45 protein-coding genes, 1 tRNA gene and 4 pseudogenes are annotated in these 57,671 nt (G+C 69.0%); 28 read left to right on the top strand and 22 right to left on the bottom strand.

What is annotated here, in order from left to right:
• Positions 1-133 precede the first annotated feature (133 nt).
• The 3 genes from LE548_RS46495 to LE548_RS15680 all read right to left on the bottom strand — a co-directional run bounded on the left by LE548_RS46495 (position 134) and on the right by LE548_RS15680 (position 2,135).
• Complete coding sequence (locus LE548_RS46495; RefSeq protein ID WP_361185846.1) at positions 134-337, bottom strand: GIY-YIG nuclease family protein; 204 nt, start codon at positions 335-337, stop codon at positions 134-136.
• Positions 338-561: 224 nt separating this feature from the next.
• A complete protein-coding gene (locus LE548_RS15685; RefSeq protein ID WP_225097443.1) occupies positions 562-816 on the bottom strand; it encodes a DUF6332 family protein in 255 nt (84 codons plus the stop codon).
• 68 nt (positions 817-884) lie between these two features.
• Positions 885-2,135: an IS256 family transposase gene (locus LE548_RS15680; RefSeq protein ID WP_225097442.1), complete on the bottom strand. Its 1,251-nt coding sequence runs from the start codon at positions 2,133-2,135 to the stop codon at positions 885-887.
• A 125-nt stretch (positions 2,136-2,260) separates the two neighbouring features.
• On the opposite strand from LE548_RS15680, the pseudogene LE548_RS15675 reads away from it, so the two are divergent.
• From LE548_RS15675 to LE548_RS15665, 3 genes and pseudogenes are all read left to right on the top strand, one after another.
• Positions 2,261-3,038, top strand: a pseudogene (locus tag LE548_RS15675) (tyrosine-type recombinase/integrase); the annotation flags it as partial.
• Positions 3,039-3,591: 553 nt separating this feature from the next.
• Positions 3,592-5,118 (top strand): SDR family oxidoreductase, encoded by a 1,527-nt coding sequence (locus LE548_RS15670; RefSeq protein ID WP_225097441.1) that lies wholly within the window; start codon positions 3,592-3,594, stop codon positions 5,116-5,118.
• A gap of 14 nt (positions 5,119-5,132) precedes the next feature.
• Entirely contained in the window at positions 5,133-6,500 is a 1,368-nt protein-coding gene (locus LE548_RS15665; protein WP_225097440.1) for a deoxyribodipyrimidine photo-lyase, read from the top strand.
• 47 nt (positions 6,501-6,547) lie between these two features.
• Here LE548_RS15665 and LE548_RS15660 read toward each other — a convergent pair.
• Positions 6,548-6,618: transfer RNA gene (locus LE548_RS15660), tRNA-Gly, on the bottom strand.
• Positions 6,619-7,217: 599 nt separating this feature from the next.
• Here LE548_RS15660 and dcd point away from each other — a divergent pair.
• Positions 7,218-7,793, top strand: coding sequence for a dCTP deaminase (gene dcd / locus LE548_RS15655; protein ID WP_225097439.1), 576 nt, complete (start codon positions 7,218-7,220; stop codon positions 7,791-7,793).
• A gap of 13 nt (positions 7,794-7,806) precedes the next feature.
• Complete coding sequence (locus LE548_RS15650; RefSeq protein ID WP_225097438.1) at positions 7,807-8,304, top strand: phosphoribosyltransferase; 498 nt, start codon at positions 7,807-7,809, stop codon at positions 8,302-8,304.
• A 7-nt stretch (positions 8,305-8,311) separates the two neighbouring features.
• Here the strand turns inward: LE548_RS15650 and LE548_RS45440 are convergent, their stop codons facing one another.
• Together LE548_RS45440 and LE548_RS15645 are read right to left on the bottom strand one after the other, a co-directional pair.
• Positions 8,312-8,437 (bottom strand): hypothetical protein, encoded by a 126-nt coding sequence (locus LE548_RS45440; protein WP_263636104.1) that lies wholly within the window; start codon positions 8,435-8,437, stop codon positions 8,312-8,314.
• Positions 8,438-9,100: 663 nt separating this feature from the next.
• Positions 9,101-10,120, bottom strand: coding sequence for a Yip1 family protein (locus LE548_RS15645; RefSeq protein WP_225097437.1), 1,020 nt, complete (start codon positions 10,118-10,120; stop codon positions 9,101-9,103).
• A gap of 73 nt (positions 10,121-10,193) precedes the next feature.
• Here LE548_RS15645 and LE548_RS15640 point away from each other — a divergent pair, with 73 nt between their 5' ends.
• A complete protein-coding gene (locus LE548_RS15640) occupies positions 10,194-10,454 on the top strand; it encodes a hypothetical protein (RefSeq protein WP_225097436.1) in 261 nt (86 codons plus the stop codon).
• Between the two features lie 250 nt (positions 10,455-10,704).
• Here LE548_RS15640 and LE548_RS15635 read toward each other — a convergent pair whose 3' ends face one another.
• Positions 10,705-10,995, bottom strand: coding sequence for a hypothetical protein (locus LE548_RS15635; RefSeq protein ID WP_225097435.1), 291 nt, complete (start codon positions 10,993-10,995; stop codon positions 10,705-10,707).
• Between the two features lie 247 nt (positions 10,996-11,242).
• Here LE548_RS15635 and LE548_RS15630 point away from each other — a divergent pair.
• Together LE548_RS15630 and LE548_RS15625 are read left to right on the top strand one after the other, a co-directional pair.
• A pseudogene (locus LE548_RS15630) lies at positions 11,243-12,615 on the top strand (IS1380 family transposase).
• A gap of 359 nt (positions 12,616-12,974) precedes the next feature.
• On the top strand, positions 12,975-14,699 hold the full coding sequence (locus LE548_RS15625) for a sialidase family protein (protein ID WP_225097434.1): 1,725 nt from the start codon (positions 12,975-12,977) through the stop codon (positions 14,697-14,699).
• Positions 14,700-15,053: 354 nt separating this feature from the next.
• Here the strand turns inward: LE548_RS15625 and LE548_RS46490 are convergent.
• Positions 15,054-15,614 (bottom strand): annotated as a pseudogene (locus LE548_RS46490) (WecB/TagA/CpsF family glycosyltransferase); the annotation flags it as partial.
• A gap of 188 nt (positions 15,615-15,802) precedes the next feature.
• Positions 15,803-16,891: a glycosyltransferase family 4 protein gene (locus LE548_RS15615; protein WP_225097433.1), complete on the bottom strand. Its 1,089-nt coding sequence runs from the start codon at positions 16,889-16,891 to the stop codon at positions 15,803-15,805.
• Positions 16,892-17,127: 236 nt separating this feature from the next.
• Between LE548_RS15615 and LE548_RS15610 the strand changes: the two genes are divergently transcribed.
• Positions 17,128-18,021, top strand: a complete 894-nt coding sequence (locus tag LE548_RS15610) for a bifunctional 2-polyprenyl-6-hydroxyphenol methylase/3-demethylubiquinol 3-O-methyltransferase UbiG (protein ID WP_225097432.1) — start codon at positions 17,128-17,130, stop codon at positions 18,019-18,021.
• Positions 18,022-18,191: 170 nt separating this feature from the next.
• Positions 18,192-19,232, top strand: coding sequence for a GDP-mannose 4,6-dehydratase (gene gmd / locus LE548_RS15605; RefSeq protein WP_225097431.1), 1,041 nt, complete (start codon positions 18,192-18,194; stop codon positions 19,230-19,232).
• Positions 19,233-19,611: 379 nt separating this feature from the next.
• Here gmd and LE548_RS15600 read toward each other — a convergent pair whose 3' ends face one another.
• From LE548_RS15600 to LE548_RS15585, 4 genes are all read right to left on the bottom strand, one after another.
• On the bottom strand, positions 19,612-20,352 hold the full coding sequence (locus tag LE548_RS15600) for an FkbM family methyltransferase (RefSeq protein WP_225097430.1): 741 nt from the start codon (positions 20,350-20,352) through the stop codon (positions 19,612-19,614).
• Between the two features lie 114 nt (positions 20,353-20,466).
• Positions 20,467-21,570 carry a GDP-L-fucose synthase gene (locus LE548_RS15595; protein WP_225097429.1) on the bottom strand — a complete coding sequence of 368 codons (1,104 nt, stop codon included), beginning with the start codon at positions 21,568-21,570 and terminating at the stop codon, positions 20,467-20,469.
• A 142-nt stretch (positions 21,571-21,712) separates the two neighbouring features.
• The gene (locus LE548_RS15590) at positions 21,713-22,639 is read right to left on the bottom strand and encodes a glycosyltransferase family 2 protein (protein ID WP_225097428.1); all 927 of its coding nucleotides are present in this window, start codon (positions 22,637-22,639) and stop codon (positions 21,713-21,715) included.
• Between the two features lie 167 nt (positions 22,640-22,806).
• On the bottom strand, positions 22,807-23,826 hold the full coding sequence (locus LE548_RS15585) for a hypothetical protein (RefSeq protein WP_225097427.1): 1,020 nt from the start codon (positions 23,824-23,826) through the stop codon (positions 22,807-22,809).
• Between the two features lie 320 nt (positions 23,827-24,146).
• Between LE548_RS15585 and LE548_RS15580 the strand changes: the two genes are divergently transcribed.
• From LE548_RS15580 to LE548_RS15570, 3 genes are read left to right on the top strand one after another with little or no spacing between them, the layout of a single operon-like run.
• A complete protein-coding gene (locus tag LE548_RS15580) occupies positions 24,147-25,382 on the top strand; it encodes a lipopolysaccharide biosynthesis protein (protein ID WP_225097426.1) in 1,236 nt (411 codons plus the stop codon).
• Positions 25,375-26,700, top strand: coding sequence for a hypothetical protein (locus LE548_RS15575; RefSeq protein WP_225097425.1), 1,326 nt, complete (start codon positions 25,375-25,377; stop codon positions 26,698-26,700). Before LE548_RS15580 ends, LE548_RS15575 begins: the two co-directional genes overlap by 8 nt.
• Positions 26,697-27,476: a glycosyltransferase gene (locus LE548_RS15570; protein WP_225097424.1), complete on the top strand. Its 780-nt coding sequence runs from the start codon at positions 26,697-26,699 to the stop codon at positions 27,474-27,476. Before LE548_RS15575 ends, LE548_RS15570 begins: the two co-directional genes overlap by 4 nt.
• Positions 27,477-27,492: 16 nt before the next feature.
• On the opposite strand, the gene LE548_RS15565 is transcribed toward LE548_RS15570, so the two are convergent.
• A complete protein-coding gene (locus LE548_RS15565; RefSeq protein ID WP_225097423.1) occupies positions 27,493-28,377 on the bottom strand; it encodes a glycosyltransferase family 4 protein in 885 nt (294 codons plus the stop codon).
• Positions 28,378-28,848: 471 nt separating this feature from the next.
• Here LE548_RS15565 and LE548_RS15560 point away from each other — a divergent pair, with 471 nt between their 5' ends.
• Positions 28,849-29,556 (top strand): methyltransferase domain-containing protein, encoded by a 708-nt coding sequence (locus tag LE548_RS15560; RefSeq protein WP_225097422.1) that lies wholly within the window; start codon positions 28,849-28,851, stop codon positions 29,554-29,556.
• Positions 29,557-29,588: 32 nt separating this feature from the next.
• Positions 29,589-30,767, top strand: a pseudogene (wecC, locus tag LE548_RS15555) (UDP-N-acetyl-D-mannosamine dehydrogenase); the annotation flags it as partial.
• Here wecC and wecB read toward each other — a convergent pair.
• On the bottom strand, positions 30,669-31,997 hold the full coding sequence (wecB, locus tag LE548_RS15550) for a non-hydrolyzing UDP-N-acetylglucosamine 2-epimerase (RefSeq protein WP_374116103.1): 1,329 nt from the start codon (positions 31,995-31,997) through the stop codon (positions 30,669-30,671). The pseudogene wecC and the gene wecB sit on opposite strands and share 99 nt — an antisense overlap.
• Before the next feature lie 304 nt (positions 31,998-32,301).
• Here wecB and LE548_RS46030 point away from each other — a divergent pair, with 304 nt between their 5' ends.
• Both LE548_RS46030 and LE548_RS15540 read left to right on the top strand, forming a co-directional pair.
• Entirely contained in the window at positions 32,302-34,530 is a 2,229-nt protein-coding gene (locus LE548_RS46030; protein WP_225097420.1) for a bi-domain-containing oxidoreductase, read from the top strand.
• Positions 34,530-36,437 (top strand): asparagine synthetase B, encoded by a 1,908-nt coding sequence (locus tag LE548_RS15540; RefSeq protein WP_225097419.1) that lies wholly within the window; start codon positions 34,530-34,532, stop codon positions 36,435-36,437. Before LE548_RS46030 ends, LE548_RS15540 begins: the two co-directional genes overlap by 1 nt.
• On the opposite strand, the gene LE548_RS15535 is transcribed toward LE548_RS15540, so the two are convergent.
• From LE548_RS15535 to LE548_RS15515, 5 genes are all read right to left on the bottom strand, one after another.
• Positions 36,416-37,678, bottom strand: coding sequence for a hypothetical protein (locus tag LE548_RS15535; RefSeq protein WP_225097418.1), 1,263 nt, complete (start codon positions 37,676-37,678; stop codon positions 36,416-36,418). The genes LE548_RS15540 and LE548_RS15535 overlap by 22 nt on opposite strands.
• A gap of 14 nt (positions 37,679-37,692) precedes the next feature.
• Complete coding sequence (locus tag LE548_RS15530; RefSeq protein WP_225097417.1) at positions 37,693-39,033, bottom strand: sugar transferase; 1,341 nt, start codon at positions 39,031-39,033, stop codon at positions 37,693-37,695.
• A gap of 370 nt (positions 39,034-39,403) precedes the next feature.
• Positions 39,404-41,686 (bottom strand): (Fe-S)-binding protein, encoded by a 2,283-nt coding sequence (locus LE548_RS15525; protein WP_225097416.1) that lies wholly within the window; start codon positions 41,684-41,686, stop codon positions 39,404-39,406.
• Positions 41,687-42,076: 390 nt separating this feature from the next.
• Positions 42,077-43,906, bottom strand: coding sequence for a DUF4012 domain-containing protein (locus LE548_RS46025; RefSeq protein WP_225097415.1), 1,830 nt, complete (start codon positions 43,904-43,906; stop codon positions 42,077-42,079).
• Between the two features lie 62 nt (positions 43,907-43,968).
• Complete coding sequence (locus LE548_RS15515; RefSeq protein WP_225097414.1) at positions 43,969-44,607, bottom strand: LPXTG cell wall anchor domain-containing protein; 639 nt, start codon at positions 44,605-44,607, stop codon at positions 43,969-43,971.
• A 410-nt stretch (positions 44,608-45,017) separates the two neighbouring features.
• Between LE548_RS15515 and LE548_RS15510 the strand changes: the two genes are divergently transcribed.
• The 9 genes from LE548_RS15510 to LE548_RS15470 all read left to right on the top strand — a co-directional run bounded on the left by LE548_RS15510 (position 45,018) and on the right by LE548_RS15470 (position 55,025).
• Positions 45,018-46,508: a polysaccharide biosynthesis tyrosine autokinase gene (locus LE548_RS15510; protein ID WP_225097413.1), complete on the top strand. Its 1,491-nt coding sequence runs from the start codon at positions 45,018-45,020 to the stop codon at positions 46,506-46,508.
• The gene (locus tag LE548_RS15505) at positions 46,505-47,080 is read left to right on the top strand and encodes a low molecular weight phosphatase family protein (protein ID WP_225097412.1); all 576 of its coding nucleotides are present in this window, start codon (positions 46,505-46,507) and stop codon (positions 47,078-47,080) included. Before LE548_RS15510 ends, LE548_RS15505 begins: the two co-directional genes overlap by 4 nt.
• Before the next feature lie 102 nt (positions 47,081-47,182).
• Positions 47,183-48,262: an MraY family glycosyltransferase gene (locus tag LE548_RS15500; RefSeq protein ID WP_225097411.1), complete on the top strand. Its 1,080-nt coding sequence runs from the start codon at positions 47,183-47,185 to the stop codon at positions 48,260-48,262.
• A 94-nt stretch (positions 48,263-48,356) separates the two neighbouring features.
• On the top strand, positions 48,357-50,201 hold the full coding sequence (gene dnaK / locus LE548_RS15495) for a molecular chaperone DnaK (protein WP_225097410.1): 1,845 nt from the start codon (positions 48,357-48,359) through the stop codon (positions 50,199-50,201).
• Positions 50,198-50,863, top strand: coding sequence for a nucleotide exchange factor GrpE (gene grpE / locus LE548_RS15490; protein ID WP_225097409.1), 666 nt, complete (start codon positions 50,198-50,200; stop codon positions 50,861-50,863). Before dnaK ends, grpE begins: the two co-directional genes overlap by 4 nt.
• A 36-nt stretch (positions 50,864-50,899) precedes the next feature.
• Positions 50,900-52,072: a molecular chaperone DnaJ gene (gene dnaJ / locus LE548_RS15485; RefSeq protein ID WP_225097408.1), complete on the top strand. Its 1,173-nt coding sequence runs from the start codon at positions 50,900-50,902 to the stop codon at positions 52,070-52,072.
• 5 nt (positions 52,073-52,077) lie between these two features.
• A complete protein-coding gene (locus LE548_RS15480; RefSeq protein ID WP_225097407.1) occupies positions 52,078-52,527 on the top strand; it encodes a heat shock protein transcriptional repressor HspR in 450 nt (149 codons plus the stop codon).
• 244 nt (positions 52,528-52,771) lie between these two features.
• On the top strand, positions 52,772-53,878 hold the full coding sequence (locus tag LE548_RS15475; protein WP_225097406.1) for a sugar ABC transporter substrate-binding protein: 1,107 nt from the start codon (positions 52,772-52,774) through the stop codon (positions 53,876-53,878).
• Between the two features lie 103 nt (positions 53,879-53,981).
• Positions 53,982-55,025 carry a helix-turn-helix transcriptional regulator gene (locus LE548_RS15470; protein WP_225097405.1) on the top strand — a complete coding sequence of 348 codons (1,044 nt, stop codon included), beginning with the start codon at positions 53,982-53,984 and terminating at the stop codon, positions 55,023-55,025.
• Here the strand turns inward: LE548_RS15470 and LE548_RS15465 are convergent.
• Positions 54,988-55,977, bottom strand: a complete 990-nt coding sequence (locus LE548_RS15465) for a helix-turn-helix transcriptional regulator (RefSeq protein WP_225097404.1) — start codon at positions 55,975-55,977, stop codon at positions 54,988-54,990. The two genes, LE548_RS15470 and LE548_RS15465, sit on opposite strands and share 38 nt — an antisense overlap.
• Positions 55,978-55,999: 22 nt before the next feature.
• Positions 56,000-57,010 carry a helix-turn-helix transcriptional regulator gene (locus LE548_RS15460; protein WP_225097403.1) on the bottom strand — a complete coding sequence of 337 codons (1,011 nt, stop codon included), beginning with the start codon at positions 57,008-57,010 and terminating at the stop codon, positions 56,000-56,002.
• A 104-nt stretch (positions 57,011-57,114) separates the two neighbouring features.
• Here LE548_RS15460 and LE548_RS15455 point away from each other — a divergent pair, with 104 nt between their 5' ends.
• Positions 57,115-57,354: a hypothetical protein gene (locus LE548_RS15455; RefSeq protein WP_225097402.1), complete on the top strand. Its 240-nt coding sequence runs from the start codon at positions 57,115-57,117 to the stop codon at positions 57,352-57,354.
• Between the two features lies 1 nt (position 57,355).
• Positions 57,356-57,671 (top strand): hypothetical protein (locus tag LE548_RS15450; protein ID WP_225097401.1); only part of this gene is annotated, 316 nt, incomplete at its 3' end.

The following is a 57,671-nucleotide window of genomic DNA, read 5'->3' as shown; positions in this document are numbered from 1 at the left end:
ACCGGCCGCGCGCAGGGCGGCACCACCCGAGTCGGCCGACATTTCATCAACAAGACAGCCTGGGCGTCGGTCAGTCGGCGGGTCAGACCGCCTCGGGCGGCACCACCGACATCCTCACAGTCAGCTGGTGATGTCAACCCGACGGGTTATGCGCTGATGGCCAACTCTCGTGCTGCCGGCGAGCTTGGGACCTCATTTCCTTGAGGCGGCCGTGGAACGGGTCGTGGCGGTTCTGGTCGAGGTTCAGGGGCAGGTCGAGTTGAGAGATGAGCTCCGACTCCAACTTCCGTATCTGCGCCGAGAAATGGGTCGAAGAGCGGGAGTTGGCCGTTCGCACCGAGGACCTGTACGAGCACCTCCTGCGGCTCTACGTCCTTCCCACGTTCGGAGCGCTCGACCTCGACGAGATCACCGCCCCTCGCGTCCGTGAGTGGCGTGCCCAGCGGCTTCGCACCACCAAAGCGAGAGCAATTGTCAAGACCTGTGGATCGCTGAGGAACCCGCTGCTGGCGCAGCAACTACACGCCACAGGCAGGAAATGCCGCGACTTCCTCGTGGAGCTCAGCGGCCTTGACGGCGGTGAGTGTCGAACCGGAGCAGTACCGACACCAGACGCCATATCCCGGCAGCCGCGCCGACCAGGGCACCTCCCATCAGCATCGCCTTCCCCGTCGGCTCAGACACGCCGAGGAGCAGTGCCGGGATCAATGCCACCGCGAACACGGCCGCAGCCAGCAGGGTGCCCGTCACGAAGGCGAAGACGATCTCCACCGTCATTGCGTCCTTCTCCCCGCGTGACTCCCGACCCATGTCCATGCCGCAAGTCTCACACGATGCCCATCCGCAGCCGAGCAGTTGCCAGTTCCTTTGACGCGGCCGGGCTTTCACGCCACTGCCTCGGCGCGCTCGACCAGGGCGCCGTTCTCGAACCGAGCCCCAGCCCGGACCAGGGGCACGAGGTGGGCGCCGGTGATCGCGCGCCAGCGTTCCTGGGCGGACTCGACGAGCTTGAACACCATGGCCAGGGCTGCGGCCGGGCTGCCGGCGCCGCGGGTGACCTTGGTCCGGAGTTTCACGGAACTGAAGGTCGACTCGATGGGGTTTGTCGTGCGCAGGTGGACCCAGTGCTCGGCGGGGAAGTCGTAGAACGCCAGGAGTTCGTCCTGGTCGTCGGTGATCTTCTTGACGGCTTTCGGCCACTTCGCCCCGTAGATCTTCGCGAAGTCCTCGACCGCCTTCTCGGCGTGGCCGCGGTCCTCGGCGTTGTAGATCTCCTGCAGGGCCTTCTTCGCGCCGGGCTGCGCAGATTTCGGAAGCATGTTCGCCACATTGCGAACTTTATGGACCCAGCAGCGCTGATGGCGGGCGGCGGGGAACACTTCGGCCAGGGCCTTCCACAGGCCCATCGCGCCGTCGCCGACGACCAGTTCCGGGTCCTTCATGCCGCGTCTGCGGCAGTCGCGCAGCAGGTCGGCCCAGGACTCGGTCGACTCCCGCAGTCCCTCGGCCAGGGCGATCAGCTCCTTCGTGCCGTCGACACGCACCCCCATGAGGACCAGGACACAGGAGTGGGCCTGTCCGAGGCGGACCTTGAGGTGGACGCCGTCGGCCCACACGTAGACGTAGTCGCTCGCCGACAGGTCGCGGTCCTGGAAGGCGGCATGGTCGGCCTGCCACTGCTTCGTCAAGCGGGTCACCGTCGCCGGCGACAGGCCCGCCGAGCTGCCGAGGAACTGCTCCAGCGCGGGAACGAAGTCCCCGGAGGACAGTCCGTGCAGGTAGAGCAAGGGCAGCACCTCGCTGATCTTCGGGGACTTGCGGCACCAGGGCGGCAGAATCTTCGAGGAGAACCGCATCCGCTCACCGGTCACCTCGTCGACGCGCCTGTCGTTGACGTGGGGCGCACTGACCTCGACCGGGCCGGCAGCCGTGGTCACGGTGCGGGGACGGTGACGGCCGTTGCGCACGACCAGACGGCGGCCGGCACCGTCCTTCTCGGCGGCCAGCTCGGCTATGTACTGGTCGACCTCGGCTTCCAGCGCCGCGGCAAGCATCCGCCTCGCACCCTCACGGACAATCTCGTCGATCAAGGAGCCGGACTGCGTCGTGCCGTCCTCGTTGACTACGCTGAGCATGGGCGTGCCTTCCCAACCGACGGTGCAACGTCGGTCTACTCGGTGACCTACCGATCACTCGGGAAGGTACGCCCTTTCACGTCCAACCCGAGGCCGATCCACAGGTCTTGAGCATTGCTCCCAAAGCGAAGGCAACTGTCGCCAAGGCCTACCGCCGCCTCAAGGGCATCCTTGAGGCGGCTGTCGACGACGACTTGATCAGCCGCAATCCGTGCCGGATCAAAGGTGCGGGCAAGGAGCCGGCCGCTGAACGCCGTATCGCCACCGCCGCCCAGGTTGACGCCCTCGCCGACGCCATCGGTATCCGCTGGCGCCTCATGGTCTACCTCGGCGCGTACGGCCCGATGCGGCCTGAAGAACTGTCCGGCATCCGGCGCCGGGACGTCGACCCCGACAGCATGGTGATCCGCGTCCGCGTCGCCGAGCCGGAGCGGACCAACGACAGGCGGGCCCCTGGCGAGACCAAGTCGGACGCGGGCGTACGCGCCGTAGTCCTACCGGCTTTTCTCCACAATGAGGTGAAACAGCATCTCGCCTGGTTCGCCGAGAAGGGACCTGGCGGCCTGGTCTTCGTCGGCGAGAAGGGCGCGCCCTTCCGTCGTACGTCCTTCGGCCGGAAGTGGCGACGCGCTCGTGTCGCCGTCGGCCTCCCGGACGGCTTCCGCTTCTACGACCTTCGTCACACCGGACACACGCTTTCGACCCGTTCCGGCGCCCACCCTCAAGGACGCGATGGTCCGCGCCGGCCAGTCGTCCGAGAAGGCCGCGCTGATCTATCAGCACTCCGACGAGGAGCGGCAGCGCGACGTGGCGGCCGGGCTGGACGACATGGTCTGCACCGAGCGTGCGAAGCACCCCACGAACAAGAGCGCGCACCACAGGGAGAAGCCCACCGGCAGCTAGCCGCTGCTTATGGTGCGAATGTGGTGCGCGGCCCGCCCACCGGTCTAGACAACAAAGAACCCCCGGGTCTCTGACCTGGGGGTTCGTGGTGGAGCGGGTGACGAGAATCGAACTCGCGCTCTCAGCTTGGGAAGCGACGGCGCTTGGGTGGTGGAACGGCCTCTGACCTGCGCGGATTCGTTGTGTCGGCATTGTTGTACAGGGGGGTCGGGCGCCCATGGTTGACCGTGGTTGTCCGCACTTACGGGCACGGATAGGGCACGTCCCTGCCGTACCCCCGTCTTCGCCGTCCTCACCCACCTCGGTGCATGACGGCGGGGCCGGCACCGGGGCGCCCCGGGACGGGTTGGCACCCAGGTGTGCGCCGAACCCGTCGTGACCACCCTCCGGCCCGGGACGGCGAGGTTGCGGTGTTCGTCCGCGGCCCCAAGCATGGGTTCAGGGAACAGCGACAGGGCGCATCAGAAGGCACCTCCCAGGAGGACATGAGAGCCATGACGTTTCCTGCGCCTCGGTCCGCCGGCCGACGCCGGGCAAGGCGCACGCGACAGGCATGCGTGCGACCGGCATGACCGACGACGACCGGCCGCTGCGCTGTCTGGTCACCGGCGCCACCGGTTACATCGGCGGCAGGCTGGTGCCGGAGCTGCTCGCCGCCGGGCATTCCGTGCGCTGCCTGGCCCGCGCCCCCGGCAAGCTGCGGGACCATCCGTGGGCTGGGCGGGCGGAGACCGTGCGTGGGGACGTAACGGACGAGAGGGCCGTGCGCGCGGCCATGGAGGGCATGGACGTCGCGTACTACCTGGTGCACGCCCTGGGTACCGGTCGGGGCTTCGAGGAGACCGACCGGCGCGCGGCCAGGGTCTTCGGTGAGCAGGCGCGTGCCGCAGGAATCCGCCGAATCGTCTACCTCGGCGGTCTGAGCCCTTCCGGAGTACCCGAGCACGCACTGTCACCTCATCTGCGGTCCCGCGCCGAAGTGGGCCGCATCCTCCTGGCCTCGGGCGTGCCGACCGCCGTACTGCGGGCAGCCGTGATCATCGGGTCGGGTTCGGCCTCGTTCGAGATGCTGCGATATCTGACCGAGCGGCTGCCCGTGATGGTGACCCCGAGCTGGGTGCGCACCCGCATCCAGCCCATCGCCGTCCGCGACGTGCTCCGCTTCCTTGTGGGATGCGCGAGGCTGCCGTACGACGTGAACCGCGTCTTCGACATCGGTGGACCGGACATCGTCACGTACGAGGAGATGATGCGGCGGTACGCCGTCGTCGCCGCGCTGCCGAAACGCCTCATCCTCCCCGTTCCCCTGCTCACCCCCCGGCTGTCCAGCCTCTGGGTCGGTCTGGTCACCCCGGTGCCGGGCGCTCTCGCCCGCCCGCTGGTCGAGTCGCTGAGGCACGAGGTGGTCTGCGCCGAGCGGGACATCGTCCGTTACGTGCCGGACCCCGCGGAGGGACCGGTCGGTCTCGACCGGGCGATCCGGCTGGCTCTGAGGCGCGTGCAGGACGCGGACGTGGCCACCAGGTGGTCCTCCGCCTCGACTCCGCGCGCCCCCAGCGACCCGCTGCCCACCGACCCCGACTGGGCGGGCGGGAGCCTCTACACGGATCACCGCGAGCGTACGGTCGCGGCGTCGCCGCAGGCGCTGTGGCAGGTGGTGGAGGCGATCGGTGGCGAGAACGGCTGGTACTCCTCGCCGCTGGCCTGGTCCTTGCGGGGCTGGCTGGACACCCTGGTTGGCGGTGTCGGTCTGCGCCGGGGCCGCCGGGACGCGACCCGGCTGCGGGTCGGCGACAGCCTGGACTTCTGGCGAGTGGAGGAGATCGAGCCGGGCCGGCTGCTCCGGTTGCGCGCGGAGATGCGGCTGCCGGGCCTGGCCTGGCTGGAGATGGCCGTCGACCGGGATGCACAGGGACGCACGGTGTACCGGCAGCGGGCCCTGTTCCATCCGCACGGCCTGGCTGGGCACGTCTACTGGTGGGGCGTGGCACCCTTCCACGCCGCGGTCTTCGGCGGCATGGCCCGCAACATCGCCGCCGCGGCCGAATCGGCCGCCCCTGAGCCGGCCCGTACTCACTGAGGGGCTCGAGAACCGTGCGCGTCTCGGTCGCCCTGTTCACCGCCGACCTGCGGGTGCACGACAACCCGGTCCTCCAGGCCGCTCTGAAGGACGCCGAACGCGTGGTCCCGCTCTTCGTCGTCGACACCGGCATCCGCCGCACCGGCTTCGCCGGACCCAACCGCGCGGCGTTCCTCGCCGACAGCCTGGCTGATCTCGACAGGGCCCTGCGGGCTCGGGGCGGTCGGCTGGTGGTGCGCCTCGGCGACGTGGTCGAGGAGACCTGCCGGGTGGCGGCGGAGACCGGGGCAACTGTGGTGCACATCGCGGGCGGGGTGAGCCGCTACGCGGCACGGCGCGAGGACCGGCTGCGCGCGGAGCTGGCCGGCGACCGACGCGAACTACGAGCCCACGACGCCTCGTTGACGGTCGTACCGCCGGGAGCGCTGACACCGGCGGGCAAGGGCCACTTCGCCGTCTTCACCCCCTACTTCCGCCGATGGGAGAGCTTCTCCGTGCGCGGCGTCCTGCCGGCACCGGACGTCGTACGGCTACCCGACGTGGGCTCGGCCGACCTTCCTCGCGCAGAGTCCATCGTGTCGGGATCCACTTCGCCGGGCCTGCCCGTCGGCGGGGAATCCGAGGCCCGCCGCAGGCTGCGGTCATGGCTGGCGGGCCCGCTGTCCGCATACGACGAACGGCACGACGACCTGGCCGCCGACGCGACCTCCCGGCTCTCCCCCTACCTGCACTTCGGCTGCCTCTCACCCACCGAACTGCTGCACCGGGTCCGCGCCCAGGACGGTCCCGGTGCGCACGCCTTCGTCCGCCAGCTCGCCTGGCGGGACTTCCACCACCAGGTCCTGGCGGCCCGCCCCGACGCCGCCGACCACGACTACCGGCCCCGGCACGGCCGCTGGCGCCGCGCCACGAAGGAGTTCGAAGCCTGGCAGGACGGCCGCACGGGCTACCCCGTCGTCGACGCCGCCCTGCGACAGCTCCGCCACGAGGGCTGGATGCCGGGCCGGGCCCGCCTGCTCGCGGCAAGCTTTCTCACCAAGACGCTGTACGTGGACTGGCGGGCGGGAGCCCGCCACTTCCTGGACCTCCTTGTCGACGGTGATGTGGCCAACAACCAGCTCAACTGGCAATGGGTCGCCGGGACCGGCACGGACACCCGCCCGAACCGGCTCCTCAACCCACTCGTCCAGGCGCGCCGGTACGACCCCCGCGGGGAGTACGTGCGCCGCTGGCTCCCCGAACTCCGCCACCTCGACGCCACCGCGGTCCACCGCGTCGCTCACCTCGACGCAGCCACCCGGGCGGGCCTGGACTACCCCGGCCCGATCGTGGATCTCGCCGAGGCCGCCGCCCGTTTCAGGGAGCGGCGGGGAGCCGACTGATCGGACAAAAACAAACCCCAGGCCGTTGACCTGGGGTTTCTCTCAAGAGCGGGTGACGAGAATCGAACTCGCGCTCTCAGCTTGGGAAGCTGATGTTCTACCATTAAACTACACCCGCGTAGTTCGGACAGATCGACTCGGGGAGTCGGGGTCCGGACGTTGCTCACTGTACAGCATGGAAGACCCCTGGTGCCCGGGCCCCAGGGGTCTGAGTCGGTTTCAGGGGTGCGATCCGGCTGCGGGCGGGCGGAGTTGGGGCGTACGGTGGAGGCCTCGCGGAGGGGGCGGGTGGGCCGGAGTGCCGCCTGGAGAGCCGTCTCTTTGATCCCGTAATGTGGCTTTTGTCGTCAGGGCGGAACGCCCGACGAGGCTCTTGGGGAAGGGACTTAAGGGACTTGATGGAACGCACCGTCGTCCGCTGTGCGGATGGGCACGTCTTCAGCGCCGCTTCGTTCCCGATGCAGCAGGCCGAGCGGCTCGGCCCCGGCCGGCTCATGAGGTGTCCCGGGTGTGCCCGGCTCCGCAGTGTGGTGCCGGTCGCTCTGGAGAAGCGGTAGCCGCTCCGGAGAACCGGCAGCGAAGCGGAAAGCAGTAGCGAAGAGCGAAGCGGTAGCTACGCGGTCGCGGGAGCGGCGCGGACAGTGAGCGCAGAGTGATCCAGGCGCGCGGAACCGTCACGATTGTCACGGCTCCGCGCGCCTTGCGTATCCTCGCTACGTGCTTCTCTCAGACAAGGACATCCGGGCCGAGATCGACGCCGGGCGGGTACGGATCGATCCCTACGACGAAACCATGGTGCAGCCGTCGAGCATCGACGTACGGCTGGACCGGTACTTCCGGGTGTTCGAGAACCACCGGTACCCGCACATCGACCCCTCCGTCGAGCAGCCCGATCTCACGCGGCTCGTGGAGCCGGAGGGGGACGAGCCCTTCATCCTGCATCCCGGGGAGTTCGTGCTCGCCTCCACCTACGAGGTCATCACGCTTCCCGACGATCTTGCCTCGCGGCTGGAGGGCAAGTCCTCGCTCGGGCGCCTCGGGCTCGTCACCCACTCCACCGCAGGGTTCATCGACCCCGGCTTCAGCGGGCACGTCACCCTTGAGCTGTCCAATCTCGCCACCCTGCCGATCAAGCTCTGGCCCGGCATGAAGATCGGCCAGCTGTGCATGTTCCGGCTGACCTCGCCCGCCGAGTTCCCCTACGGCAGCGAGCGCTACGGCTCCCGGTACCAGGGGCAGCGCGGGCCGACCGCCTCGCGGTCCTACGTCAATTTCCATCGGACCCAGGTGTGAGGGCCACAGCAACATGAGTGACGTGCGGGAGAACCTGACCTACGAGCGGTTCGGCGGCGCCATCCGCGAGCTCGCCCAGACCATCGCCGACGACGGGTACGAGCCCGACGTCGTGCTCAGCATCGCCCGCGGCGGGGTGTTCGTCGCCGGCGGGCTCGCCTACGCCCTCGACTGCAAGAACATCCACCTCGTGAACGTGGAGTTCTACACCGGGGTGGGGACCACCCTGGACATGCCGGTCATGCTCGCTCCCGTGCCCAACGTGATCGACTTCTCCGACAAGAAGGTCCTGATCACCGACGACGTCGCGGACACCGGCAAGACGCTGAAGCTGGTGCGCGACTTCTGTCTCGACACCGTCGCCGAGGTGCGCTCCGCGGTGATCTACGAGAAGTCCCACTCGCTCGTGAAGTGCGAGTACGTCTGGAAGCGGACCGACGACTGGATCAACTTCCCGTGGAGCGTCGAGCCGCCCGTGGTGCAGCGGGCTGGGCAGGTCCTCGACGCGTAGGAGGGGGTCAGGTGCAGATGATCCCCAGCTCGCGGCCCTTGACGTGCCGGCTCGCGACGACGGGCTTGGGGCCGTCCTGCTCCTGCACCGAGACGCACACCTGGTACAGCTGACCGCGCTCCAGTGGGCTCACGGACTCGGTGATGACGATGTCCGCGCCGCCGTCGTGGCGCCCGTCACCGTCGCCTGCGCATCCGCGTGCGCCGACCTGTGCCGGTCCCACAGGTCCACGCCGGCGGCCGCGCCGAGCGCGATCAGCGTCGCCCCGACCGCGGTCCAGGCCGGCGCCGGCCTGAGGGAGCGGCGGGGTGCGTAGTGCTGTGCTCACTGATCCGCTGGTCCCCGGCCGACTGGTAGACACGGTCGTTGCCGGTCGCCGTCGCGTTGAAGACGGTGCAGTTGCCCGGCGGCTGGGCCGGCAGCGCCGGAGTCGAGTCTTCGGCCAGGCCACGGCGCAGCTCCTCCGCGAGGTCGGGGTGGGCGGCGAGCAGCCGCCGGAAGCGAAGGCGCCGTTCCTCCGCCGGGACCGTCGCTCTCCGTGCTGCTGACCAGCGCGATCGGCGGTGGCGACGCCGGGGGCGGTACCGGAGGGCCGGGGCCGACTGCCGTGCGGGCAGCCGTGGGCTGCCGAGACCGCGTTGGCCACGCCCGGTTGTTCTGGCGCCGGATGCGACGGGCTCGGTCCCAAGAACACCGGATGCGACCGGGCCGCCACGTCCACGATCAAGGACGGGTGGGCAGGGACCATGTGCCTCCCCGCGACACCGGCCCCGACCCGGAGTACAGGCTGAGTGTTCTAGAACGTCCCCAGCTTCACTATCGACAGCAGCGCGATCAGCTGGATCGCCGACGCCCCCAGCGCCTTCGGCCAGGGCAGGTCGTGGGAGCGGGAGACCATCAGAGTCAGCAGAGCGCCCGCGCCGATCCAGGTGACCCAGCCGAGCAGCTGCACGAATCCGGCGTCGCCGCCGGCGAACATGGCGACCAGCAGCCGCGGCGTGTCCGTGAGGGCCGTGATCAGCATGGACAGGCCGACCGTCGGCTGCCAGGCGCCGTCGCCGCCGAGCTGGCGGGCCAGGGTGTGGGTGACCACGCCCAGGACGAACAGGCCGAGCACCATCACGACCGCCGTGATCAGCACGATCGGCGCCGCGTTGGAGAGCGTGGCGCCGATCGCGTCCTTGCGGGCGCCGTCGAAGCCGAAGACGGCCAGCAGGCCGTAGAGGAACGTGGTGATGAGGGCCGGGGCCCACATCGTGTAGTCCCGCATGCGCAGGAAGGTCTGGCCGGGGGAGAGGATGATCCCCTTCAGCAGCTCCTTCCAGTGCAGGGGCGGGCCGAGCGGGGCCGCGGGCGCGGCGGCCGAGCCGGCCTGGTAGGTCGCGCCCTGCGTGTAGCCGGCGGCCTCGTCGATCGAGAACGCCTGGGTGTGGCCCGGGTTGTTGGCCGCGTACGGGTCATGGCCGGGAGCGCCGCCGCCCGGGTGGCCACCGTCGCCCCCGAAGTACTCCGGCCCGTCGCCGCCCGGGCCCGGGTACCCGTACGACTGCCCCGGCTGCGGGTACGACCGCTGCGGTGCCTGCGGGAAGCCGTACGACGGTCCCGCCGGTCCGTACGACGACCCCGGCTGCCCGTGCTGCGGTGCGGGGCGGCCGTACGACGGTCCCTGCGGTGCCTGCTGTCCTTGGGGGGTGCGGTTGTCCCGGCCCCCGCGTCCGATCCTGAATCCAGCCACGTCGTCGAACGTACCTGGTCTCGGAGAGTGACGTACCGGGCCCGGGCGTCCGGGCCCGGGTTTGCGGCCGACCTGTGACATCCTCTGGATGTTGCGGGTCATGACGTTGTTGACGCCGCGTCCGGAACGCAGACAGGGTGTCAGAGGTCGTTCTGTGACAAGCGACCTGGACACCCTGCTCACCGCACGGTACGTGAAGGTCGACGACGAGATCGGAGATACCGGATGGCTGGCTCGGCCTCCACAGTCGACGGACTCCGAGCTCGTCTGTCTCGCCTTGGCCCAGGTGATACCGGACTTCGCGGCGGAGCCCAGATGGATGCGGTTCGACCGGATCCACGCCCGGCCTGCCTCGGGGGAGCCCGGGATCGACGTGCCGTCACCCGTGCTGGGATTCCCTGCGGCGCTGCCCTGACCCTCGCCTTCGTCAGGTGGCCGGGCGAGGGCTGGTCCAAAATGCCGGAAAGTGCTCCTGACCTGCAACGGTAGGACTCGCTGGGGGTCCTGTTGGCTGCGAGGGAAGAAGCACTTTCCAGACGGAGAAGCGTATCGGGGCCCACCCGCGTGTCCGCATCGAGGGCGGCGGCTGTTCGGTGGTCTCCCGGGCCGGCACCGTGCTGCCGGTGGAGGCCAGACTCGAGCGGTTCACGGCGAGCAGGCGGGGCCTACCCCACGTACACGCTGTATCCGTAGCTGTCGACGGCGCTGGAGCCGGGCGTCAGAGTCTGAATCACGAACCCCGTGCAATTGGTGCCGCTGAAGACGTACGCGATGCCAGTGGTGTGGTTCTGCACCTCGGTCGGAAGGCTCCCCACCATGTAGCAGCCGCTGGGGTTGTTGTACGTCGTGCTGCCGATGATCAGCTGTCCTTGCGCTGCGGACGCGGACTGTGTGACGCCGAGCGCAAGCACGGCACCGACACCGACGGCCCCAAGAGTCCGGGCAATGGATGGCATGTCTTTCTCCCATGCTCAAGTGGGAGCCGCTACTCGACTCCCAGCGCGCATCACTTTATGCATGCGCGCGACTCCATACGGTAATGATCACGGGGAGAATGACGCGCTCCGCTCTTTCGACCCAACCTCGCGCTTTCGCGAGGTGGGCTGTCCGGCTCGTGATCAAGAAAGCGGAAAGTGCCTCTGACCAGCGAGAATGGGGATTGCTGAGGTCCTTGTTCCCGCTGCCGTCGGAGGCACTTTCCGGGTGAAGGAGCGTATCGGGTGCTACCCGCGTGTCGTGTCGAGGACGATGGCCGCGGGATCGTGTCGCCGGCTGATGCGGCGCTGCTGGTCGAGGCGGTCCGTGAATCCGGCCTGGATGCGGCGATATCGGCGGCGCTTGCGCCGTGGCGCAAGCCGCGGGCGGTACACGATCCGGGCAAGATCCTGCTGGATGTGGCGCTCGCAGCGGCGCCGGGCGGGGACTGCCTGGCCGATGTGGGCACGTTGCGGACCGAGCCGGCCCTGTTCGGGCCGGTGGCCTCCGGCCCCCCGGTCTCCCGGCTGATCAGTACGCCGGCGTCGGGGCGGGCAGCGGGTCCTGGCCGCGCTGCGCACCGCCCGTGCTGAAGTACGCGAACACGTGTAACGGTTGGCCGGTGATGCGGCGCCGGACGCGGGCGGGCAGGTGATCGTGGACATCGACAGCGTCCTCGTCCTGGCGCACTCCGAGAAGCAGGACGCCGCCGCGACCTGGAAGAAGTCGTTTGGCCACCATCCGCTGACGGGGTTCGTCGACCATGGCCGCGCCGCGCCGGCGAGCCGGTCGTGGTCCTGTTGCGGCCCGGCGACGCCGGCTCCGGCACCGCCGCCGGCCACATCGTCGCCACCTGGCCGGCCCTGGCCAGCTGCCGAAACACCTCCGGCGGGGACGGCAGACGTTGATCCGTTGCGGTTCCGGCGGCGGCACCCGTGAGTTCGTCGTCGGCTCGCGAAGTGCGGAACGTGGCTGTCGTACTCGGTCGGCATGACCATCACCGACGCCATCCACCAGGCCGTCCTGAAGGCGCCGGCCTCGGCTTGGACACCGGCCGTGGAACCTGACGGCGATATCCGCGACGGTGCCTGGGTCGCCGAACCCGCCGGCGACCGCCTGGCCGGCCAGCCCGAAGGACTCCGGCTGATGGTCCGCAAGGAACGGCCGCACCCCGGTGCCCAGTTGCGCTTGACCGACGCCGACGGCATGCGACTGACCTGCTTCGCCACCAACACCACCGGCGCACCCGTCGCGGACCTGGAACTGCGCCACCGTCAGCGGGCCCGGGCCGAGGACCGCATCCACACCGCTCGCGACACCGGTCTGTGCAACCCCCCTTCACGACACCGCGCGGAACCAGATCGGGCTGGAGACCGTCCAGATCGCTCTCGACCTGCTCGCCTGGATGCCCCTGCTCGCACTGACCGGCAAAGCCCGGCTCTGGGAGCCCCGCCGCCTGCGGCTACGGCTGTTCCCCACCGCAGCCCAGCTCATCACCACGGGCCGCCGCCGCTACCCCCCGCCTCGCCGAGCACTGGCCCTGGACCGACGTGACCATCGAAGCCCCGGACCGGCTCCACGCCCTCCCGAACTCCGGTTGACCAGTGCTTTCCCATCCCTGCGAGCAGTACCAGCCCACCGGAACTGTGGAATCCGGCGCACACCCCGACGCGACAGACGGGATCTCAACCTGCCCGCACTCCCATGAACGATCGAGGTTGAGCCAGGAGTGGCTTCGGGGCAATTCCTGGTCGGCTGAACGGGTGCCATCCACTCGGGGAGTGATCGCCATTCACTTCTGTAGCGACGATGCCGAGATATGAAAGGGATAAAGCAGTAGTAACGCAGTCCTAGCAAAGGAGTGACCGCGTTGAACTTCCTTTCGGGCCCCGAAAGGCGCCCACGGAGACGTCGCGTAGCAGCCCGGGGCCTGCTCGCCGCGTTCGTCACCGTGGTCGGTGTGGCAGCAACGCCGGCGATCGCCCAGCAGCAGCCTCCGTCTCCCCTCAACCAGCTCTCTGCGGCGGGAGAAAAGCTGAAGCACAGCATCCCCGCCCAACAACAGCGGTTCCTGTCGGGATCAGGCCAGTTTCTGCTCAATCTGGCGAACAACAAAAAGTTGCCGAAGGTCCGGCCCAGGCAACTGCCGCTGACGCCACGGCCGGCGCCTCAGGGCTACGCCAACGACCCGAACGCCCCGGACGACTTCATCTCCCGGTTCGCCGGCAACACGCAGAGCGAGCCGAGCACGGCCTGGTGCGGCAAGACGGCGGTCATCGGCTACAACGACACCGGAAGCTTCATGTCGACGGTTGTCAACCCCCCGCCGAGCGGCGCCATCAGCCTCCTTGGGTGGTCCCGCACCACCGACCCGGACAAGAAGCTGCCGTCGTACACCGACATGGGCGCCCTGATCGCCGATCCTCCCCCGCCCGGCGTGACCCGACGGGACCTGACCGGTGACCCGACGCTGGGCTGCTCGACCAGCAACAACTTCTACTTCGGGTCGACGTCCATGTCGTTCCAGACCGGCGGCACCATCAAGAGCGGTATCTCGGTGGCCCGTTCCACGGACGGCGGCAAGAGCTTCCACCACGGTGACCTGGCGGCCAGCGGGGACCTCGGCACCCATTTCCTCGACAAGCCGATGATCACCGTCGAGCCGGGGCCGACCGCTTCCCCGTCCGACGACATCATCCACGTGACGTACACCGACTTCGACAGCTCCGGAACCTTCTGTGGCGGCGCCTTCCGCACGGCGATCGAGTACGTCAAGTCGACCGACGGCGGGGCGACCTGGACGGCACCACAGGTGATCGACCAGGACTGCGGCCTTACAGCCACCGTGTTCTCGTCTCTGGTGAAAACGGGCAAGGGCGGCAACGTCTACGTCGCCTGGGAGCGCTACGACCCCGACTTCGAGCGCCGGTCCATCCATGTCCGCCGGTCGGTCGACGACGGCGCCAGCTTCGGCGGCGACCACTTGATCAGTCCGGTGGTGCCCACCGGCGACGGTACGTTGCTGCAGGGTTTGTTCCGCAACTTCGTGGATCTGCAGGGCCTGGCGGTCGCACCGTCGAACAAGGCCTTGTACGTGACATGGAGCGACGGACGTTACGCGCAGCAGCCCGACCCCAACAGCAACTGCGAGAACGTCAAGAAGTACTGCTTCTCCAGCGTGCTGTTCTCCAGGTCGACGGACGGCGGTGCCACATGGAGTGCCCCGACCCGGGTGAACGACGGCCCCGTCGGGGAACAGGTCGACTGGTTCCAGCCGGCTCTGGACGTGGACTCACACGGAAAGCTCTACAGTCTCTACTACGACCGGCAGGGCATCTACCGGGGCGTCGCGAGGAACTTCAACATCCAGGCCGTGGTCGCCCAGTCCTCCGACGGGGGAAGCAGCTGGAAGAGGGCGCCCGTGAGCTCCCGGTTCTTCCCGAGCAGGGTGGATCAGGTGCCGCCCCCGTACTACATGGGCGACTACATCTCCATCGCCACGGACAGGCTCGGCACGTATCCGGGTGCCATCGCCGCCTGGGGAGACAACAGCCTCGGTGACGCGAACGTCGGCACGGTGCACGTGGATCCGGGGTGGCCCAAGCCTGATCCCAAGCCGCATCCCAAGCCCCACCCCAAGCCGCACCACGAGGAGAAGCCGGGGCATCACCGGCACCACGGGTAGGACTGGCTGAGCAGATCGGGGTCGCCGGAGGGCCGTTGAAGACAAGCGTCTTCTCGGCCCTTCGGCGTTGGCCGTGGTGCTCTGGCTCCTGGGTGGTGAGCGCCGGGGTGAGGTCCTCGCCGGAAGCGGGCGTTCCCCGGCCGGGCCGGGTGCGTGGCGAGCGGTGGACGGAAGCGCGGGTGTCACTCGAAGTGCTCCGGATCGCGGGGCCCTGCGGCGCCTGCTGTTCCCGCGGGGGCGCGCGGTCGCGTTCGAAGCGACGCCGTACCGGCCGCCGCGCACGGCACGGCGAACCACGTGGAAGCCACCTCCCACACCTGGCACGTCACCGTGTTCCAGGCGTACCACCGCGTAGCGAAGGAACATGCGGCGGGGCTCCTGGACCAGGCGGTGGAACCATTCGAGGCCGGCCCGCTGCATCCACCGCGGTGCCCTGCTGCGCACTCCCGCCACCACGTCGAAGGATCCGCCGACGCCGACCACCAGGGCGCAGCCCAGGTCCTGCTGCCGACGCGCGAGAAAGTACTCCTTGCGTGGACTCGGCACGGCGAGGAACAGGATGTCCGGACGGGCTTCACGGACAGCAGTAACCACCTGGGGCTCGGAGGCCTCGTCCCAGTAACCGTCCCGGTGTCCGACGATCTTCACTCCCTGCCCGGCGGCGATGCGGGCGGTTTCCTCGACCACCCGGGGTTCGGCGCCCAGGAGGTAGACGCGGTACCCGCGGAGTGCCGCCGTACGCCACAGCGCCAGCATGAAGTCGATGCCCGCGACCCGTTCGGGCAGCGGGCTGCCGAGGAGGCGGGCCGCCCATACGACCGACTGTCCGTCGGCGTTGACGAGCGAGCACGAGCGGATGATCCGCGCCAGTGCCGGGTCGTCATGGGCCTGGACGATCTTCGAGGCGTTCAGCACGACGTGCTGGTGCGGGCCGCCGTCCGCGATCAGTGCCTCGGCGGCCGCCACCGACTCCTCCAGGGTGAGCGGGTGGACGGGCAGTTCGCACACCGTCACGGGCCGACCCGGGCCCGCCCTCCCGGTTGCCGTGGTCTCGTCGGGCAGTCCCGGCGTAGGCGGTGTGTGCACCTGTGCCTCCAACGCATTCAACCTTGTCCGAGAATCGATGTCTCCCAGAAGCGCGCGAACGACTCCTCGACACGATCGCGCGCGTACAGCGGCCGCAGTCCATGCCACGCCTCCTGCTGACGGTCCCGGACACCGTCCAGGTCGGTCCGGCAGGCCTCGAGGAAAGCGGTGACCGAGGCGACCGTGGGTTCGACGGCGTCCACGCATCCGTGGCGGAAGAGTTCGGCGCAGCCGGCGGACGGGGTCCCCGCGACGGCGCAGCCCGCCTGCAACGCCTCGAGCAGTACGAAGGGGAGTCCTTCGGCCCAGCGGGCCGGGAGGACGAACACGTCGGCAGCGGACCAGAACCCGGGGACGTCCGCCGGCTGGAGCACACCGAGGTCCCGGTCCACACAACCCATCCGGGACTCCGGCACGTCCCGCCGCATCCCGGCGACGGAGAAGTCCACGGCGGCGCCCGACCGTTTCATCCGGTCCACCGCCTCGCACAGCACGTCGAAGCCCTTGGCCCGGCACATCGTGCCGAGCCAGGCGACGCGCAAAGGCCGCACGGCACCGGGGTCCGCCGGCTGTGTGCGGTTCCGCGTGGGAAAAGCACTGGCTTGGAGAGGCGTCTCCGGTGCCGGGTTCCGGATCACTGTCACCGACCTCGTACCGCAGCCACTGGCACGCAGTTCCGCGGCCACGTCCTCGCTCAGGACGATCCAGTGGGCTCCGCCCAGTGCCTTCCGCAGAAGCGGGGCCGCGGAGAGCCGGGCCGGCAGCTGGGCGCCGTGGAGGTGCAGCACCGGCGTGGACCGGCCGGCCTTGGCGAGGGCGACGATGAGGGCGTCCCGCAGCAGGGGAAGACCCCACTGGGAGATCGGCAGGTAGACGGCGTCCGGACGTTTTGCGACCAGCACCCGGGCGAAACGCCGCATGGCCGAGCCCGTGGCGCCGGCCTTGGCGAGCCAGGGCGGCTCGAAGTGGTCGGACATACGTTCCGCGGAAAGGGAGACGACACCCACGACATCACACAGGCGCCGCAGCGACGGGGTGAAGAATTCGGCGGCCCTGCCCATGCCCCCGAGGCCCGCGCTGTGCCTCAGCGCGAGGACGGTCGGCACCGAGGGCTGCGTATCCCTTGGGCGGAACGGGAACATGACGTCTCCCTCCCAACAATTTATCGAGATGTTATCCGGGGTTTCACGGCATCATGCCCGGGGTCGCAGAGTCCAGTGCGACACGTTGGCTTCTTCTTATTCATAGGATATGTCGATGTAGAAAAGTAGGGGACTCACGGGACGGTAACTCGGTGCTTCGCGTCCGTCGTGATAGAAGAGCTTCTGCGACCCAGGGTCATGTGCGAAAGCGGCAGGAGATTCTCGTGCTTGAACCGGATATCAAGGATTTCTGGTCCGCCCACCCGTGCGGTGACAACGTCTTCGGGGCGCCGGACGGAGACGAGCGACAGGACTACGAGGAGTTCTTCTCGCGGTACGACGCCGCGAAGTACCGGCTCGAACACCACATTCCGGCGTGCCTGGACAGACTGGACTGCGCCGGGCGGCGCCTTCTCGAGATCGGACTCGGGCAGGGTTCCGAGGCCGAGCAGTTGATCAGGCGAGGTGCCCGGTGGACGGGGGTCGACCTGACCGAGACGGCGGTCAGGAGGACGGGAACGCGGCTCGCCCTGCGTGAACTGCCGTACGACGGGCTGCACCAGGCCAGCGTTCTGGACCTGCCGTTCCCGGACGGGTCCTTCGACGTCGTCTTCAGCCACGGGGTGCTTCACCACGTCCCGGACATCCACCGGGCCCAGCGGGAGATCCGTCGTGTACTGAGGCCCGGCGGAGAGCTGGTGGTCATGCTGTACGCCCGCTGGTCGCTCAACTACCTCGTGTCGATCGGGCTACTGCGCCGAGCCGCGCTCCTGGCGACCCGTCCGCTGGTGCGGCTGGGCGCGCTTCCCGCGCCCCAAGGGCTCCTCGGTGCCCACCTGGACAACGCCCGCAGGATCGGGCTCGCACGTTACCTGAGGATGCCGAAATTCATCCACAGCAACACCGATGGCCCCCACAACCCGTTTTCACGGGTCTACGACGTCGGGCGCGTGCGGCGGGACTTCCCCGATTTCGACGTCCGTCACGCCGAGAAGCATTTCCTGCACGCCCCGCCGCTACCTGTTCACGGACGCGGCAGTGGGAAAGTGATGGGCTGGCATCTGTGGGTGCGTATGACGCCGCGCGCCCGTTGACGGGAAACCGATCGCGAATGCGCCGTATGGGGGGGGAACATTCGGCCGCGACCCTGGGTGATTCAGGGACTGTTTCCTACGCTGTCGCCGGGGGGGAGGAGGAGCCAGCCACACAGAAACAGAAAAAACGGCCGTCAGTCCATTCGTCAGCTTCAGCACAAGGAGTGCGTGTGACAGCAAGAACGGCGCTCATCACCGGAATCACCGGCCAGGACGGCTCCTATCTCGCCGAGTTGCTCCTGGACAAGGGCTACACCGTCCACGGGATCATCCGGCGTGCTTCCACGTTCACCACCAGCCGTATCGATCACCTCTACCAGGACCCGCACGATCCCGAAACCCGGCTGTTCCTGCACTACGGCGATCTGACGGATGCCAGCAGGGTCGCCGGTCTCCTCGAACGCGTACGGCCGGACGAGGTGTACAACCTCGCCGCCCAGTCGCATGTGCGCGTTTCCTTCGACGAGCCCTTGTTCACCGGGGACACGACGGCACTGGGCACCACACGGCTGCTCGAGGCCATCCGGACCACGGGCCTGCCCTGCCGCTTCTACCAGGCGTCGAGCTCCGAGATGTTCGGTGCGTCGCCCCCGCCGCAGCACGAGACGACTCCTTTCCACCCTCGTTCCCCGTACGGAGTAGCCAAGGTCTACGCGTACTGGATCACCCGCAACTACCGTGAGGCGTACGGGCTCTACGCGGCCAACGGCATCCTCTTCAACCACGAGTCACCGCGCCGGGGGCCCACGTTCGTCACGCGCAAGGTGGCCATGGCGGCGGCTCGCATCAAGGCGGGTTTCCGTGATCCCCTGTACCTCGGCAACCTTGAGGCGCGCCGCGACTGGGGCTACGCCGCGGAGTACGTCGAGGCCATGTGGCTGATGCTGCAGCAGGACGCCCCGGACGACTACGTCGTCGCCACAGGCACCAGCTACAGCGTTCAGGATTTCGTCGAGCACTGCTTCGCCCATGTGGGCATCGACTGGCGCGACCACGTGCGCTTCGACGAGCGATACCTGCGCCCCGCCGAGGTGGACGATCTGGTGGGTGATCCGTCGAAGGCCGCACAGGTCCTCGGTTGGCGGCCGACCGTGTACACGCCCGAGTTGGCCCGCCTGATGGTCGATGCGGAGTATCGGGCACTTCTTGGGCAGGGAGAAGGCACGGTGCCCGCCGTCCCCTCGCCCGCTCACCCGCTCACCCGGCTCTGATACTCCCGCTGAACCGCCCGGGGGCCGGCCGGGGGCGCCACGGCCTGATACGACGCTGGGTACGGACGTGCCCCGGCCCGCGCTGCGAGCGTGGGCCTGCGCCATTCTCGATCCCGTCGGCGTTGCCGGCGCACTGGCGCCCGACTCCGACGGTGTGTCGGCCCGCAGGAGGGATTCGTACCGGGTGAGCCGTCCGCGGTCCGGCCCTCGGCCGCCTCGAACGGAGCCCGCTGCCGGGCGGTCCCCGCTGCCGGGCAGTCCCCGCTGCTGGAGAACCTGGACCTGCGCGGCCTCGGTCCGTCGGACCGGCAGGATCAGACGAAGACCGTCCACGCCGCCACCAGCGTCCTGAGCCACACCGGCACCGCACCCCGCCGGGTTACGCCATATGGGGCAGTTCGTCCCTGAAGAAGACCGCGTCGCACTGCAGCATCTGACCGGTCCGGGGATCGGTGAACCCCGGGACCAACGCCATCAAGGTCAAGCCGTATTGGTGCTGCACCAGGTCCAAGGCCCTCCCCAGCAACAACTCCCCTTCGTACAGGGGGACAAAGGAAACCTCCATCTGCAGACCTGCGCAGTCGTGCAGCCGGTCTCCGGCCCCCCGCAACACGGCCTCCTCGTAGCCTTGGACATCGAGTTTGAGGAAAACCCTGTCGTCCGGCGCGGCCACCTGCGGCCAGATCGCATCGAGGCGGTGCTGTTCCACCTCCTGCTGTTCCACGTAGCGTGACTCCGGGCAGGCTTCGGCGTGCCGCGGCAGCATGGGCAGCACGGAACTGCTGGCAGCACCGTTCCCGGCCACGTTGATGGCAACCGTGGCCCGCTCGTCCCCTAGCGCGTGCGGGAACACCGTCCACAGCGGATCTGCGGCGGTGCGTCGGAACAGAGTCTGCAGCGGCTCGTGCACCGGTTCGAAGGAGGCAATCCGCCCTTGATAGCCAAAGCGTCGCAGCAGTGAACCGTACTGACCGCAATTCGCCCCCACGTCGAGAACCACGTCGATCCTACTGCGAAGCAGCAATTGGACAATGTGGTAGTCGTAGGAGCATTCGGGAAATCGATTCACATCGATACCGAAGCGCTGCGCGATCACGCGGGCCTGATGGAGTAGGGTCACCCATTCATTCTGGCAGTTTACTGACGCCGATCATGGTATTGACAAGCGGTGGCAGTACCTGCGCGTCCGCCCGATGCCGAACCCGGCCGCCCCGACATCACGAGACCGATCCGATCACCGTCGCACAGTGTTGTTTCCGAGGTTTTCCACGTACCAGGCATATGTCTGGGCGATTCCCTCACGCAGCGCAATGCGCGGCGTCCACCCCAGGGCGGTCAGCCGAGAGACGTCCAGGAGCTTGCGTGGCGTGCCGTCCGGCTGACCGGCATCCCACTCGATGGCCCCCTGGTAACCGACGACCTCCGCGACGAGTTCTGCCGTCTCGCGGATGGTCAGGTCCGTCCCCGTCCCGACGTTGACCGGCCCGTCCGCGTCGTAGCGCTCCAGCAGATGCAGGCAGGCCCGAGCCAGGTCGTCCACGTGCAGGAACTCGCGACGGGGCGTCCCGGTGCCCCAGTTCACCACCCGCCGTGCGCCCGCCTCCCGGGCCTCGTGGAAGCGTCGGATCATTGACGGCAGCACATGGGAGTGCTCGGGGTGGAAATTGTCGCCTGTGCCGTACAAGTTGGTCGGCATGGCGCAGATCCATGGCAGGCGATGCTGCCGCCGGACCGCCTGCACCTGCAGGAGCCCGGCGATCTTGGCGATGGCGTACGCATCGTTGGTCGGCTCCAGTGCACCTGTCAGCAGCGCTTCCTCACGGATGGGCTGATCGGCGAACTTGGGGTAGATGCAGCTGGAGCCCAGGAACAGCAGCCGTTCCACTCCATGCTCGAGAGCCGCGTCCAGCACGTTGACCTGGATGCGCAGATTGTCGGAAAGGAATTCGGCGGGGCGGGTGGCATTTGCCTTGATCCCGCCTACTCGCGCGGCAGCCAGCACGACCACGTCTGGCCGGGTGGCCGCAAACCAGTCGAAGACGGCGCGGCGCTCGCGCAGGTCCAGTTGCGCGGAGCCGGGCCCGACCACGTCCGTGAATCCTTCCCGCACGAGACATCGCCACAGCGCCGAGCCGGCGAGTCCATGGCTCCCGGCCACAAACACCCGCGCCGAGCGATCGAGCGGACGGCAAACCTCTCCGTACGGTGCTGCGGTGACACCCTTCGCCGCTGAGGTGGCCGGCTGCTTCGGCACACCCTCCGCACTCACGGTCTCCGCGGCCCGCTGGGTGCCGGGAATGGGCAGAGACATCCGCTTGGGATGAATGTCGCCATGCATCCTGCCGTTCTCCTTCTGCTCGAGGGCCTGAACGATGCTGTTTGTAGAGGCACAGGGCTGCAGTCGGACGCCGACACGACGGACACGGTGAGTGCCCGATTCGCCGAAGGCGCAGCCGGGTTACCGGAAGCTCACCCGATCGTCACTTCCTGCGGCTGACCGCTGATCCTGGAAGCCCGGTGACAAGGGCGACACTCCAGCCGCACACGAAGGAAATGTCCTGCATGCCCAGCACACAGTCGACAGGCCGACGGCATACCGCACCGGAAAGGATCCGGAAAAGTGCGCGAGCGAGTTTTCCCGCTCTCCGGATCAGGCGACGGGACATCGGCCTGGTCCTGATCTCGGCCTCCACGACGGCCGAGGTGCGGCCTCCGCGGTAGGCTCGGCGCGCAACCCCTGACAGTGTCATCCTGTCCTGGTCCGGGGTTTCGAAGACAAGCGCGGCGCGGGTGTAGAAGAACCGTGCTCCCCGCTGGGCCATCTCATGGAAGAAGACGGAGTCCTCGCCGCCGGTCCTGTCGAAGGCCGGGTTGAAACGCAGGCCCGCGCGGCGTACTGCGGACATGCGGACGAGCGTGTTTCCGGACTGGGCGGGCCCTTCCAGCGGCCCGTCCTCCTGGGGCCGTACCTGGCGAATCAGCCGCCCTTCGTCGAGCCACTGTGGTGCGTCCTCAGGCAGGCGGACCACGACAGGCCCCACGACGACGTCTGCGTCGTTGTTCTCGGCACCGGTGATCAGTGCACGGAGCCATCCCGGAACCGGCCGCTCGTCGTCATCGATGAAGACCAGGGCGTCGTACTGCTGGGCCGCGTCGATTGCCGCGTTGCGGACCTGGGAGTAACCCCGCTTCGCCACGCGCCGGTACCTGACGTCGCAGGCGTCCGCGGCCTCAAGGGCCGACTTCGAGCCGGCCGCGGAGTTGTCGAGCAGCAAGATCGAGACCCTGCGTGCATCGCTGCTCTCGGTGACTCGGGCTTGCTGAACGAGGTCGTCGAGCAAAGGGCGCAAGGCGCGCGCGCCTGTAGTCGGTACCGCGATGAGAATGTTCTTCAGCGTGCTGGGCATAGGACGCCACTGCCTGTCTGTGTTCCCTGAATACTCCCGCCGATGGGTGCCGAGCCTAGCTGTGACAATTGCAGACGCGGAGGGGGACTTCTCGCGGTTGCCGGGATCCTACTCGTCCGGAGTACGTCATCGGATTCCTGCGACCAGCCGTCCGCGGGCCGTCCCCGTCACACGAGTCCGATTTCCTGCAATCCCTCTAGAGCGGTGCGGACTCGTACGCTCCAATCTCCCACCTCTCGCAGCCGGTTCAATGACCGGTCCACCAGGGGCTGCCAACTGCTGGGCGAAGCGAGAATGTCCAGCAGCTGTTCAGCGGGGTTGCTCCAGTCGACCTCGACCACCGGGTTGAAACCCATGAGATCCACCAACTCCGAAGGTGCGTGCCCGAGAACGAGGCACCCTGAGGCGATGCTCTCCAGGTATCGCTGAGTCATCGTCACCACACCGCCGGAGCGCTGCGGATGGGTGAGTGAGGACGGGAAGCAGACAGAGATCACCGTGTCCGACAGGCCGCGCCGTAGGGCATGCCCGTCCGGAAACACGAGTCGGCCCGGCACAGCCTCGTACAGGTGCGGGAGGGGCGAATGCTGCCGCACGGCTCCGGTGATCGCTCTGTGCCAGTCCGCGTGCCGACGCCCGAGCTCCAGAATGCCGATCTTCCTCGCCTCCAGGCAGGTGCCGGGATCATGGCGAGAGATCTGCGTTGCCTCGGAAAGATGCATGACCCGGGACTGAGGCAACGCCTCAGCGAGAAATCGTGCCGACTGGAGGGCCGTGACGAAGACGGCTGGGGGCCGCAGCGGGCGCAGCCGACGGGCCCACAATTCCCAGGCAGGCTCCCACACGTCCCAGCAGTAAGGCACGACATCTCCTACGAGGGCGGCCGCGTAGAGCTGGCTGAAGCGCGCCCCCATCATGGGAACGATGACCGGCCCCGTGCGGCGGCGCTGTCGACGGGGGAATGGGAGGTGGAATTTGGCGAGAGCCCGACCGATCAACGGCGGTGTCATGACCACCTTGCCGCGGGCACCTTGTCTGATGAATTCGGCAACCAGATCCATCACCGCCTGATACGCGGGGTGTTCCTCCGATGGTGGGACAGCCACGCGCAGTTCAGGGGTGCGGAAATCACGGGATCTGACGTCGGTCGTCGCCTCTTCGCGGACTCCTCGCAACGGAACGATCATGTGTCCGAATTTCCTTCTTTCTCCGGCTGGCGGTGAATATACATCGTTTTCTGGTGATGCTGACGTAGCATGCCGGCATACTTCACCACGAAGGGACGTTCGCACGTGGTTCTTGAGGCTCACCGTTCAGTAGGTCCGGCTGCGTCGTGATCAACGGGAGATCACCCAGCGAAACCCGGCAAGGCGTATCGGTCCGGTCGAAGTGGCGAGCGGGGCCTCCGCCGCAGCAGGCAGTTTCGGCACAGGAGTCGACCGGGCCCCAGCGAACCGTCCTTTCCCCCCATCTGCGGGCCGCTGGACGTTCACTCGGGGTCAAACTCGTGAGTCTCCCGGTCACCGCAGTTTCCACGCTTGTCGCGACACGGACCGTGGTTGATGCGCTGGGTCCGACCGGTTTTGCCTTCTTCGCGCTCGTCACCACGCTTCCGATGCTGTTGCCGCTCAATGATCTCGGGACCGGTGCGGCCATCGTGGAAGCGATGGGAAAGGGAAACGCCGACCACCATCGGGACCTGCGCGGCACGATTATCACAAGTGCGCGGCTGCTCAGTTGCACGGGAATCGTGAGTGCCCTTGTGGGTGTGGTTCCTGCCTGTTTCGGCGCGTGGAGCACTGTGCTCAATTCCGGGGCGCAGCGATCTGGTGAGCTTTGCGTCGCCGTCGCCTTCACGCTCTTCGGATGCAGTCTGCCGCTGAACGTGGGAAATTCCGTGTTGATCGCGTTGAACCGAACCCACACCGCGCTGCTGTTCCAAATGCTGGGCAGTGTCCTCACGTTGGGGTTCATCGTGCTGTCGGGGGCCGTGCACGCGCCGTCCATGGCCTTCATCGTGTCGGGCTTTGCCGCGCAGTGTCTGGTCGGCGCAGCCTGCCTGCTGTGGGCCGGGCGAATTCTCGGTCTGCCGCTGCTCGGGATGGTCCTGGGAAGCCTCGACACCCGGCACACTCCCACCCGCATCTGGCACCTTGCCGGGCCCATGGCCGCGATCAACGTCGCCCTGGCCGTGGCCTATGCGACCGATCGGCTGGTCCTCGTCCATGTCGCCGATTCCGATGCCGTCGCCGCGTACTCGGCCGGTGCGCGTCTGTTCGCACCCGCTGTGGCCCTGGCCAGCGCCACCGGTCTGCCCCTGTGGACCATCTTCGCCCGGCAACGCGGCACCTCGGGCCCGCCGCACGCCAGTCATGTCGCTCGCCTGACCCTGTACTTCGCGGCTGGTGGCGCGATCCTCGGCGCGGGGCTGATCTTCTTCGGCCCGGCGGTCGCATCCTGGATGCTGCACGGAAAGGTCGATGTCGGCACCGGACTCATGGCCGCCTTCGCCGCCCTGCTGCTGGTCCAGTCCGCCGCCTACCCGGCCAGCATGTGGCTGACCGATGCCGCCGGCCTGAAGTACCAGGCGCAAAGAGCCGGTGTGATGGCGTTGGTGAATCTCGGCTTGTCGATCGTCCTGGCGCGGCATCTCGGTGCGAGCGGGCCTGTCATCGGCTCGGTCATCGCCGCCATGACCTGTCTCTTCCTTCCCAACTTCCGGAGGTCCATGTCCCATGCTTGACACGAAGATGTCATCCCGGACAAGCCCTGCGAAAGCTGGCAGCGTTGTACAGAACCGGCCTGTCAGGCAGCCGGTGCGGGTGAATTCGTCGAGGGGCGAAGGCGTCCGGCTGATCGTCGCGGTGGCTCTTGGCCTGGGTAATGCATGGGGTCCCTACACGCAGTCAGGTCTCACCGCCGCACACGTCGTCGCGATGCTGATGGCGCCCGTGGCTCTCGCGGCTGCGTGGCGTTGGAAGATGGCGCGCTGGAACCTTCTCCTCCTGCTTGTCTGGCTGTTCGGGGCCGCCTTCACCGAAATTTTGGTAGGCGATTCGAATCATGACGTCGCCCTGGTTCTGTGTCGTCCGCTTGCCGTTCTGGTGAGTTTCTGTGGTGCGATGTGGGCCCTCCAGTGCAAGGGCGTCGTCGTTCGCGTGTACGTCGTGGCATTCAGTGCCGGACTGACATGCAATATGGCCATCTTCATGAGGAGTCACCCCACTCCGGATGAATGGAAATACGGTTACGGTCCCGTGATCAGCCTGGCGGCTGTGCTCGTCGCCTCCGCTCTGCTTGCCCGGCGGATGCGTCTTGTCGGAGCCTCTGTGGTGATCGCGGTGGCACTTGTCAGCCTCCTTCTGGGGTTTCGCTCAGAATTTATGATCGTCTGCTTGGCGGGTGCGGTGGCGATGCTCGCCGGGCGTCGCGCAACAAGGTTTAGCTGGAAACGATCCCTGTTGATCACAGTCGGCTTGATCTTGTTTGCCGGTGCCGTCTCGACGATTTACGGGAATCTGGCATCCCAGGGAAGTCTGGGGGCCGAGCAGCAGTACAGGTGGGAAGGTCAGAGCGAGGTGCAGGGCGGGGTGCTGGTGGGAGCCCGGCCGGAGGTCGTGGCGTCCTATGTGATCATCAAGGAGTCGCCGCTCATCGGCAGGGGTCTGGATCCTGCGGTGAGCCGCGCGACCCGGAGTGAGTTCCTGGGCAAGCTACGAGCGGGTGATGTCGACTTCAACGAGCGCCGAGAGAACTACTACTTCGGTAAGGGGCTTTACCTCCACTCGATTCTGTTTCAAACCTGGGCGGAGACCGGTATTGCCGCCCTCCCGGGAATCCTGTTTCCGTTGGCGCTTGTTCTGCTGGCCCTGGTTTTCGCAATCAGAGTCGGATCTGGTTCACGTGCACTGCTCTTCGGGTTCTTGCTCGCGCAGCTGGGATGGGATCTGATTTTCTCTCCATGGCCCAGACTCGAAGGCATCTATCTCGGCACTGCTGCAGCGGCCGCCCTGCTTTATCGCGGGTCTTCTTCTGAGTCCCGCGAATCCCGTATGCCGTGACGAACCAGGAGGTCAGGATCATGCGCGTCGGAATGGTGGTACCCACGCTCGGTGAGCGCCCCGAACTGCTGAAGGAGTGTCTGAATTCACTGACGGGACAGGCGTATTCCGGGCTGCGGCTGGTCGTCGTGTCGCCTCCCGGTGCGCTGACTGCCGGGGAGCAGGCCATGTCTCCCCGTATCACCGTGCTTCCGCAGAGCGGCTCCGGCATTGTGGATGCGGTCATGACGGGCTGGAGATACTTCGGTGACGGCGTGGACGTCATGGGTTGGCTGGGTGACGACGACCGACTGCCCCCAGGGTCGATCACACAAGCGCTACATGCCCTTGAGCGTCAGACCGGCGCCGCGATGGCATACGGTCAGGTGCGGTACATCGACGGCGCCGGAAGACCCTTCAAAACCATGCGCCCTGGACGGGTGGGTTCACTGTTGTTGCGCTTGGGATACAACATGGTGTATCAGCCCGGTTGCCTCTACCGACGCACCGCGGTGGAGGCGATCGGAGGGCTCGACGACAGCTTTCGTCTTGCCTTCGATGTCGATTTCCATCGAAGGCTCGCTGCCTACGGGGGGCTGCGCTACGTCGCCTCGGTCCTCGGTGAGATCCGCGATCACCCTGACTCGTTGACGGTCCGCAGGCTCTCCGAGTCACAGCGCGAAGCCGAGCTCGCGCTCAGTCGGCAGATGCCGGACTGGCTACGCCGTACGAGACCGGTCTGGCGGCCGGCAACCGACGTTCTCCACCGGGCGGTGGCGAAGGCTGCCGGCCGGTGAGGCCGGCAACGCCGTTTCAGGGGTAGCGTCCATTCACCTCGAGCATGCGCACGACACCATCCGCGAAGCTGGCGCTGAACCGCTCCAGGGTGTAGATGCGGGCGTCGGCCTCGCATCCCTTCTTCAGGCGTCCCAACAGGGTGGGATCGCAGAGTGCATCCGCTACCGTCCGTGCGAAGGATTCCACGTCGTTCGGTGCGATCAAAGAGTTTCGCCCGTGCTCCAGGTACTCGAACTCCGGACCGTGGCCGAGCTGAGGAACGGTCACCACGGGCGTCTGCAACGCGAATGAGACGACCGCGCACAGCCCTACGGCTCCCGGCGCCAGCATCAGATCGGCGGCCTGCCCGAGCAGCGCCCGTTTCTCGTCATCGAACACGTTGCCCAGGTACACAGTCTCTTCACCCCGAGCATCGGCCTGCTCAACCAGGTGTCGCTCGGCGCCGTCGCCGGCCACCAACAGTCGAAATCCCGGTAGTCGCCGGGCGATCGAAGCTGCCGCCGCGAGAAGAAAACGAGTGCGTTTGATCGTGTCGAGCCCACCGAGATAAACAGCAGTACGGCCAGGGACGAGGCGATGGCGTTCCCGGAACGCTTGCAGGCGATCTTCCGCGACCCTTGCCCGTGCTTCCCTCAGCGCTGTCGTGTCGATGGTGTGATGTACCACCGTGATTCGATCGGCCGGGAACCCTTGGGATACTTCGTGATCCGCCCCCGCAGGGGTAAAGGCAAAAAACCAGCCGGCGCGACGAGTGATTGCTGCCGTAGCGGCCCTCCTGACCCGGCCTGCGGTTCTCAGGCGTGTGTACGTGTGCCCCCACAGAGCGATGGCTGGTGTGCGCCGGGGGCCAAGCAGGGCCGTATAGAGGTCCAGATTTTGCAGCGCCTGTTCCAGTACCATTGCGTCGCATTTCTTCGCCAACTCGCTGAGATCGCGGTGAACCAGAACACGTGAGCCGATTCGAAGTGTTCGCTGTGGCAGATGGACAGCGCGGCCCAGGTGTGTGGAATCGGCGCGTACCGCCTGACGGCCGTGCGCATCCCCATGTGCCACCACGAGCTCTACTCCGCGGTGCGAAAGATCCATGGCGAGGTGCCGAAAGAATGCGGTCCGATACTGCGAAATATACGGTTGCACAATGGCGATTCGGTGAGGGGGCATTTCTCTCTCCCTGGTCGGACTGCGCACCACCAGCCGTCATGATTGGTGATCTGCTTACTCGTTTCAAGGTGGCTCGCTCTGCGGTCTTCGACTTCCGGGTGTGAGTATCATCGGCATGCCTGTGAACCGGGGTGTGTCATGCCTCAACTTCGCGAGAAATCACAGCTACTCTCCGGGTGAAGAGTGGCCCGGGTTCAGAGGAGACGTGTCGTGTCGAAGTCCGGATTTTTTTCTCAACAGCTCATCAGTGCGCCAGTGATGAAGGACCGGGATGCGCTGTTGCTGAACCTCTGTGCTGGACGTCGCGTCCTCCACGTTGGCTGCGCGGATTCCCCGTTGACCGCCGAGAGGCTGGAGAAAGGATCACTTCTGCACGCCAAACTCTTGCGAGCGGCATCTGAAGTGCACGGTGTGGACGTCGACCTGGCCGGCGTCGAGCTCCTGCGTGACCGCCTGGGTGGTGAATATTCGGTGGCCGATGTCGCAGATCCGAAGGACAGAGGCGACCTGGTGAAATTCAGGCCTGAAATCGTACTGGCCGGTGATGTCATCGAACACGTGCGGGACGCCGCCTCGTTCCTGCGTGGCATTGTGACCCTGATGCGGGAAGCGGGCGACGGCGTCGAGCTGATCCTCTCGACTCCCAACGGCTTGGCCGCCAAGAATGTGATCAACACGCTGGCGGGCCTGGAGATCATCCATCCGGATCATGTCTATGTCTTCACGCCTGCGTCGCTGGCGCGCCTCGTCTCCGACTGCGGGATGCGCCCGAAACAGTGGTTCTTCTATCACGTCGACTCCGGCAACAGCCCCAGGGCTCGCTGCTACGACGCTGTTTCCCGCATCGCGGCCCACCTGCGGCCTGCCTTTTCCGAGGGGCAGGTCCTGGTCTGCCGGTCCATCCCCGAAGGAGCCTGAGGGGTACGCACGTCCGGAAAGGAATTCTCCTGGTGTTCTCCAGTGTCTGTGTCGTCGGTCTCGGCTACATCGGTCTGCCCACCGCCGCGGCCCTCGCCACCAACGGGGTTGACGTCATCGGCGTCGATGTCAACCCCGCCACCGTCGAACTGATCAACGCCGGCCGCGCCCCCTTCGTCGAACCCGACCTCGCGGTGGCCGTCAGCGGCGCCGTGGCCATGGGGCGGTTGCGGGCTACGGGGGCGCCCGAGCTCGCCGACGCCTTCATCATCGCCGTGCCCACACCGCTCCAGGAGGACCGCACCGCCGACCTGTCGTACGTGCGCAGTGCCGCGACCTCGGTGGCTCCGGTGCTCAAGGCGGGCGACCTCGTCATCCTCGAGTCCACCTCGCCGCCCGGGACCACCGTGGAACTCTCCCGGTGGCTGGGCAAGCACCGGCCCGATCTGACCTTCCCCCACGAGGTGGGCGACGCGCCCGACGTGCGGGTCGCCCACTGTCCCGAGCGTGTCCTGCCGGGGCGGACGATGATCGAGATCGTGACCAACGACAGGGTCATCGGCGGGGTGGGGGAGGGCTGCGCGCAGCGGGCGCGCACGCTCTACGAGGTGTTCACCAAGGGCGAGTGTCTGCTCACCGACGCCACCACGGCGGAGATGGCCAAGCTCAGCGAGAACGCCTTCCGGGACGTCAACATCGCCTTCGCCAACGAACTGTCCATGGTCTGCGACCACCTCGGCATCGACGCAGGCGACGTCATCGCCCTGGCCAGCCGCCATCCTCGCGTCGACATCCTGCGTCCCGGGCCGGGCGTGGGTGGGCACTGCATCGCCGTGGACCCCTGGTTCATCGTGTCCACCGCTCCGCAGCAGTCGCGGTTGATCCGGCTCGCCCGTGAGGTCAACGACGAGCGGCCCGGCTATGTGCTCGGTGAGGTCGTCCGGACCGCCGAACGGTTCAAGGACCCCGTGATCGCCTGCCTCGGCCTGGCCTTCAAGGCGAACATCGACGACCTGAGGGAGAGCCCCGCCCTGCACATCGTCACGCAGCTGGCCGAACGGCGGGTCGGCCGGCTGTTGGTCGTGGAGCCGCACATCGGAGAGCTGCCGAAGTCACTGGCACGCCCGGGCGAGGTCGCACTCGTCGACGTCGTCACCGCCGTGCGGGACGCCGACATCGTCGTGCTGCTGGTGGACCACGACGCCTTCCGCGGCGTCAAGCGGACCGCGCTGCGTGGCAAGGCCGTGTTCGACACCCGCGGCCTCTGGCGCTGAGGCCGACTCGTCCGCGGTCCGTGGCACGGCACCGAACTCCGTGGGGCGTTCGCACAGCCCCATCCAGTGCCCGATCGCCCGTACGGTACGGTCCGCGGCACGACCGTCGCCGTACGGGTTGACGGCCTTCGCCATCGCGGCGTACAGCTCCCGGTCGTGCAGCAGCAGGCGTACCTGCTTCACGATGTGCTCGCGGTCGGTTCCCACCAACTGGCTCGTGCCGGCCCGGACGGCTTCCGGACGTTCCGTGGTGTCCCGCATGACCAGCACGGGCTTGCCCAGGCCCGGCCCCTCCTCCTGGATGCCGCCGCTGTCGGTCAGGATGAGGTGCGCGCGGTTCATCAGCCGGGCGAACGCCCCGTAGGCCAGTGGTTCCGTCAGGCGGATGTTGTCGAGGTGGGCGACCTGGGGCAGGATCGCCGCCCGCACCACCGGATTGGGGTGCAGCGGGAGCACGATGAGCAGTTCGGGCTCGGTGCGGGCCAGGTCGGCGAGGGCACCGCCGATGGACTCGATTCCGCTGCCCCACGACTCACGGCGGTGAGCTGTCACCAGCAGGACCCGGCGCGCGGTGTCGTCGAGGTCGGCCAGTGCCGGATCTCCGTAGTGCGCCTTCCGTCCCACCGCCCAGCGCAGGGCGTCGATGACCGTGTTCCCGGTGACCACCACGGACGATTTCGAGACGCCGCTCCGGAGCAGGTTGTCCCGCGCGTGCCAGGTGGGCGCCAGGTGCAGGGACGCCAGTTGGGTCGCGAGTCGGCGGTTGACCTCCTCGGGGAAGGGCGAGTACCGGTCGTCGGTGCGCAGTCCGGCCTCCAGGTGGACCACGGGGATCCGGTTGTAGAAGGCGGCGAGGGCCCCGGCGAACGCGGTCGTGGTGTCGCCCTGGACGAGCACTGCGTCCGGGTGCTCGTGCCGAAGCAGGGGGCACAGCCCATCGAGGACGCGGACGGTGATGTCGGCGAGGGACTGGTGCCGGCTGAGGATGTCCAGATCGTGGTCGGCACGGATGCCGAACAACGCGTGCACCTGGTCGAGCAGGCCGCGGTGTTGGGCCGTTACCGTAACTGTCGGACGGAACATCCGGGACTGGCTGAGCGCCTCGATGACCGGGGCCATTTTGATGGCCTCCGGTCTCGTCCCGTAAATGACCATCAATCGCTTCACCCGAGTCTCCTTCCGAGCGGCGCCGGACCGCGGCCGGGTGGCCCCCACCGGTGGTCGTATTCCTCGGAGCGGAATAAGCGCTCTCCGGGCACCAGCGAATCGGTATTCCGCGACAATGCCCGCCAGGCCAAAGGCGTGTTCACCCCTCCGTATGGAGATTTTCGGCCGTCTGGTCCGCTCCGCAGGCCAGGCGCGAGTTCCTGTGGATTGCCCTGCCTACAGTGCGCCGTGGTTTCGCGTCCCCCATCCTGTAAGGCACGAAATGAAAACAGTGCTTCTGTCCCCGCGTACCGGTAGCGTCACGGTGGGAGAAATTCCCGCCCCCGAAGCAGTCCCCGGGCAGGTGGTGATCCGCAACGACTGGTCGCTCATCAGCGCGGGAACGGAGCGGGCCACCGTCTCGACCGGCGGGCAGAGCCTGATCGGCAAGGCGCGGCAGCGGCCCGAGCAGGTGGCGCAGGTACTCGACAGCGTGAAGCGGACGGGCCTCGCCGAGACCTACCGGACGGTCCAGGACCGTCTGGACCGTCCGGTGCAACTCGGATACTCGTGTGCGGGCACGGTCCTGCGGACGGGCGAGGGAGTCGGCGACATCCGCCCCGGGATGCGGGTCGCCGCCGCCGGGGCCCGCTACGCGTCGCACGCGGAGATCGTGGCCGTGCCCCGCAATCTCGTGGTGCCCGTGCCGGACGGCGTGGACACCCAGTGGGCCGCCTTCGGCACGGTCGGCGCGATCGCGCTTCAGGGCATTCACCAGGCCGAGGCGGTACCGGGCTCCCGGATCGCCGTCATCGGCCTGGGCCTGGTCGGTCAGATCACACTGCATCTGCTGCGCGCCTACGGGTACGACGGGCTGGGCGTCGACCCCGACCCGGCCATGGTGGCGCTCGCCGAGTCTGCGGGCCTCACGGCCTTCCCGCGTGACGCCGACGGTCTGCCCGGTGTGCTCTCCCGGCGCTGGGCCGGGGCCGGTGCGGACGCGGTCCTCATCACCGCCGCCACGTCCAGCTCCGACCCCGTCGAGTTCGCCGGCCGCCTCGCCCGTGACCGTGCGACGGTGGTGGTCGTCGGCGACGTGAACGTGGCGCCACCGCGATCGTCGTACTACCACAAGGAACTGTCGATCCGGTACGCCCGGTCCTACGGCCCGGGCCGGTACGACCCGCGCTTCGAAGAAGGCGGCCAGGGGTATCCCGAGGGCTACGTCCCGTGGACGGAACGCCGCAACCTCGCCGAGGTGCTGAGGCTGCTGGCGACGGGCGCCGTGGACTTCGCCCGGCTCAAACCGCGGGTCTTCCCCATGGAGGACGCGGCCGACGCGTACGAGGCCCTGAAGCCGTCCGGGACCGGACGGAGCGTCGCCCTCCTCCTGCGCTACCCCGGCACCGCGCAGCTCGTGTCGCCGCCGGTTCCCCCGCCCGGCACCCGCAGGTGGAACACTCCGCGGGGAACCATTCGGGTCGCGGCGATCGGAGCGGGCAACTTCGCGACGCGGACGCTCTTTCCCGAGTTGGCGCGAGAGCCCAACGTCGCGTTCTCGTGGGTGGCCGGGGGACGGGGACTGTCCGCCGCGCACCAGGGCCGGCGGTGGGGCTTCCGTACCGTCGAGCAGAGCGTCGACACCGGCCTCGCCTCGGGCGACACGGACTGCGTGATGGTGCTCAGCCGCCACGACAGCCACGGCCGGTACGCGGCTCGAGTACTGAAGGGCGGCGCCGCCCTGTACTGCGAGAAGCCCCTGGGCCTCACAGAGACGGAACTGGAGGACCTCGCCGACGCGTGGCTGCTCTCCGGCGCCCCGGCGATGGCCGGGTTCAACCGGCGGTTCGCTCCCGCGCTGCGGGACCTGCGCGCCGCACTCCCTGCCGGAGCGCCCCTCCAGGTCGTCTACCGGGTGTTCGCGGGCCGGCTCCCGGCCGAGCACTGGTACTTCGACCCCGGGCAGGGCGGCCGGCTGCTCGGCGAGGTGTGCCACTTCATCGACACCGCGGGCTTCCTGGTCCCCGGCAGACCGGTCGCCGTGCGGGCCGTGGGCGTGGATGGCAGGGACCCGGCCACCGCCCAGAGCGTCACCCTCCAGGTCACGTACGACGACGGGTCGGCCGCCTCCGTCGTGTACGGGGGGCTGACGCCGCCCGGCGCGCCGAAGGAACTTCTGGAAGTGGCCGCCGACGGGGTGGCGGCCAGGATCGACGACTTCGGTTCGCTCACCGTGTGGAGGGGCGGCAGGGCGGCCACGACGAAGTACCGCGGCGCGCCCAAGGGGCACGCGGCCGAGATGCGAGCCCTGGTCCGCCTCGTCCGCGGCGAGCAGTTGGACTCGGGGACCGCGGCCGCCGCCGACTTCGGCGCGGCGCTGTGGAGTTCTCTGGTCGCATGCCGCGCGGCCCGCTCACTCGCGGAGGACCGTGTCATGGAGACCGCCCCCTCCACGCCCGCTCTGGTCAGGGCTCTGGGATGCGCGCCCGCGGCCGTCGTGCCCGAACCGGGTCGGCAGGCCCCTGGTTCGGCCTCGGTCACGGCAGCGCTCTGATGTGCGGCTTCGTCGTCCTGCTGAACGGGGCCGGGCGGGGCCGACCGTCCTCGCACCCGGACCCCTGTGCGGCGATCGCGCACCGTGGCCCCGACGCGAGCGGACACCTGGATCTCGACGGGGGCGCCTGGCACGCGGCGCTGCACTTCCGCCGCCTGGCCGTCGTGGACCTCGACCCGAGGAGCGACCAGCCGTTCGGGTCCCCCGAGCGGGGCGTGATGGTCTACAACGGCGAGATCTACAACACCCCGCACCTGCGTGAGGTGCTGCGGAAGCGGCACGTGACGTTCACGACCGAGGGCGACACCGAGGTCCTCTACGAACTGCTGCTGCAGCCGGACGCGCCGAGGCTGCTGGACCAACTGGACGGTATGTTCGCCTTCGCCCTCGTCCTGCCCGACGGCGAACTGCGCTACGGGCGTGACCGGCTGGGCATCAAACCGCTGTACGCGGCGTCGGACGGGGCGGGCCGGCTGGTCGGGCTCGCCAGTGAGATCGAACCGCTGCGCGCCGCCGGGCTGGCCGGGGACGCCGACCCGGTCGCGGTGGCGCAGGGCGCCATGTTCCTGTGGACGCCCCCGCCGCGGACCGGCTGGCAGCGCGTTCGTACGGTTCCGGCAGGCACGGTGCTGTCCCGGCGCGCCCCCGAGTACGGCCGGCCCTCACCCTGGTGGCGGGCCGGTGCCGCTCAGCCCGCCGAGGACATCGGCGCCGCGGTCCGTGAGTCGGTGGCCCGGCAGGTGCGTGCGGACGTGACGGTGGGCCTGCTGCTGAGCGGAGGTCTGGACAGCACCTGGCTGGGCGTGGAACTGCACAGGGAGGGCTTCGCCGGACCCGCCTTCGCCGCTCGGCCGGGGGGCGGTGCGGCCACTGCGGAGCCGTTCGAGGACGACGCTCCCTACAGCGCCCGGGTCGCCCGGCGGCTGGACCTGCCGCTCACCTGGGTCGACCTGGATGTCGACGTGCTGCGCCGGATCCCGGATCTGGTCACCACCATGGAACTGCCCTTCGGGGACCCGGCCGCCATCGCCCTCATGCAGCTTTCGCACGCCGCCCGCGGCAAGGCCACCGTGCTGCTGTCGGGGCTCGGCGTCGAGGAGCTGTTCCTCGGCTACGAGCGTTACCAGGCCGTGTTGCTGCTGCAGCGGCTCCCCGCGTGGGTGCGCCCCGCACTCGGTGCCACCGCCCTCGTTCCGCCACCCCGGCGCTACCGGGGCCGCGCGGACAAGTTCGGGCGGCTGCTCCAGCTGGGTGCCCGAGACTGGTCGTGGGCGACGCAGTCGTACTACTCCGGGCAGGAGTGGGCCACGCTGTCGCCGCTCGTCGGGCTGGACGCGGTCACCGAGCGGCATCGGGAGGTGGCGGACGCGGTGCTCGACGCCGGCGGGACTCCCCTCGCGGCGCTGGCGGAGTGCGACCGGCGGCTGTTCCTGCCGGGCCTCAACCTGCTGTACGGCGACCGCGCGTCGATGCGCGCCGGCGTGGAGTTGCGGGTGCCGTTCCTCGGGGAGTCGGTGGTGGCCACAGCCCTCGGCGCCGTTGCCGAGGAGCAGCTGCGGCTGGGCGGCGGCAAGGCGCGCTTCCGCGCGGCCGCGCTGGCCTCCGGCGTACCGGAGTTCGTCGTCCGGCGCCCCAAGACGGGGTTCGGAGCGCCGGTGCGGTCGCTGCTGCGCGAGCACGGTGACCGGCTGTGGGCCGAGGTACGACGCGCCCCGTTGTTCGACGACGTCTTCGACCGGCGGACTGCCGACCGCCTCGTCGCCCAACACGTGCAGGGGCGGCGGGACCGGGGTCTCGCGGTGTTCGGGCTGCTCTGCGCGGCCGTGTGGTGGGAGCGGAACACGGCGGGAGGCTTCGGGCGGACGGCTGACGTTCTGGCGGGCTATCAGGCGGCCGCGGCCCGCTGACCGGCCGGGTCAGCGGACCCGGGGCCACCCGGCAGCGCGGCGCCGAGTGCGGTCAGCGCGTCCAGCAGGGGGGCGGCGCTCCATCGGGGCGACTCCCACAGGGCTCTGTTCCCGTGGGAGCCGCCTGCCCGTGTCCCAGTGCCGAGGCCGGGGTAGCGGTCCACGACGGCCGCCAGGACGGAGCGGGCGAAGTCGGCCCCGACGAAGCCCTGCCCGGCCGCCCACGCCGCCATGCGCACCGCAGTCGCGTCGTTGTTCGGGTCCCGTCTGGTCCGGCCGTCCGCGAAGTAGCGGGGCAGGGGGCCGTCGAACAGGTGCCGCAGGTAATAGTCCGTCCCGCGTTCGAGAGGGGTCCGGACGTCCAGGCCGAGTAGCGCTCCCGTCTGGGCGAGGCGCAGCAGTACGTATCCGGTGTGGAAGCCGTCCACCCAGTCCAGTCGTGGGCCCCGTCCGTACGGCCACGAGCCGGCGGGACGCTGATCCTCCAGGCTCACCTCGACCGCACCCCGGGCGGCATCGGCCAGCCGGTCCGCCAGGGCACCGGGCAGGGTCCCGGTGCGGGCCAGGCGGGCGGCGAGCGCGGCACCCATGAGGTTGGCGTTGTGCACGAGGGTGCCGCTGGTCGGGGTGTAGGTGAAGAACACGCCGTTGTGGAGGTGCTCCAGCAGTCCGTGGGCGAGCGACCGCACGGCCTCGACGTCGAGCGTCCCGGTGTCCAGACAACCGTCCGCGCAGAAGGTGGTGGCCACCAGGTTCGGGACGGAGGCGGGGTAGTACGCCCAGCGGGTCTGCACGTCGAACTCGTAGCGCCACAGTCCGGCGTAGCGTCCGGACATCTGCTCGCCGGCCGTCCACCGGCCCAGCCGTGCGGCGCGCTCCTGCCACACCGGGGAGGCGGAGAGCCGGGCGCAGGCGCCGGCCGCGGTTCCGGCGGCCGTGGCGGTACGCAGCGGGCGGATGCCCAGGATTCCCCGCAGGTCGATCGGGCTGCGTTTGACGGTCTGCAGGACCGCCTGGCGGAGCACGCGGTGCACGGCCAGCCGTCCCGCCGGGCCGGTGAGCCCGTCGTACGGGTCGGGGCCGGCCCAGTCGCGGGCGTCGGCCCAGCGGAAGAGCCTGTCCGCCAGGGCGAGCACGTCCGCGGTGTCGCGGGGCTCGCGGAGGGGGTCCCCAGCCGTGCGGTGGTCCGGTTCGGAGCGGTCCTGGGGCGAGGGGGCGGTGGGGGTGCTTCTCGACAGCATGGGTCCTCCGGCGATCAGTAGGCACCGGTGCCCGCGAAGACGGCCCGCACCGTCCGCATCAGCACCTGGAGGTCAACGGACGGCGACCAGTTGTCCACGTACCGCAGGTCCAGAGCGATGGTCTCGTCCCAGGAGAGGTCGGAGCGGCCGCTGACCTGCCACAGGCCGGTCAGACCGGGCTTGACGGCCAGCCTGCGCAGCGCCACCTCGTCGTAGCCGGCGACCTCTTCGGGCAGGGGTGGCCGCGGGCCCACCAGGGACATGTGTCCCTGGACCACGTTGAACAGCTGGGGCAGCTCGTCCAGGGAATAGCGGCGCAGCACCCGGCCGACGTGGGTGATCCGGGGGTCGTGGCGGATCTTGAACATCTGGCCGCCCTGCTCGTTGGCTGCGGCGAGCTGGTGCCTCATCCGCTCCGCGTCCGCGACCATGGTGCGGAACTTCGCCATGGTGAAGGGCTTCCCACCGCGGCCGATGCGCGTCTGCCGGTGCACGACGGGGCCCGGGGAGTCCAGCCACACGGCGAGGGCCACGGCTGTGAACACCGGGGCGAGCAGCGCGATCAGCAGCACGGCGCCCAGCCGGTCGGTCGCCGACTTCAGCAGCGTCGCGCATCCCCGCCTCAGGGGCGGGGCCACGTCCAGCAGCGTGAGCCCGGCCACCGAAGAGACGCCCACCCGGCGCCGGGCCACCTCGGTGAGGCCCGGTACGACCACGAGCGGGCACTCCTCGCTGTGCAGGGCCCACGACAGCCGCCTCAGGCGCGGTCCGGTCATGCACGGCCCCGTCATGACGAGGACGACCTCCACGTCGAGCCGGCGAGCCGCAGCGAGCACCGGGGCCGAGTCGGCCGCCATGTGCGCCGGCGCCTGTCGGTCGAGGCGGGGGGGGGGCAGGGCCGCCGCCCGCGGGTCCTCGTCGCCGACAGGGCACACTCCGACGACGACGAACTCGTGGTCGGTGCGCTTGGCGAGGTGGCTCACCAGACCGTCGATGGCCTCCGCCTCGCCGATCACCAGGGCCCGGCGGACGGCCCGGCCGTCGCGGCGGCGGGCCACCAGGTGACGGTGGATCAGTGCGTGCACGATGGCACTCGTCGGGGCGCAGGGCACCAGGGCGGCCAACGCGAAGAGGAAGGGAGACTCCTCGCCCGTCGCCGCCCGCACGACAGCGAGCAGTCCGACCAGCACCAGCCAGTCCTGCAGCGCGGGGCCGAGGTTGTCGCGCTCACCGAGACGGCGTTCGGCATATCGTCCTCGTGCGCCGCGCACGAGGATCCACGCCGCAGCCGCCACCGACGCGTAGGTGACGGCACGCGTGCTCCCGGACATCGCGAAGGCCAGATAGACCGGCACCAGGGCGCCGGCTCCGTCGCCAAGGACGGAGACAAGCCCGTACCAGGGAGGTTTGCCGGTGCGGCGCCCGGCTGGTCGCCGCTCTCGGACGACCTGTGTCTGCGCCGGTCTTGGTACTGGTACGTGGGGCATGGTCTCCCCAGGCAGCGACATTAGTCCTCCAAGCTGGTCAAAAAGGACTAATCGAGTGTGTCTGGCAGACCGCGGGGGAGCGGGTCGCGACGCTGGACCGCGAGTCAACTCTCACCCGATGAGCAGAGCTTCATGACCCGCGCATATGCGAACACGCGGAATCGGAGGGTCGGTGCACAGTCGAGCGGCCGGGGTCGCGCCCTGCGACTCCGGCCCCTCGACGGCGTACGAGCGCCGGTTACTTCACGGGCTCCGGCTCCGGCTCGCTCTCCGTCTCGGCCTCGCCTGCCGGGTCGACCGGGGTCCTGACGGAGTCGAGGAGGAGCTGGGCGACGTCCACGACCTGGATGGACTCCTTGGCCTTGCCCTCGTTCTTCTTGCCGTTGACCGAGTCGGTCAGCATGACCAGGCAGAACGGGCAGGCCGTCGACACGATGTCCGGGTTCAGGGAGAGGGCCTCGTCGACGCGTTCGTTGTTGATGCGCTTGCCGATGCGCTCTTCCATCCACATCCGCGCGCCGCCGGCGCCGCAGCAGAAGCCGCGTTCCTTGTGGCGGTGCATCTCCTCGTTGCGCAGGCCGGGGACCTTGCCGATGATCTCGCGCGGGGGCGTGTAGATCTTGTTGTGGCGGCCCAGGTAGCAGGGGTCGTGGTAGGTGATGATGCCCTCGACCGGGGTGACCGGGATCAGCTTGCCCTCGTCGACCAGGTGCTGGAGCAGCTGGGTGTGGTGGATGACCTCGTAGTCGCCGCCGAGCTGCGGGTACTCGTTGCCGAGCGTGTTGAGGCAGTGGGGGCAGGTGGCGACGATCTTCTTGGCGGACTTCGGCTTCTTGGACTCCGGCGTGACGTTGCCGTCCTCGTCGGTCTCCTCGCCGAAGGCCATGTTCAGCGCGGCGACGTTCTCCATGCCGAGCTCCTGGAAGAGGGGCTCGTTGCCCAGGCGGCGGGCGGAGTCGCCGGTGCACTTCTCGTCGCCGCCCATGATGGCGAACTTCACGCCCGCGATGTGCAGGAGTTCGGCGAAGGCCTTGGTGGTCTTCTTGGCGCGGTCCTCCAGGGCGCCGGCGCAGCCGACCCAGTACAGGTACTCGACCTCGGAGAGGTCCTCGATGTCCTTGCCGACGACGGGGACCTCGAAGTCGACCTCCTTGGTCCACTCCAGGCGCTGCTTCTTGGCCAGGCCCCAGGGGTTGCCCTTCTTCTCCAGGTTCTTGAGCATCGTGCCCGCCTCGGACGGGAACGCGGACTCGATCATGACCTGGTAGCGGCGCATGTCGACGATGTGGTCGACGTGCTCGATGTCCACCGGGCACTGCTCGACGCAGGCGCCGCAGGTGGTGCAGGACCACAGGACGTCCGGGTCGATGACGCCGTTCTCCTCGGCGGTGCCGATCAGCGGCCGCTCGGCCTCGGCGAGAGCGGCGGCGGGGACGTCCTTGAGCTGCTCCTCGGACGCCTTCTCCTCACCCTCCGCCGTCTTGCCGCCGCCGGCCAGCAGATACGGCGCCTTGGCGTGGGCGTTGTCCCGCAGGGACATGATCAGCAGCTTCGGGGAGAGCGGCTTGCCGGTGTTCCAGGCCGGGCACTGGGACTGGCAGCGGCCGCACTCGGTGCAGGTGGAGAAGTCCAGCAGGCCCTTCCAGGAGAACTGCTCGACCTGGGAGACGCCGAAGACGTCGTCCTCGCCCGGGTCCTCGAAGTTGATCGGCTTGCCGCCCGAGGTCATCGGGAGCAGGGCGCCCAGGGAGGTCTCGCCGGTGGCGTTGCGCTTGAACCAGATGTTGGGGAAGGCCAGGAAGCGGTGCCAGGCCACGCCCATGTCGGTCTTCAGGGCGACCACGATCATCCAGATGAACGACGTCGCGATCTTCAGGCCGGCGAAGAAGTAGGTGAGGTTCTGGAGGGTGGAGACGTCCATGCCCTTCAGCCACGACACGACCGGGTACGAGATGAAGAACGAGGCCTCGTAGCCGTCGACGTGGTGCTGGGCGCCTTCGAGGGCGTGCAGCATGAAAATGCAGACGCCGACGATGAGGATGACGGTCTCGACGAAGTAGGCCTGACCCCAGTTGGAGCCGGCGAAGCGGGACTTGCGGCCCGGCTTGTCCGACCTGCTCAGCTGGCGGATCACGACCAGGACCGCGATGCCGAGCACCGTCGTCGTGCCGATGAACTCGACGAAGACGTTGTACGGAGTCCAGTCGCCGATGACCGGCAGGATCCAGTCGGCCTTGAAGAGCTGGCCGATGGCGTTGACGATCGTCAGCAGCAGCGTGTAGAAGCCGATCGCCACGAACCAGTGCGCCACCCCGACGACGCCCCAGCGGTTCATCCGGGTGTGGCCGAGGAACTCTCTGGCTACGGTGACGGTGCGCTGAGCGGGGTCGTTGGTCCGGGTCCCGGCCGGAACCGGCTGGCCCATCCGCATGAAGCGGTAGATCTGCAGGAGGGCGCGGCCGAACAGAGCCACGCCGACCACGATCAGGATCAGCGACACGATGATCGCGGCGAGTTGCATTTGGGGGCTCCTCGGGCCTGCGAGGTTTCCTCCGTTGTACTTCCGGTGTACTACGAAGGTGTGATTACTAGACGGTAACTTATGCGGTGCGTCTGAGATTACCGACTTATGCCGCCGCACTGTAGTGGCGCAAGCGGTGATCTGCGTCGCTGTTGGGGGGCGTCCTCGCGGCTCGGCCGGCGCAGCCGCTCGGCTGCGCCGGCCAGTATGAATACCACCATACATTTTGGCCAGAACGCCCTGGTGACCCGGAATCGGCCCGTTCCGGGTGGGCCGCGATGCCGTGCGGCGCCGACCGGGGGACGAGTCCGTCGTCGCCCGGACACCCGCCTCCCGCTCAGGCGCGTCCGCCCCCGAGCGGCGTACGCACCCGGTCATGACCCGTACGGCCTAGGCCCGGCAGGCGCCCCCGGGTTTCAGCGTGGCCCGCAGCGGCGTCACCAGGGGTTGCTGCAGCAGGGTGGGGGTGCCGTTCGCGTGCGGTTCCAGAAGGTGCAGTACCAGCGTCCGGCTGGAGCCGGCGGGCAGCTCCAGGTCCAGCGTGTACACGGGGTGGCCGCGTTCCTCGTCGGATGTGGGCAGCGCCGTGCGGCCATCCAGAGTGGCGCCGGTGAGAGTGGCCCCGGCCCCGGCGTAGTACGACACCAGCAGTCGGTTGTCGCCCGGCCTGGTGCGGTAGGGCGGGTGGTCCTCCCGCAGCGTGACGTAACCAGGCAGGCCGGAGGCCGGGGCCCGGTTGGTCAGGGTCACGGTCACGGTGACGGGGCGGCCGCCGCTGGTGCAGCCGCCCGCTTCCCAGACCAGGCGCCGGTCGAGGTAGTAGTCCAGTTTGGAGCCCGCCGCGTTGTTCACCACGAGCCCCGCGAAGGGGCTGGGGGAGTCCGGGAGCGTGCCCGAGTAGGGGCGCGACTCCAGGAGGCGCTGCTCTTGCGCGTGGGCGCTCCACACCTTCAGCCGTCCCTCCCGCTGGGCGTCGTTCACAGCGACGAGCAGTGGGGGCAGGCGGCGTGTGTCGTCGGCAGCCGCGAGCAGGGGCCCGGCGGCGGCGCGGGCCGCGTCGACGAAGAACGCCTTGCGCCGGGCGACGTCGTCGTAGATCGCGTAGCTGGCCCGCTCGGTGAGATCCACGACGTTGTCGGCGGTGAGCTGGGTGCCGTCGGCCATCCGGGCCGGGCCGGTGACCCGCAGGAAACGGCTCAGCGTCACGGGGTCGATGGCGATCGCGCCGTCCACGCGCTCGCCGGTGTGCTCGCGCCAGTACGCGGCCCAGATACGGGCCGCGTAGGGGAAGTGCGGGCTCATGTTGGAGTTGGGCCACGTACGGGTCGGCTCGTCGCGCTGGTAGCGGGCGTCGAAGTCGGCTCCCAGGTCGATGTCCGCCTTCGCCGTGGCCATCTCGGTGTTGTTGCCGAACCGCTCGAAGGACAGGTGGCCGTGCTGGGCTCGCAGCACGGCGAAGGCCCCCGGCAGGCCGCCGGTGCCGCGTGCCTCGGCGAGGTTCTGGAAGGCGAGGAAGTAATGCCGTTCCCCCTCTGCGCCGAGCATCGGTGGCAGGACACGAGCCGCCACGGACGCGTCGGTCATCACCGGGGCGAGGCGGTCGAGCTGCTTCGCGAGCCCGGCACGGGCCCGGTCGGCCGACGGCAGCCAGGTGGACCGGGGCAGCCCGTGCACCTCGGCCCGCACCTCGGCTGCCACGCGCGCGGCCCGGGCGACGTCCGGCGCGTGCCGCCCCAACGCCGTGAGGGCCTCGGACATCCCCGCGCCATGGCCGTCCGGCCTGGGCTGGGGCAAGGCGCGCGCCAGCGGGGCCAGCACCTCGCCGGCCAGGCGGTCCGCCGCGTAGGCGGCGCCGCGCACGGTCCTGACCGGCTCCCCGAGGAAGGGCAGGGCGGCGGCGGAGTACCAGGCCGGGCCGGTGGTGAGGCGGTGCGCCCGTGCGGAGTGGGCGGCGGCGGAACGCACCGCCTGTTCCCAGGATCTGGTGGCGGCGGGCGGCGCCCCGGCGGCGGAGCCGCGCGTCGACGCGGGCGCCGTCGACTGCCGTAGCGCGTAGAGGTCCCGCTGGGCCGCCATCAGCTCTGAACGGGCGAGCAGTCCGGTGACACCGATCCAGGCGGCGCCGGCCAGCGGGAGCGCCGCGGCGGCCAGCAGGCCGTACCTGAGCACACGACGGCGGCCCGGCGCCCGGCCGCCGGAGCGGCGGGGGCGGCCGGGCACGGGGACGGCGTCCCGGTCAGGACCGGGACGCCGTGATACCGCCGTAGTCAGGTCCCGCTCCGTCATGAATTGCGGCGACGGCGCACGGCCATCATCGCGCCGGTGCCCGCCGCGAGCAGCCCCGCTGCGGTGCCGCCCAGCGCCAGGGCCTTCTCGTTGCCGGTCTTCGCGAGGCTCGGGCGGTGCTGGTCGTGTCCGCCGTGTTCCCTGTCTCCCTTGTCGCCCTTGTGGTCGTTGTCGTGGTCGCCCTTGTGGTCGCCGTCGTGGTCGCCCTTGTGGTCGCCCTTGTGGTCGCCGTCGTGGTCGCCCTTGTGGTCGCCGTCGTGGTCTCCCTTGTGGTCACCGTCGTCGTCGCCGTCGTGGTGGCCCTCCTTGCGCGTCACCGTGATTTCGGTGGATGCCTCCAGCCTGGGGTCTTTGCCCTCCAGCTCGAAGACGTGCTCCCCAGGCTCGGTGCGCTTGGGGATCTCCACGCGGCCCCTGACGGTTCCGTTGTCGTCCGCCCTGAACTTGCCCAGGAAGATCTCATGCCTGTTGTCCAGCTCCGCGATGACCTTCTGGTCGGGGGAGAAGCAAGTGCCCACGAATTCCAGGGTGCCTCCGGCGCGCACCTTCTTGGGGTGGACCTTGACATGCGGGGGCTGCGGCGGGTACGCCGGGCATGGCGTCGGCGGGTAGGGATCCGCGTGGGCGGTCGACATCCCCACCAGTGGTGCGGCGACAAGTACGGCAGCTGATCCTGCCGCTGCCAGAGCAGTTCGCCACCTGGGCGATGCTGTCATCTTCTTCACTCTCCTCGACTTCGGTCCGGGCCGGGCTGCAGCGTCAGCCGTAATCAAGATCAGGAATACATCGAATATATGGGGAATACCGACACCAAATCGCCTGAAGTTGCCCAGAAGCCATCGGATGGTGTAGCGGTCGCCCTCGATGGAGCACGGCGTCACCCCGGCGAAGTGGCCGGGCGGTGTACGACGCAAGGGTCGTTCGGCGGGCCGACATGAGGGTGGCTCCCCCGGTTGAGGCGTGCGAGTCCCTATCTTCAGCTGCACGTATAGGGAACGGAACATCCCATTTCGGGCCGTTCCCTCCGTTCTATGAGGGGTGCAGCTTGGATCTCCACGGATTCCTGAAGGCTCTTGCCAGACGCTGGCCGACTGTCGTGGCCTGTCTGGTCCTCGCCGTCGGTGCGGCGGTCGCCATGACGAGTTTGAGCACTCCTGTGTACGAGGCAAGAGCACAGCTCTTCGTCGCCACCCGCACCGCCGAGGACACCGCCCAGATGAACCAGGGCCAGAGCTTCTCGCAGGCGCGCGTGCAGTCGTACGCCGAGATCGTGACGACCCGACAGGTCACCGCTCCCGTGGTGAAGGAGCTGGGGCTGCACACCACACCGGAGAAACTGGCCGCTCAGATCAAGGCCGTTGCCCCGCTCAACACCGTGCTCATCAACATCACGGTCAGGGACACCGTGCCCCGGCGTGCGGCGCGCATCGCCAACGCCGTCGCGGAACGGTTCAGTTCGGTCGTCGAGCGACTGGAGACGCCCAAGCAGGACCCCTCGAAGCGGTCCAGGGGGAACCGCACGGGCGACAACGGCGCGACCATCTCTCCCGTCTCCCTGGGGGTCACGCAGGAGGCCGTCGCCCCCACGGTTCCGGTCTCGCCGCGCCCGATGCTCAACCTGGCCGTGGGAGTTCTCGGCGGCCTGTTCCTCGGTGCCGGGCTCGTCGCCCTTCGTGAGACCCTCGACACCACCTTCAAGGCCAGCGAGGCACTGGGCGAGTTCACCGCGCTGCCGGGGCTCGGCACCATCCCCTACGACAGGAACGCCCCCAAGCAGCCGCTCGTCAGCGCCGACGGCCACTCCAGGCGCGCCGAGGCGTTCCGCAAGCTGCGGACCAACCTCCAGTTCTCCCAGGTCGACGACCCGCCGCGGATCATCGTGGTGACGAGTTCGCTGCCCGGTGAGGGCAAGACCAACACCGCGGTGAACCTCGCGCTCTCGCTCGCCGAGGCGGGTGTCTCCACCTGTCTGGTGGACGCCGACCTGCGCCGCCCGTGCGTGGCCCCGACGTTCGGCCTGGTCCAGGACGCCGGTCTGACCACGGTGCTCATCGGGCACGCCCGCATCAAGGACGTGGTGCAGCAGGTCGCCGGAGGGCTCTCGGTACTCGCCGGCGGTGCCGTACCGCCGAACCCCACGGAGCTGCTCGCCTCGGCACGCATGGAAGAGGTACTGCGCGAACTGGCGGACACCTACGAGACCGTGATCGTCGACACCGCGCCGCTGCTGCCGGTCGCCGACACTCTCGGACTGGCGTCGCTCGCTCAGGGCACGCTGCTCGTCGTCCGCGCCGCCAAGCCCAGCCGGGACCAGGTACGCACCGCCAGTGAATCACTGGAGCGCGTGGGCGCCCGCATCCTCGGCACCGTCTTCAGCATGGCTCCGGTTTCCACGGGCGGTCGCTACGGCCGCTACGGCCGCTACGGTCGCTACGGCGCCTACGGGCAGTACGGCGAACTGCCCGCTCCCCGTACAGCGCTCCGGCGGGAGGAGGCGGTCGCGCCCGCGGTGACGCGACCAGCGGGCGAGAAATGACCGGCGTCCTTTTCGTCTGTACGGGCAACGTGCACCGCTCGGTCTTCGCCGAGCGGCTGCTGTCCGCCCGGCTTCCGCCCGGCTCGGCCGTGCGGCCGGAGAGCGCCGGAACAGAGGCGTGGCACGGCTCCGGCGTGGACGGTTCCACCAGAGCGGTGCTGGAGGAACTGGGCGCCGACGGCTCCGGCTTCGTGTCGCGCCCGCTCACCGCGCGGCTCGTCGCCGACGCCGCGCTGGTCCTCGGGCTGGCGCGCGAGCACCGGGAAGCGGCCGTGCGCCTCGCGCCGTCGGCAATGCGGCGCTGCTTCACGCTGAAGGAGTTCGTGCGTCTCGCCGCAGGGGAAGCCGAGGGCACGCCGGACGGCGGGAGACCGGGGGGTGCGGGCGGTCTCGACGGCGTGGTGATGGCCGTGGCCGCCCGCCGGGGTGTCGTCACCGCCGTCCCGCCGGACGAGGACGACATCGCGGACCCCTTGGGGATGCCCCAGCACGTGCTGTACGGGTGTGCTCGTGAGATCGACGCAGAGGTAAGCAGGCTCGCCCGGCTGTTGGATCCCGGCCCCGTCCGGTGATCCGCGTCGCCGAGCCAGACGTGACCGGGTGCGGTGCGAACGGCACGCCGAAGTACCGCCGCTGTTCATCGCAAATCATGACATTCTGCTTATCTTGGGGTCGTGCTTTACGGGATCGCAGCCGCCACCACCGCCCTCCTCCTCGCCGCCGTGCTCGCGGCGCTGCTCAGGACGCCCGCCCTGCGGCTCGGGCTTGTCCAGCGGCGGCGGGCGCGACCCGTGCCGGTGGTCGGCGGCGTGGCCGTCGTGGCCGCCGTTTGCCTCGTCGCGGGGGCGGGGGACTGGACGGGCGCCGCGCCGCTCGGTTCGGGGGTCGGGGAACTGCTGCTCGCCGGGGTCGCCGTGGCCGCGCTCGGGCTGGTCGGGGACGTCTGGCGGCTGAAGACACGGTTTCTGGTGGCCGGTGCGGCGGTCGCGGCGGCCTGTGTCGTGCCGTACGACGAGACCGGAGCTCCGGCGGGGATCCTCGCCGTCCTCTGGATCGCCCTCGTCGCCGCGGCCTTCAGGGGGCTCGACCATGCCGACGGGCTCGCGGGCACTGTCGGGGTGCTGACCGCCTTCGGGGTGGCGGGGTGTGCGGCGGCCGAGGTGATGGACGGGCTCGCGGTACTGCTGAGCGTGCTCGCCGCCGCGCTCACCGGCTTCCTCATGCACAACTGGCATCCCGCGCGGGTCGCGCTGGGCTCCTGCGGCTCCCTCTTCACCGGTTTCGTGCTGGCATCCGCCGCCGTGTTCAGCCGCACCGGGTACGACCTGGCCTCCAGTGCGGGCGTGCTGTTCGCGCTCGGGGCGGTGCCGGTCGCCGACGCCGTCCTCGTCCTTCTGTCGCGGCGGCTGGCCGGACGCCCGCTGCGGCGGACGGGTCCGGATCATCTCGCCCACCGGCTGCGGCGCCTCGGGCTCACCTCGCCGGGCGCGACGGTCGTGCTCGGCGCGGGGGCGTTCGCCGCACTGCTCGTCGGGGTCCTCGTGCACACCGGCTGGGCCGGCCGGAACGCCGTGGTGTGGGTGGTCGGCGGGGCCATTGCCGTCGTACTCGGACTGCTGCGGATTCCGGCGTACGGGTCCCGGCGGGCGCAGGTCTACGGGCCGCGACGGCAACCCGAGATCTACGTGCGGCCGCCACGACGGCCCACGTCGTCTTCGCAGGTCAGAACGCATTCGCATGTAAGGAACGCATAAGACCTGAGTCGCCTCGACTCAGGTCTGTTGACCCAGCGGGAGCCGTCGTGCACACTTGAGTCCGTTCCACTCAAGTCAGCTGGAGGAATCAACCATGGCACGTGCGGTCGGCATCGACCTGGGCACGACTAACTCCGTCGTCAGCGTTCTGGAAGGCGGCGAGCCCACCGTCATCACCAACGCCGAGGGCGCCAGGACCACGCCGTCCGTCGTCGCCTTCGCCAAGAACGGCGAGGTGCTCGTCGGCGAGGTCGCCAAGCGCCAGGCGGTCACCAACGTGGACCGCACCATCCGCTCGGTGAAGCGCCACATGGGCACCGACTGGAAGATCGCGCTGGACGGGAAGGACTTCAACCCGCAGCAGATCTCCGCCTTCATCCTGCAGAAGCTGAAGCGCGACGCCGAGGCGTACCTGGGCGAGAAGGTGACCGACGCGGTCATCACCGTCCCGGCGTACTTCAACGACTCCGAGCGCCAGGCCACCAAGGAGGCCGGTGAGATCGCCGGTCTGAACGTCCTGCGCATCGTCAACGAGCCGACGGCCGCCGCGCTGGCCTACGGCCTCGACAAGGACGACCAGACGATCCTCGTCTTCGACCTCGGTGGCGGCACCTTCGACGTGTCCCTGCTGGAGATCGGCGACGGCGTCGTCGAGGTGAAGGCCACCAACGGTGACAACCACCTCGGTGGTGACGACTGGGACCAGCGCATCGTCGACTTCCTGGTCAAGCAGTTCCAGTCCGGCCACGGCGTGGACCTGAGCAAGGACAAGATGGCCCTCCAGCGCCTCCGTGAGGCTGCCGAGAAGGCCAAGATCGAGCTGTCCTCCTCCACCGAGACCTCGATCAACCTGCCCTACATCACGGCGTCCGCCGAGGGCCCGCTGCACCTGGACGAGAAGCTCACCCGGGCCCAGTTCCAGCAGCTGACGGCCGACCTGCTGGAGCGCACCAAGACCCCGTTCCACAACGTCATCAAGGACGCGGGCATCGCCCTGTCCGAGATCGACCACGTGGTGCTCGTCGGTGGCTCCACCCGTATGCCCGCCGTCGCCGAGCTCGTCAAGGAGCTGACCGGCGGCAAGGAGGCCAACAAGGGTGTGAACCCGGACGAGGTCGTCGCCATCGGCGCCTCGCTCCAGGCCGGTGTCCTCAAGGGCGAGGTCAAGGACGTCCTGCTGCTCGACGTCACCCCGCTGTCCCTCGGTATCGAGACCAAGGGCGGCATCATGACCAAGCTGATCGAGCGCAACACCACGATCCCGACCAAGCGCTCCGAGATCTTCACGACGGCGGAGGACAACCAGCCGTCGGTGCAGATCCAGGTCTACCAGGGCGAGCGCGAGATCGCGGCGTACAACAAGAAGCTCGGCATGTTCGAGCTGACCGGTCTGCCGCCGGCCCCGCGCGGTGTCCCGCAGATCGAGGTGTCCTTCGACATCGACGCCAACGGCATCATGCACGTGACCGCCAAGGACCTGGGCACGGGCAAGGAGCAGAAGATGACCGTCACCGGCGGCTCCTCGCTGCCGAAGGACGAGGTCGACCGGATGCGCCAGGAGGCCGAGCAGTACGCGGAGGAGGACCACCGCCGCCGCGAGGCCGCCGAGACCCGCAACCAGGGCGAGCAGCTCGTCTACCAGACGGAGAAGTTCCTCAAGGACAACGAGGACAAGGTCCCGGGCGAGATCAAGACCGAGGTCGAGGCCGCCGTCGCCGAGCTGAAGGAGAAGCTCAAGGGCGAGGACACCGCCGAGATCCGCACGGCCACCGAGAAGGTCGCGGCCGTCTCGCAGAAGCTCGGCCAGGCCATGTACGCCGACGCCCAGGCCGCGCAGGCCGGTGGCCCGGAGGGTGCCACCGCCGGTGGTGCCAAGGCTGACGACGACGTCGTCGACGCCGAGATCGTGGACGACGAGCGCAAGGACGGTGCCGCGTGACGGAGGAGACCCCGGGCTTCGAGGAGAAGCCCGACGTCCCCTCCGGCGCGACCCCCGACGACGCCGAGTCGAAGGCCGCCCCCAAGGAGGGGGCGGCCCCGGCCGGGGACGGAACCGCAGATGTGGGTCTGGTGGCCCAGCTGGACCAGGTGCGCACCGCGCTCAGCGAGCGCACGACGGACCTCCAGCGCCTCCAGGCCGAGTACCAGAACTACCGCCGCCGGGTCGAGCGTGACCGGATCGCGGTCAAGGAGATCGCCATCGCGAACCTCCTGACCGAGCTCCTGCCCGTGCTCGACGACATCGGCCGCGCACGGGAACACGGCGAGCTGGTCGGCGGCTTCAAGTCGGTGGCCGAGTCGCTGGAGACCGTCGCGGCCAAGATGGGCCTGCAGCAGTTCGGCAAGGAGGGCGAGCCCTTCGACCCGACGATCCACGAGGCCCTGATGCACAGTTACGCGCCGGACGTCACGGAGACGACCTGCGTGGCGATCCTGCAGCCCGGGTATCGCATCGGCGAGCGCACCATCCGCCCCGCGCGGGTGGCCGTCGCCGAGCCCCAGCCCGGCGCGCAGACCGCCAAGGCCGAGGGCGCCGAGGAGAAGAAGACCGAGGCGAAGAAGGCCGACGACAAGGAGAACGGTGGCCCGGAGGAGGGCTGACGTAATCACCGCAGACAGGAAGGAGGGACGTCGGGGATGAGCACCAAGGACTTCATCGAGAAGGACTACTACAAGGTCCTCGGCGTCCCCAAGGACGCCACCGAGGCCGAGATCAAGAAGGCGTACCGGAAGCTCGCCCGCGAGTTCCACCCGGACGCCAACAAGGGCAACGCCAAGGCCGAGGAGCGCTTCAAGGAGATCTCCGAGGCGAACGACATACTCGGCGACCCCAAGAAGCGCAAGGAGTACGACGAGGCGCGCGCCCTGTTCGGCAACGGCGGCTTCCGCCCCGGACCGGGCGCCGGCGGCGGCTCCTTCAACTTCGACCTGGGCGACCTCTTCGGAGGCGGCACGACCACCCAGGGCGGAGGCTTCGGCGGCGGACTCGGTGACGTCTTCGGGGGCCTGTTCAACCGCGGCGGGACGGGGACGACACGTACCCAGCCGCGCCGCGGCCAGGACATCGACACCGAGGTCACGCTGAGCTTCACGGAGGCCATCGAGGGCGCCACGGTGCCCCTCAGGATGTCCTCCCAGGCGCCCTGCAAGGCCTGTTCGGGCACCGGCGACAAGAACGGCACACCGCGCGTGTGCCCGACCTGCGTCGGCACCGGCCAGGTCGCGCGGGGCTCGGGCGGCGGGTTCTCGCTCACCGACCCCTGCCCCGACTGCAAGGGGCGCGGCCTGATCGCCGAGCACCCCTGCATGGAGTGCAAGGGCAGCGGCCGCGCGAAGTCGTCGCGCACGATGCAGGTCCGTATCCCGGCCGGGGTGACCGACGGGCAGCGGATCCGGCTGCGCGGCAAGGGCGCGCCCGGCGAGCGGGGCGGACCGGCGGGCGACCTGTACGTGATGGTTCACGTCGGCGCGCACCCGGTGTTCGGCCGCAAGGACGACAACCTCACCGTCACCGTCCCGGTGACGTTCGCCGAGGCGGCCCTCGGCGGCGAGGTGCGGGTGCCGACGCTCGGCGGCCCCGCCGTCACCCTGAAGCTGCCGCCCGGCACCCCGAACGGCCGCACGATGCGCGCCCGGGGCAAGGGCGCGGTCCGCAAGGACGGCACCCGAGGCGACCTGCTGGTCACCGTCGAGGTGTGTGTCCCGAAGGACCTGTCGGGGAAGGCTCGTGACGCACTGGAGGCGTATCGCGAGGCGACCGCGGACGAGGACCCGCGGGCGGAGCTGTTCGAGGCCGCGAAGGGAGACTGAGAGTGATGGACGGCCGTCGGCGTAACCCGTACGAACTGACCGAGGAGACCCCGGTCTACGTCATCTCGGTGGCGGCCCAGCTCTCCGGACTCCACCCGCAGACGCTGCGCCAGTACGACCGCCTGGGTCTGGTCTCACCGGACCGGACCGCCGGGCGGGGCCGCCGCTACTCGGCCCGCGACATCGAACTGCTGCGCACCGTCCAGCAGTTGTCGCAGGACGAGGGCATCAACCTGGCCGGCATCAAGCGCATCATCGAACTGGAGAACCAGGTCGCCGCGCTCCAGTCCCGCGTCGCGGAGCTGGAGGCGGCCCTGGACGGCGCGGCGGCCGCGATGCAGCAGCGCGAGGCCGCCGTGCACGCCTCCTACCGCCGCGACCTGGTGCCGTACCAGGAGGTGCAGCAGACCAGCGCGCTGGTGGTGTGGCGGCCGAAACGGCAGCACAACGACTGACCGAAAGGGGCCCGGATTCCGGGCCCCTTTCTTTGCCTTCCCATGAACTCCCGTTGAATGGAGGGTCCGTAAAGGGCGTTTGAAGGTGATTCCGCTGCTCCTTCACAGGGGCAGCTGTGCGTGGTGTTGCGCACTCGTTAAGTAGTTCCGCTTGACGCCAGGTGTGGCCGCCGCGTTGTCTTTTCAGACACCTGGGTCCTATAGGAGCCACCACGTCCGGAACGCACTTGAAGTGAGCCCTCGCATGCGTCGTATCGCCATATCCGTGGCCGCCACCACGATGACCCTCTCGCTGGCCGGCTGCGGCATGCTGGGAGCGACGGGGGACAGCGCGAGCGCGAGCCCGAGCAAGGGCAACGACCTCACGGTGGGTCTGCTGCTGCCGGAGAAGGCGAACACCCGGTACGACAAGTTCGACTACCCCATCATCAAGTCCCAGGTCGCCGAACTCACCAAGAACCAGGGCAAGGTCGAGTACGCCAACGCCGACACGGACGCCTCGCAGCAGAACCAGCAGATGCAGAAGATGATCGACGACAAGGTCGACGTCATCCTGCTCGACGCGGTCGACGCGCACGCGATCGCCGGCGAGGTGCAGAAGGCCAAGGACGCGGGCATCCCGGTCATCGCCTACGACCGGCTCGCCGAGGGCCCGATCGAGGCGTACGTCTCCTTCGACAACGAGCTGGTCGGCGAGGTGCAGGGCCGCAGCCTGCTGGAGGCGCTCGGCTCGCACGTCGACAGCTCCGAGAAGATCGTCATGATCAACGGCTCGCCCACCGACCCGAACGCCAAGCAGTTCAAGGAGGGCGCGCTCTCCGAGCTGAACGGCAAGGTGACGATCGCGGCGACGTACGACACCCTCAAGTGGAAGCCGGAGACGGCCGAGGCCAACATGGCCAAGGCGATCGCCGAGATCGGCAAGAACAACATCGCCGGGGTCTACTCCGCCAACGACGGCATGGCGGGCGGCGTCATCAAGGCCCTGAAGGCGGCCGGCGTCACCAGCCTGCCCCCGATCACCGGCCAGGACGCGGAACTCGACGCGGTCCAGCGGATCCTGAACGACGAGCAGTACATGAGCGTCTACAAGTCCTACCCGGACGAGGCGCAGGCCGCGGCCCAGATGGCCGTCGCCAAGATCCAGGGCAAGGACATCCAGTTCGACGCCCTCACCCAGGACAAGGTCGACAGCCCCACCACCAAGAGCATCCCGGCCAAGCTGATCCAGCCGGTCGCCCTGACCAAGAGCAACATCAAGTCCACGGTCATCGCGGACGGCATCTACACGGTGGGCGACATCTGCACCGCCAAGTACAAGGCGGAGTGCGTCCAGGTCGGCCTGAAGTGAGGCGCACACCCCGGGGTGAGGGGTGAGCCGTGTTGCGGACCCGGTCGGCGCCGCCGCATAGTTGCGCTGCGGAAGTGGCAGCACACCGGGGGTGAAATGGGCGATGGCCGGGCGCGGGGCGGAGGAGCATCCACACGGCGCCGACCGACTGTGCGCGGCCGGCGACCGGGTGTATTCCCGGGCCGTACGGCGCGGACGGGTGCCCCGCACTGACGTCGAGCAGGTGCCCTGCCTGCTGGAACTGGCCTTGCTGCACCCGGACCCCGACGACATGGACTGGCTGGTGCCGACCTCCCCGCAGGAGGTCATGACCCGGCTGCTGCGCGGGGTCTACGACGAGGTCAGCGCGAGCCAGCGCCGGGTGGGCTCGGCGGTGGCCGCGTTCGAGTGGTATGCCGGTCTCGGCCGGCAGCTGCACGCGCTGGCGGCCCCGGCCGAGGGCAGCGCCATCCGGGTCCTGGACGGCCTGTCCCGGATCCAGGCGGCCATGGACGAGGCGACCGAGGCGTGCACCACCGAGGTGCTCACCGTGCAGCCGGGCGGCATCCGCCGCGAGGCGGAACTCACCGAGGGCCTGCACCGCGCCCTGGCCCTGCGCGGCAGGGGGGTCCGCATGCGCGACCTCTACACGCACGTGGCCCGCCACGGCCAGGGCCTGCTGAACTACCTGGAGCTGATGGGCGACACGGTGGAGGCCCGCACCCTGGACGAGGTCATCGACCGGCTGATCCTCTTCGACCGCACGGTGGCGTTCGTCCCGGCCAATGCGGACCGCACGATGGCCCTGGAACTGCGCCACCCGGCGCTGGTGGGATACCTGGTCACGGTCTTCGAACGGCTCTGGCGCCTGGCGATCCCGCTGACGGCCCCGCTCCCCGACACGGGCATCGAGGGCATCTCCCACCGCGAGCAGTCCATCGCGGCGCTGCTGGCGGAGGGCCACCAGGACGCGGTGATCGCCGAGCGCCTCGGCATCAGCGTGCGCACCTGCCGCGCCCACATCGCCCGCCTCTCGGAGACCCTGGGCGCGGCCAGCCGTACCCAGCTGGGCGTCCGCATCGCCCAGGTGGGCCTGGACGGCCGCTCCTCCGCCGTCTCGGCGACCGCGCTCACGGCTCCCGATCCACCATCCCCGACCGTGCGATGAGGTAGCCGAGCTGGGCCCGGCTGTCGCTGCCGAGGGTGGCGGCGAGTTTGGCGATGTGGAGGCGGGCGGTGCGGATGTTCATGCCGAGGCGTTCGGCGATGGCGGCGTCGGTGTGGCCCTCGATGAGGAGGGTGGCGATGGCGCGCTGACGGGGGGTGACGCCGCCCACGGACGGCTGCTGGGGGGTCCGCGGGTACAGGGGGGTGGCCAGGTGCCAGAACCGGTCGAAGACGGTCACGAAGTAGTCGACCAGGGCCGGGACACGGATTTCCAGGGCGAGCGTGCGGTCCTTGTTCGCGGGGATGAAGGCGATGCCGCGGTCGACGACGATCAGCCGCTCGGTGACTTCGTTCAGGGTGCGGGCCTGCACATCGCCCCGCAGCAGTTCGTACCGGCTGTGGACGGTGGGCGCGTGACGCAGCGTGTGCTGGTAGAGGGTGCGGATACGGCCGCCCCGGTCGAGCAGGGCCTGGTCACGGTCGAGGGAGAGGGCCCGCCGTTCGAGCGGCAGAGTGGTGTGCGCGACGTGCGGCTGGATGGTCAGCAGCTCCGCGGAGGCGTCGGCCATGGCGTGGGAGATGGCCGAGTTGATCCTGTCGGGGCCGCTGTGGACGCGGATGTCCGGTGTCTCACCGACGGTACCGGTGGGCTCGGAGCCGGCGCGCAGCAACGGCTCGAAGGCCCGGGCGAGCCGGGTCTCCCGCCGGCGTTCGTCGGCGATGCGTTCCGCGGAGGTGCGCAGCAGTTCCTGGAGGGCGACGGCCGCGGGGACGGGTTCGAGCCGGTCCAGGTCCGCGATGGCTGGCTGAAGCAGCCCGAAGGCCAGCAGACAGGGTGCCGCCGCTGCCTCCGTACGGCTGAGCCGCCCCTCGCGCAGGGCGCGTTCGTACAGCTCCGTACCTGCCGTACACAGCTCTTCGGGTCCGTGCTGCGGGTGCGGTGCCCCACTCAATGGGCCTCCTGTCGTGGGTTCGTCACCGGTCCCGGTCGAGCATGCCGGACTGGGCGATGAGGTAGCCGAGCTGGGCGCGGCTGCCGCTGCCCAGGGCCTGCGCGAGCTTGGCGATGTGGGCGCGGCAGGTGCGGACGTTCATGCCGAGGCGGCGGGCTATGGCCTCGTCGACGTGGCCCTCCACCAGGAGCTTGGCGATGGAGTGCTGGATCTCGGTGATGCCGTCGGGCGCGGTCTCGTACCGGCCGCCGGCGCTCAGCGGAACCGCCCGGTCCCACATGAACTCGAACACCTTGATCAGATAGCGGACCAGGCCCGGCTGGCGTACCTCCAGGGCGACCTGCTGGTCGTCCCGGGTGGGGATGAAGGCGACGGTCTCGTCGCAGATGATGAGCCGCTCCACCAGTTCGTCGACCGTGCGGTACTCCGCCTTGCCGTTGGCCAGCTGGGCGACGTAGGCGAGCTTCTCCGGGTTGTACCGGGCGGTGTGCTGGTACAGCGTGCGGATGCGGACCCCGCGCTCGATGAGCGGTCTGTCGCGTTCGAGGCCCCGCAGGAGGTTCTGCTCGGACAGCCGGTCGCTCGGCTGGACGGTGAGCACCTCCGTCTGGCACTGCGTGGTGGCCAGGTTCAGCGCCGCGTTGATGCGCTCCCCGCCCTCCAGCACGGTGATGGAATCGGCGGTGGCCGCCATGCGACTGCTGAGCATCATGAACGGCTCGAATGTATCGGCAAGTTGGATGGACAGCCGCCTGCGCTCCGCGATCTCCCGTTCCAGGGGGCTGAGTCGCTGGGCCAGGGCCACGGGCGCGGGCAGCGGGCGCAGCCACTCCGAATCGTCGGGATCGGGGTGCAGGAGGGCGAACTCCAGCAGGCAGGGGGCGGATTCCACCTCTGTTCGGGCGATACGTCCGGCGCGCAGGGCATCGGCGTAGAGACGGCCACCTTCCTCGCACATCTCAGTCACCGCATGGGGATGTGTAGCTTTATCCCGATTCGTTCCCAAATCTCCACCCCCCAGGGTCCTGAACATGCAGGAACATGATGCATCGATTATGTGGTCATGACGTGCTCGAATGAGCCATCGTCGTACTGGACGGGGGAAGAGGGGACCTTCAAGTGAGGACGAAGCCGACTATGGGCAAGAGACTGCTTCGCTCGGTACTTGTCGCCGCTTTCTCCGTGGGGCTGACCGCGGGGGTGCTGAGCGGCTTCGCGAGCGAGAAGGGCGACGTGCGGGCGGATACCACCTGGCCGGCGGTCGCGCACACCAACGTGAGCGCGATGGACACCACCTGGCCGGCGGTCGCGCAGACCAAGGCGAGCGCGATGGACACCACCTGGCCGGCGCTTCCTGAGGACGGCGTGAGGAGCTGACGTGACCACCCCGCCAGACGACCGTTCCTTCCGCCGCGAAATGGCCACGGCCTACCGCTCCGGCTGGCACTTCATCGACCTGGTCACCGCCATCCCCCACAGCGGCGACTCGCTGATGGTGACCGTGTTCGGTGAGCCGGTGGTCGTGACGCGGGACGAGGACGGGGACGTGCGGGCGTACCGATGCCTGCGCAAGCCGCGTGGCGCGCCCCAGCCGGTGCGCTGTGCCATCCGGTACGGAATGATCTTTGTGAACCTGGACCAGCGGGACCACCGGCTTGCCGAGCCGGCGGACCCCGATCTGCGAACCATCTCGG

It is taken from the genome of Streptomyces sp. CoH27, from assembly GCF_020181035.1.
In the GTDB taxonomy this organism is placed as follows: domain Bacteria; phylum Actinomycetota; class Actinomycetes; order Streptomycetales; family Streptomycetaceae; genus Streptomyces; species Streptomyces camelliae.
This window is presented reverse-complemented; position numbering and strand designations above follow the sequence as displayed.

Bases quoted from the DNA above. Each gene is read 5' to 3' on its own strand.
- LE548_RS15685 (WP_225097443.1), bottom strand. From the start codon at position 816: ATGGACATGGGTCGGGAGTCACGCGGGGAGAAGGACGCAATGACGGTG.
- LE548_RS15680 (WP_225097442.1), bottom strand. From the start codon at position 2,135: ATGCTCAGCGTAGTCAACGAGGACGGCACGACGCAGTCCGGCTCCTTG.
- LE548_RS15670 (WP_225097441.1), top strand. From the start codon at position 3,592: ATGCGTGCGACCGGCATGACCGACGACGACCGGCCGCTGCGCTGTCTG.
- LE548_RS15650 (WP_225097438.1), top strand. From the start codon at position 7,807: ATGAGTGACGTGCGGGAGAACCTGACCTACGAGCGGTTCGGCGGCGCC.
- LE548_RS15645 (WP_225097437.1), bottom strand. From the start codon at position 10,120: ATGTCACAGGTCGGCCGCAAACCCGGGCCCGGACGCCCGGGCCCGGTA.
- LE548_RS15635 (WP_225097435.1), bottom strand. From the start codon at position 10,995: ATGCCATCCATTGCCCGGACTCTTGGGGCCGTCGGTGTCGGTGCCGTG.
- LE548_RS15595 (WP_225097429.1), bottom strand. From the start codon at position 21,570: ATGCATGGCGACATTCATCCCAAGCGGATGTCTCTGCCCATTCCCGGC.
- LE548_RS15590 (WP_225097428.1), bottom strand. From the start codon at position 22,639: ATGCCCAGCACGCTGAAGAACATTCTCATCGCGGTACCGACTACAGGC.
- LE548_RS15585 (WP_225097427.1), bottom strand. From the start codon at position 23,826: ATGATCGTTCCGTTGCGAGGAGTCCGCGAAGAGGCGACGACCGACGTC.
- LE548_RS15575 (WP_225097425.1), top strand. From the start codon at position 25,375: ATGCTTGACACGAAGATGTCATCCCGGACAAGCCCTGCGAAAGCTGGC.
- LE548_RS15565 (WP_225097423.1), bottom strand. From the start codon at position 28,377: ATGGTACTGGAACAGGCGCTGCAAAATCTGGACCTCTATACGGCCCTG.
- LE548_RS15540 (WP_225097419.1), top strand. From the start codon at position 34,530: ATGTGCGGCTTCGTCGTCCTGCTGAACGGGGCCGGGCGGGGCCGACCG.
- LE548_RS15535 (WP_225097418.1), bottom strand. From the start codon at position 37,678: ATGCTGTCGAGAAGCACCCCCACCGCCCCCTCGCCCCAGGACCGCTCC.
- LE548_RS15525 (WP_225097416.1), bottom strand. From the start codon at position 41,686: ATGCAACTCGCCGCGATCATCGTGTCGCTGATCCTGATCGTGGTCGGC.
- LE548_RS15515 (WP_225097414.1), bottom strand. From the start codon at position 44,607: ATGTCGACCGCCCACGCGGATCCCTACCCGCCGACGCCATGCCCGGCG.
- LE548_RS15505 (WP_225097412.1), top strand. From the start codon at position 46,505: ATGACCGGCGTCCTTTTCGTCTGTACGGGCAACGTGCACCGCTCGGTC.
- dnaK (WP_225097410.1), top strand. From the start codon at position 48,357: ATGGCACGTGCGGTCGGCATCGACCTGGGCACGACTAACTCCGTCGTC.
- dnaJ (WP_225097408.1), top strand. From the start codon at position 50,900: ATGAGCACCAAGGACTTCATCGAGAAGGACTACTACAAGGTCCTCGGC.
- LE548_RS15480 (WP_225097407.1), top strand. From the start codon at position 52,078: ATGGACGGCCGTCGGCGTAACCCGTACGAACTGACCGAGGAGACCCCG.
- LE548_RS15475 (WP_225097406.1), top strand. From the start codon at position 52,772: ATGCGTCGTATCGCCATATCCGTGGCCGCCACCACGATGACCCTCTCG.
- LE548_RS15470 (WP_225097405.1), top strand. From the start codon at position 53,982: ATGGCCGGGCGCGGGGCGGAGGAGCATCCACACGGCGCCGACCGACTG.
- LE548_RS15460 (WP_225097403.1), bottom strand. From the start codon at position 57,010: ATGTTCAGGACCCTGGGGGGTGGAGATTTGGGAACGAATCGGGATAAA.
- LE548_RS15455 (WP_225097402.1), top strand. From the start codon at position 57,115: ATGGGCAAGAGACTGCTTCGCTCGGTACTTGTCGCCGCTTTCTCCGTG.